This is a genomic window from Vibrio sp. 378, assembly GCF_033339435.1.
Genome location: NZ_JAWOUO010000002.1, coordinates 57672 through 115342 on the forward strand (window position 1 = coordinate 57672; position 57671 = coordinate 115342).

The window sequence follows — 57671 nt, forward strand, 5'->3', positions numbered from 1 at the left end:
TTAAACGGTGAAGTCACTAGCTATACCCGAATTGGCGATGATGGCAGTGAGGTTCAGTATGACTTTTGTCCATCCTGCGGCACGACAATGAGGTTGTTCGTTGCTGCATACCCAGAAATCATGATCATTCCCGTCGGTCTATTTACCGATAAAGAGTTCCACCAACCTACCGTTTCAGTCTATGAACAAATGAAACACGGGTGGGTGAGTTTCGAATGCACAACGGAACACATCTGCTAGCGAGCAATCCGCGTTCACGTATTTACTTTGGCTCGGACAACCGCCCTATAAGTGAGATTTTTTTGAGAATGATCAATCGAGTTTTACTGTAAAGGGTTTCGTAACTCGGTGTGAGCGCTATAATCGGCTCCTAATATTTGGTGGGGGTTTATTGTGATTTCCAGACTTCCTCGTTGGGTGGAATATGGCGCGTTTCTACTAGCTCTTCTCGCGGGCTGCGTCAACGCCGTTGGTCTTCTCGGCTTTCAACACCAAGCGATAACTCATCTTTCGGGAACCGTAACTCAGCTAGGGAACAGCTTGCTAACAGGTGTGGATAGCTCCATTCACCTGCTCTTCATCGTATTTAGCTTTTTGATTGGCGCTGCCTTTAGCGGCTTTTTTATTGAAAGCAGTGCGTTAAAACTAGGGCGAAGATATGGTGTTGCACTGTGCATAGAAGGGAGCTTGCTCTTACTCAGCTTGGGCTTTTTGGTGCAAGGGGATTTGTACGGCCAATATCTAGCATCAGCAGCATGTGGATTACAAAACGCCATGATCACCACGTTTAGCGGCGCAGTAGTCAGAACCACACATATGACCGGAATCATCACCGATCTAGGGATTATGATTGGAGAGAGCTTGAGAGGTCGTCAATTTGACCGACGTAAAGCAAAATTATTCCTATTCATTTTCTTTGGCTTTTTGTTTGGCGGCGTCGCGGGAGGGGCTCTATTTATGGTATATGGTTTATATACGCTGGTTTTCCCAGCAATATTGGCTTTTTCTACGGCTCTGATTTACTGGAGTTACCTATACATACTTAGCCGTCAACAAAAAGCATAAAATTTCGATCCGATTGAAGCGACATGCTTCAATCGGATTTGGCTCAATAGGTTCACACTGCAACGGTACAAGAAACGCTGAACGGTATTTTGACACCACTAAAAACCTTAGAATAGATAAGGCTAACTGAATTTCTGGCAAAGAAGTTAGTTAGATCAAAATCACATTTGTTTACCATTTTATTATTCCAGTCACAATGCGCCCCATAATTCACTGCGCAATTCGCCTCTCGTGCTACAATTTTCTAACACAAGCAACATATTCGCATACACTTAGACGTTATTTGACCAATTACCCGACAAATCGGCTGAATAACTAGATGTATTTAATGAATAGTATTGCAATGGATGCAGTTTGCGGGTACCCTCCGCAAAACTGTGATTAAATACGGATGTTTAGTGAATATTTATGTCATGGAAATGGCAAGTATTGACTAGTAGTAACACGAGACAACTATGCATAACACCACTAATGCTACTGAAGCTCCTAAGGGCAACTTTTGGATGTTTTTCATCCCTTCCCTAATTGGTCTTCTACTCTTTATGGCTCCGATCTCTTACGATGGCGGCCTAACCATTCCCGTTGCCGTGATGGCAAAAGTCATCCCAGCGGTGTTAGGCGATACCTTGATTGCTATCGTCACCAGTATCATCGCTTTCATGGCCGTTGCTTCTGTTCTTTGCAAAATTTTTAAGCCAGCTGCAATTTTACGTAATGGTTTTTTAAACGGTCTCTTCAACCCATCTCCACTTTGGCTCGTTGTTCGTTTAATCGGCGGCGCTGCCGTGTTAATGACGTTCTTCCAAGTGGGTCCAAAAGCAATTTGGGAAGAGAACACTGGCGGGCTTGTTCTTACTGGTCTTCTACCTACTCTGTTTGCCGTTTTCATTTTCGCGGGTTTACTGCTTCCGCTTCTTTTGAACTTCGGTCTTCTGGAGCTATTTGGTGCGTTACTCAGTAAAATAATGCGTCCGGTATTCAACCTACCTGGCCGCAGTGCAATTGACTGTATGGCATCTTGGTTAGGCGACGGAAGTGTTGGTATCTTGCTAACCAGCAAGCAATACGAAAATAAGTTCTACACTCAGCGTGAAGCGGCTGTTGTCGGGACCACTTTCTCAGCAGTATCGATCACGTTTAGCTTAGTTGTTATCGCTCAGGTAAAACTAGAGCACTTATTTTTGCCTTTCTACGGCGCTATCTGTCTAGCTGGTATCGTAGCTGCGATTATCATTCCTCGCCTGCCTCCGCTTAGTCTGAAGAAAGATCGCTACATTGACGGCAGCAACCCAGATAAAGACGCAGATGCAGTGCCAGAAGGCCACACCACATTCTCTTGGGGTATGGATCTAGCTCTTAAGCGTGCTGGTCAAGTCACATCGGTTCAGTCTGTATTTAAAGAAGGCGTACACAACGCAGTCGACATGGTATTTGGCGTACTACCTGTAGTTATGGGTCTTGGTACCGTTGCATTGGTGATTGCAGAATACACGCCTGTATTTGCAATTCTGGGTCAACCGTTTATCCCATACCTAGAGCTACTGCAAGTCCCTGAAGCTGTTGCAGCATCACAGACAATCGTTGTTGGCTTTGCGGATATGTTTATTCCAGCAATTTTAGCGGCCTCAATCGATAACGAAATGACACGTTTTGTTATTGCAGCAATGTCAGTAACTCAGCTTATCTACATGTCGGAAGTAGGTGCCCTACTGTTAGGCAGCAAAATTCCAGTAAACATTGTAGAGCTCTTCGTAATCTTCATTTTACGTACGTTAATCACATTACCTGTGATTGCTGGCGTTGCTCATCTTATTTTCTAAAATCGAGACGTCAATTAACAAAGGCTCCGCATCGTCGGGGCCTTTTTTATACCTAAAACTCCGTCCACATTAGGCTTTTAGTAAAAAGCTCATAATTTACAAAGACAAAACTTCAACAAAACACCTTTCAGCACCAACAAAATTTTCATCACCTCACCTGTAAAGCCAGTTAATGCCACTGTTTGTTAAGCAATTCTTTTCATTATGACGATTTCATTAATTGAGCTCGCAAACATGATCACACTCACAAGTTTTAACGTAAATTGTCGGTTTGTTTAAATTTAGTTAAAAAAGACGACAAATGAGTTCATGTTTTTGACAAAGATGTCGATAAAAATATAACCAAACACAATAGGTTTCTCTTTATGCCCAATTCGCTCGGTTTAAAAGAGGCGAAAGCAAAGTGGAACCAACCGGGAGAATCAGAGGAAAGCTCATGAAATTCAGACATAAGGTTGTCACAGCCTCTTCATTTTTGCTGCTAATTACCGTGTCGTTATTGTCGACACAACAAGTTATGACCATCCGCTCCCAAACTCAGGAGCAAATCGACTCAAGTGTAAACGAGATATTGACCAGTGTTGGTAACACTGTGCAATCAGAAATGAATGCAAAGAAGGATCTCGCTCGCTCCATTACTGAAGTGATTGAGCTTGATCCCAGTTCACATAGCTATGTTCAAAACATACTTGAAAGACCGACGCCAAAAAGCAGCTTCCTTGCCATCGGTTTTGGTTATGAAAGTAATGGCTTTGTGATTGAAAATGACGACGGCTGGGATGCGGGTCCAGACTACGACCCACGTCAGCGTCCTTGGTTTATTGCAGCTAAGAGCAAAGGCGATTTGGTCGTAACCGATCCGTACGTCGATGCGTCCTCGAAAAACGTTATCATCTCTGTTGGTACGCCAGTAAAAGAAAATGGCCAGTTTTTAGCCGGTATGTTTTATGACCTCGAATTAACTACCCTTTCTGATCTGGTCAACCAAGTGAATCTGTTTGATGCTGGTTACTTATTTCTGATCACCGCTGATGGCACAACCATTGCTCACCCTCAAAGTAAGTATAACGGCGAGAAGGTCGGTAGCTACCTCCCGCAAATCGAACTTACGCAATCAGCACAACATGTTGAGATTGATGGCAACCGCTACATGGTTAACCTGACTCACATTCCTGGCGAGAACTGGTACGTAGGTTCGGTGATCGATGAAGCTGTTGCCTATTCTGCCGTAGGAGAGCTTCGTAACAACGCTATTATTTATTCAATCATTGCCGTGATTGCATCTATTATCGCCCTAACTCTGTTGATTCGCACTCTCATGCGTCCTTTGGACACGCTAAACAATGCGATTAAAGATGTAGCATCAGGGAAAGGCGACCTTACACAACGCCTCGAAACAGATACTGACCAAGAGTTTTCTGAGCTTGCCACAAACTTCAATACGTTCATGGAGAACTTACAACAGCAAATCATTGAGTCGAAACGTATTTCTGATCAAATTTTAAACGGAACTCAAATCACCGCTGAGGGCGCAAAAGACTCGGCAGGCGCAATTCACACTCAGCTGCAAGAGCTAGAACAACTTGCTACCGCGATGCATGAGATGTCTGTCACCGCGACAGAGGTTGCTAATAATGCGCAAGGTGCGGCAAGTGCAGCCAAAGAAGCCGACCAAGCAACGGTTGAGGGGTCTTCTATCGTTGGTGAATCGACACAAACGATAAACATGCTTTCCGATAGCATTGACCTTGCAGTCGAAGAAGTACAAGTGTTGGAATCTGCTACCGCCAATATCGAAACGATTCTAAAAGTCATCAACGATATTGCGGACCAAACGAACTTACTCGCGTTGAATGCCGCAATCGAGGCTGCACGTGCGGGAGAGTCTGGCCGAGGCTTCGCCGTTGTTGCAGATGAAGTACGTACACTGGCACAACGAACTCAAGAGTCGACAACAGAGATTCGTACTATGATTGAGCAACTACAATCTGGCGCTTCATCTGTGGCAAATGCCATGCATCAAAGCAAAGGTAGTGCTATAGAGGCCGTTGAAAAAGCGGGTTTAGCAAATAGTGCGTTACAACGCATTCGTGATGCGATTCAGCGTATTTCCGATATGAACTTGCAAATTGCCTCAGCAGCGGAAGAGCAAAGCCTTGTCGCTGAAGAGATCAACAACAATACGGTGAATATTAAAGACCTATCGACTCAAGTCGCCGAATCGGCAAATCGAACCAACGACGCGATGCAGGCGCAACAAGAAGATGTACATAAACAAGATCAAATCTTAAATAGATTTACTGTCTAACACTCATTTAAGCGAAAACAGCGAGCACCGGCTCGCTGTTTTTGTTTTTAACCCTCTACCCTAGTATTGGTCGATGTTACATGTGCCATGTTGGTGCTATTAAGCTCAACATTACAAGAACGCCGACTATGTGTCCTTTCAAGTTTAATTGAACTCGACATGGATATAGCGATCATTAGAACGACGATAATAGCGGTCGTCCACTTTTAGATAAGTGAAATCTCCAATCTTTATGTAGGTACTATTCCGAGGAATTCGGTCATGGTAATAGTAACTGCGCCTTGGTCGTCGGGTCTCCACATAAATAACGTCACGATGTTTGTGTTTATGTTTATGCTTGTGCTTGCGCTTGTGTTTATGATGGTGGTGATGCGCATGATGGTGATCGTACCGATGTCCATGCTTATGCTTTGGGTCAGCCACCGCTTCTGTACTCAACACACCTAAAGACAACATAACGCCAACCATGGCAAAAGATAATTGCTTTGACACAACAGAGCCTCTTATTCATATCAACATCGATATAATAGAAGGGTGAATCACTGTACATGTCAGCCTTTCGCTAAGGAGTTTTACTAAAAAGTCAGCGCTAACCGTGATTATCAGAGAAACGTCAAACATCACAAATGCTGATGACTTTGAGTGGCCTGGGTTCGGCTATGAATACAAAAAAGCCGCCCGTTTGACTACGAGCGGCTCAGTTTTTAAATAAGCTAGCGTGATTTTATACTGCTTGGGCAAACAGCAAGAAACAGCCGAATAGGAAGATCATGCTCATTCCCATTGCGCCGCCACCAGCTTCATAAATATTGTCATCTTCTACCGGCACTCGGCGCACTTTCATGGTCATTGATAATGGGACAAAGACCGCGAGAAACACAAGAATAATCCCCGCGTAGCTGAGAATAGCTAGGAAGTGTTCTGGCGCAAATACAGCACCTAATAGTGGTAGCACAAAAGTAGTAACAAAAATCACTGGCTTACTTGCTTTCAGTAGGTCTGCATTTTGATCGTATAGCGCCATTGCAACACCTAAGAACGACGTTAGTAGTGCCAAACCAGTAAACATGGATAGGATGAACTCTAAGCCCTCGTATTGCTGACCTAGTACCGATATCAACTCTGTTACGTTGGAGTATTGAACAAGCTCATGAGGTGGTAGGTTGCCGACAACCGCTAACAACCATAATAGGTAACAAACAAGCGGAATAGTTGAGCCCACGATAATCATATTACGCAGCTGTGTTTTACTCGCTTCTTTGTTGTAAGTTACAAGCGATGGGATCACGACCATAAAACCGAAACTGGTGAAAAGCACCGAACTGGTTTTGATAAGTGCCATTTTATCGTCGCTCACAACCTCATCAAGTCCTTCAAACGAGACGCTTGGTGCAAGCGCAAAAAGTGTCAGGATCAGCGCTACGATCATGCCTAGGAACAAACCGCGATTCAGCTTATCTACTACCCCTGTACCTGCCGAAACAATGATACCAACTAAAAGAGTAAAACCGACTTGGCTTGAGATCGTAGATGTTGGAAGCCCAATTGAGGCTGTTACTTTTTGTACCAGATCACCCGCACCAATGATGTAAGCCATTAATAGACAAACTAACAGGGCGTAAAGCAAGCTGTTGGTTACCAACTGGCCTCCTTTACCAAGCGTTTCGCGAGCAATTGCATTCATGCTCACACCACCACCTACTTTGCAACTGGCTTCAAGAAGGAGCAGCGCAGCATAAGTCGTTCCAGCCCAGATGAACAACATAAGAAGAGTGCCCCAAAGGAGGCCAAATTGAGCAAGCACCATTGGTATAGCAAGCATACCAGCGCCAAGAGCAGTACCTGCAACGATCAGGGAGCTGCCGACAAGTTTTAGGTTCACGGTTAATACCTCTAAATTCAATCCGTTAATTTCTCGCCAGTTGTGCTTTATCTAAAGCACACAACAAAACGCTCCGACTTAGTCAAAATTTGGTTACAAGAGCACTATGTTACAAGAGCCCTGTATGGCTAAGAAAACATGCAACAAAAGGTGGTTAATCATTTGCACATGAACACTTGAGAGTCGTTTTTGGCGATGTCATCGTTGATGAAATGTGCGCAACTTTGGGTTCGAAGCAAAATTGTTCATCTTAATTCATCAACCCCATTCGTTATGAATGGATTTGGTTCGAAAAGATTGTAAGGCATAAGCAGGACGATTGAAAAGCAAAAGGTCAATCTTATAGCGATATATTTTAACAACTCTTATCTTTTACCTAAGATGTGTTGTTTTTTTCGTCACTAATTAGTCTTTTATCGCTTAAAGAGAAGGCAGAACGTGCTCAATGGCTCAATTTGGCTGGGTGTACAGATTAATTTACAGTTTAAGTGAAGGTGTTAGATTCCAAGGACGTAGCCTAGATCGGACAATATCGCTATTATTCGCTGCGTACCGACACTGTTCGGTTCACATACCTCTAAACACTGATTTACGGTTCGAAAATATAGGTAAATGAGTGTCCGAATGCTGGGTGTGGTTCCCCAGCATTTGCATCCTTTCTTTTAGATGTCATCAATTGATCGAAATTGCGTAAATCTTGTATCGCCCGACTTTACGACTGTGTTAATACGCTTTATCTAGAGCGCCAATGATATAAGTTAACACTGGAATACCCATATCGGCGACCTGCTTCTCAGTCTCACTCATATTTTCATGCGCCATCCGCAGCTCTACTTCACTTATCGATTCTTTGTGAAGGTAAAGCTCTTTGTAGTTCATCAATCGCTGTTGTGACTGTTGAATCAGTGTCACAACATTCTCTTTAGTCTCACGATGTTGCTGATCAATTTCACTAAATAAATGATCTAAAATGCGTTGCATTTTGCGAATAGAAGCTTTCGTTTCTATTGATTTGTATGATTGATACTTTTCCATTGAGTTAATAACTGACTAAAATATTTACGTTTTTATAAGACAGTTATTTTTATACTGATTGCAAAGCAGGTAAATATGTGGTGGTTAAACTGGTCCACTTCTTGCTCCGTTTAGGTCAAAACTGTCCTTTCAGGAGAGCACATGCAGGTAGACCCTATAATTCAAGCACTGATCGCAAGACGAAAATCGAATGGCCTCTCCCGTGAGCAAATGGCAAACATCGCTGGAATGAGCGTAAAAACATATCAAAGGATCGAGCGCGGAGAGTCCGATCTTAAACTCTCACAATATCGTGCCATATTGCGTTCGCTTCATTTGACTGACCTAGATATTGCCTTAGATGTACGTGATGTTAAGCATGTCACAGCAAATGACTTAACGGCCGTGGCGCGATTGCTCTCACCGGAAGCTCAGTCCCTGCTCGTTCGCCTGTTATCGTTAATCCTTGAACAAAAGAACAAGAAAGGTGATTAACGACATTGCTCATACCCAAACGATGAATGCCCTGTTGAGCGTTGAAACATGAATCGTTTAGACAAAAATAAAACTCGTCAAATGACGAGTTTTATTCTTTATATCAGTCCGTTACTCTAGGCTTTTCAATTCCGATGTATCAACGCCTTTTATTGCATCTTTCGCCACTTTATCAGGATCAAAGACATCACGTTCTTCATATGAATTATCAATCATGCCTTGTCCTATCGCGGTCGCCTGCTTTTGTAACTTGTTACCCTCTACCTCACCAGCATCCCAGCCTTGCCGATAATCTGAGTCGGTTTGATACCTTGTTTCGTCCTTAATATAGTGTTCAAAATCATTCCCTGCCTCTTGCATACCACTATGCCGACCGTCATGAAAGCCTTGGATATAAGCTTCATCATAACCGCTCTCTTTTAACGCGCTGTCACTCGTACCACAGCCTGAGAGGAGAACAAAAAATAGCGAAACGAATACCTTATGAAACATATTTAGGCCTCAAAGCTTTCAAATAAATTAATCATAGTTCGCGATTTCAACTTCTGCTTACTTCAGGCTATTAGCTAGCATTGTGACTCGACGAAGCCTGTGAACTTGAGTCCCTACAGTGAGTACAAAGCTGGACAAAGCATCACACCTACTGATAAACATTATACTCAACGCGCGTTTAATACTTCCATCGCAAGTGCTTCATCATCTTGCTCAGCCAAACCACTGATACCAATTGCACCGACGACTTTCCCCTCTTGTTCTACAGGTACACCACCCATAAAGCCTGTGATCTTTGGGTCAGTCCAATAACTCAACTGCTTACCCGTCTCACGAGCCCAAGCATCCAGATTGCCGCTAAGTTGACGGTCTCTAGCCGAGGTATAGGCTTTGTTTTGTGCCAACAAACCTGCTTGCACGCTCACATCATCCATTCGGGCAAAACCGAGCAATTCTCCATGTGTATCAACCACGGCAACCGCAATGTTTTGCTTGCGAGCTGTCGCAATTTCCAATGCCGTTTGAATTAGAGTTTGAACTTGTACGTATTTCATTTTTCTCTCCTAAGGAATCTCATGACCAAGGGTTTTCTCGAACAAGCCATACCAATGGCTGCGTGATAGCGTGACGCTCTCTACTTGAGCACAAGCGCGAATACGTTGTGGATTTGCAGTACCAATAACAGGCTGAATTTGGTTTGGGTGACGCGTTAGGAAGGCTAAAACAATCGCCTCAGACGACACACCATATTCAGCTGCTAGCGCCATTACCATCTCCGCCGCCTGTCTGGTGTTGTGATCATCAGAATGTAAACCACGCTCTGAGAATCTTCCCTGCGCCATACTGCCCCACGCTTGCAGTTGGATATTGTGCTTACGGGCATGTTCCAGTATTCCTGCAACGTAGTCAGATGCAGACGAAGGAAGCCCCATGCCTTGCTTGATGAAGTCAGACTTAGCCAGACTCATTTCCAACTGGTTCGCCACAACAATTTCGCCCGTTGCTTGTTGAAGAAGATCAATTTGAGCACTGTTCATGTTAGAAACACCGAAGTGGTTAACTTTGCCAGCTTGTTTCAGTGCTTGGAGCGCTGTGCCCAGTTCTTCAAATTCAACCAGAGGATCAGGACGATGCAGCATCAAAACATCAAGGTTTTCCACGCCAAGGCGCTCAAGAATGCCCTCAACAGAAGCCGTCACCCATTTGGCAGAGAAGTCATACTGCTTAACACCTTGCTCATCTCCTAGACGGATGCCGCACTTAGATTGCAGATAAATTCGCTCTCGTAAGGTTGAGTCATTGGCTAAGATGCACCCAAACACTTCTTCTGCCTTACCGAATTTGTAGATATCCGCATGATCAAAGAGATTGATGCCAACCTCTAATGCAGCCTCGACAGCGGCATAAGCTTGGTTTTCATCTTGGGCGGTTAATGGGTTGCGATTCCACTCCCCTCCAAGTCCCATACAGCCGAAGACCAAGCGGCTAACGTTAGGTAAGGTTTTGGCGAGCGGTAGTGTTGGATTGTTCATCGTTATTCTCACTTTTCCGATTTCTGCATCTTCAATTTCTTAAGTTAACTCGAACCATCTTACCGTTCGTAAAAATTAGTTTAATACCGTAAAATCGAATTCATTATCCTCGTTACCGAACAATTAAAGCGAACAATAAAGACGAGCAATCAAGATGGCAGATTATAAGAGAATCGAAAAACTGATGCTGTTTGCTGAAGTGGCTCAAACACTCAACTTTTCTAGAGCAGCAGAGCAACTTGGTATCTCTAAAAGTTACCTGTCGGAACAAATCAAGCGATTGGAATCGGAACTCGCCACGCCTTTGATTGTTCGAACCACACGCAGCGTGAGATTGACGGCAGAAGGTGAATCGATCTTTGCACAAGCGGAAGATCTCAAACGCCGCGTAATGGAAATGGAAAAGAGTTTAAGTCAGCGATCTGAACAAATAGACGGTCTGATTCGTCTTACCGCTCCCAAGATGTTTGCCGAAGCGGTGCTGCATGATTTGTGCGTAGCGTTTCGCGCTTTACATCCAAACGTAGAGTTCGAGATTCTTTCTAGCTATCAAGCGTTTAATCTGACGGAAACCAGCGTCGACTTTGCGTTTCGAGCAACAAGAACGCCGCCAGAGAATATGATTGCTCATCACCTTTTGGACTACCACCACTGGCTGGTTGCCTCTCCTCAGTATCTGCAAGAAGAAGGTACGCCGGAGACATTAGATGATTTACAAGAGCATCAATGCTTAACCACATTGCATCAAAAAGAGTGGCCGTTAAAAACGGGAACAGTTCAAACCCAAGGTTGGCTTTCAAGCAATGAAAACCGCTTACTCAAAGAATCAGCCCTGTCTGGCTATGGCATTGCTCGGTTAGCAAGTTACTTTGTCGAACAAGACGTTGAGCACGGCCGTCTAGTGCAGGTTCTATCGGAAGAAACTGACCACCAGCACAACGCGGTTTACTTGGTGTACCCACAACTTATCTATCAATCGGCGAAAACCAGAGCCTTCATTGAATTTGTGAAGCAGCACTTTGCTCAATAACTAAAGCAGTTAATCCGCCGACCACACCGAGCGAATATCTGGCCAACCCCAGTTAGTAAGAGCGACGTCTTCTAAAACACCTTGGAAACGCAAAGTTTGTGTATGGTGGAACATAGGTGCAATCCAATACTCGCTGATCAACGTCGATGAAATTGGCTCCAATGCATTAAGGTAGTCCTCAAGTGGAACGAAAGATCTGACTCTCTGTAGTTGTTCATCTAACCATTGTGCGTTCTTTTCTCCCAAAGTGTGGAATAGCACAGCGTTGCTGAAGAAGTTCGTGAACGCTGAGGCATGACGATTATCATCTAAGTTTATGTTCGTTACGACCATTGTCTCATTTAGCTCACCGTTCTTAGCCTTCTCGTTCAGCTCACGGTAGGAATACATAACAATTTCTACTTTACTGCCAACACTCGCCAAACGATTAGAAATAGCCCGCGCACAGCGACGCAACGCGGTATAGTTATATCCCGCTATCGTAATATGTTTAGGTAACTTAAGCGGCTCACTAAACGGACGGAGCACTGGCTTCCAACCTGGTAGCAGGTTATAAGCGGGTATACTCCCAAATACAATATTCTCGCGGCGCATCACTTCGGCCAAGTGCTCAGGTTGAATTAGCTCACTAATATAACGGCGCTGCGCTAAAGAAAGTTTGTGCTTAGCGTGCTGATTAAATAAGGCGAATAAGCAACCATCTTCTATTCGGCTACGCTTGCTCGCCGATGAGTTTTCTCGGTTTTGCGTCGACATATAGTGTCCACACAAATCCTCCTCGGGCGAAGTATCCCTTTGCAACGTATTTGCTGCCAATGACGGGTTCTCCATTTGCTCGTCATTAACAATCCAGATAGTCACCAAATCCGTTAGAACTCTACATGCATAGTAACCATTAAATGCTTGCAGTTTTAAACGACTTTCATTGTGCTCGACAACAGAGAATGGGCCACTTCCGACCACCAGCTTGTTATTCGCTACGTTAACTTGGCTTACTGGTTGAATGCCGTATTTCACACCAGAAATAAGTCCAGCAAAGCCCAAGTCAGCTCGATTAAGCTTAAAAACAACTTTCAATGGCGTTGGCGCAGTAATGTTAGCAACATGTGCCAACTCTTTTTCGTAGTACTGTAATGAACTCAACTTTGCAAACAAGCTAACCACTGTTTCTGCATCAATGGAATTACCATTATGAAAAGTCAGACCTGGACGAAGGTAGAAAGTCCATTCGTAGGTGTCTTCGTCATAACGCCAGTGATGTGCGAGTTCTGGTTGCACTTTCCCATTGTTATCACTCGAAACTAAGCAACAATAGATTTGCCTTAATAAGAAACGTTCGCTGCTACGCTGAAGTTGATGTGGAACGACGCGCTCAAACATTCGCTTATAGGTTAATTGAATATTGAGCTGTCCTTCTTGAACAGAAGCACCAGACGTTGTTTTTAACAAACGGCCAAATGCCATTTCGTCTTCATCTAATATCGCCAGTGCTTTTTCATACTTGCCTAGCTTGATACGTTCAAGAGCCAAGCTCTCTTTTAAAACGTCTAACTCCATATTCAGAATAAGAGTCGATCGTTGGTTCCGCCCAGCTTTCGGGTGCCAGCTCAACCACGCCTTCTGCTGCATCTGCGTTAGCAGGCTACGAGCATGCCGAGAAGAAGTGAACATGATGTCAGCAATGTCCTGTAACGTGGTTTTTGTTTCATCACCAACACTAAACGAGAGTAATCGTTGGTAATAGCGAAACAAATTGAGATCAGACACTGAATCAACCTTAGATCTGTGAAGTTTGTGGATAGGAATAGTTTACTTAAGTTGGCGGTAATAAAATAAGAAAACTTCCTAATTATCTGTTCCCCTTTTCCACAATTAACCTCCAAATTCGGCTTTAAAGCCCCATATATTTACGTTATTAGGAAAAAAGCCAACAAAAGCACTCTCTTTTTTATATCCCCTTTTATACACATAATTTACTCGTCAGCTAAAGGAGGAAGAAATGAAGAAGCCAATGATGGCGTACTTTTTTCAGCAACGCCTAGCTCAATCGAGTAATAAAATAGAAGTGATGACTCTGGTTTATCTTAACGATATGTTCCAGTGGTCATAGCCTAACCTCAAGCAGAACTTAGCTCCTGATACTACACCCCCACTTCGTTGTATCTTAAGTTCTGCTTTTTCATCTTTTGCACTCTACTACCTTATTGCAGGTTACTAAAAGTTAACTAGTTGAAACACCGCAAAACAGAGTCTACATTGAAGTCTCATCCCCCAATCGCTTTGTTGAGAAAGGGGCATTCATGGATATACACCACCAATTCGGGAGTCAATATGGCAACTTCAGTGAAACTTAAAGCGGGCGACAGCTTCCCTCATCTTCAAGCCACTTTGCTAGATGGTTCAAGCGTAACGTTGGGTCAGCCGCAAGGTGATGCGACTTGGCAAGCAGTATTCGTTTATCGTGGTAAACACTGCCCTCTTTGTACTAAGTACCTCAACGAGCTTGAGAGTTACAAACAGGCTTTCGCTGATGCTGGCGTCGATATTCTTGCCGTTTCTGGCGACTCAAAAGCACAGCTAGAGGGGCATCTAGAGAAACTCGAAATCAGCTTCTCTATCGCTTACGGCCTGACCGAAGAACAAATGAAAACGCTAGGCTTGTATGTATCTATTCCTCGATCTGAACAGGAAACCGATCATAATTTCGCAGAACCAGGTCTGTTTGTGGTGAATGAACACGGCGACTTACACGTGGTGGATATTTCAAACAACCCGTTTGTTCGCCCTGAGCTTGGCGCGCTATCACGCGGATTGGCATGGATTCGCGATCCAAACAATAACTACCCTATCCGTGGCACATTGGATTACTAATATCTTCTACACCCAAGTAAACTTTCTATCCTTAAATAAGCTAGGATTCTTGCCTTAGTGAGAATAACTTGGAATGCATATCAGATCCGTGAGATCTGATATGTATCAACAAGTTGGAAATAGAGTCCTTGTTCATTATACAACGTCTTGATGAAAAACAAGATCAGTGAAGTCCAGGCTCCCCTCAAACGACGTTAAGTATTTACTTCTAAGTCACTTTCACGATAAATACATGAAATTAAGACTAAAAACTTAGACTTAACGGATACATAAATCATAACGGTACCTACACAAGTAGTTGGCTAGCGATTATTATCCTATTGCAACTCACAATTGTGCAATTCTAATAATTCATACCATAAATGAAAACATAGATACCGTAAGAGACAAAATAAAAGCAAACGATTAAATTATCAATAAAACACCGTTCAATTAAAAATAAAAATTTTCACTTTATATAAATATAATTAATCGTTATTTGCAATCACACATCTTAATTGAGAAATACAGTATGAATAAAATCTCTTTGCTTTATATGGCCGTTTGTATCGGATTAGTTGGATGCGGTTCAGGAGGAAGCGACAACGATCCAGCAAAAGATATACATCCCACCATTTCAAATCCGGAACAAGTCAACGCAATGACGGTGGACAAAGGTCATTTCTATTGTTCTGTAAACCAACAAAAACTGGAACACGGAGGGACATCTGCAACCTTGTCCTACCTGATTGAAAAGAAAAGAAATTCTACGGTTGTCGACGATTATGAATGTACCGAATACGGTTTAAAGAAAGGTGAGTCAATTATCGTCACTAAAAGTGCAATTGAAAACTTTTCATACTCAAAACATTATAAAAGCACGAAGAAGAATGACATTAATGGGTTTAAAATCATCTACCCTACAGGGCTTACGACTCCGATTAATAAAGATTATGAAAAAATTACGATCACGTATAATACGGAGAGACCTGACGTTAACATTAAGATAATTCAATATTTTGACGAAAAGTCTAAATTATATACCATCAAAAAATATGAAAGCCACGTTAACGACAACTCACCAATAGGTTTAGTTGAGAAAGAGGAATTCGATAAATATTCCGATTTTGAAAAGAAACTGGAATTAAATAGTGCTTTTTTAAATTCAACTGAAGTGAGTGATTTATTCTACAACTTACTAAGTATGATAAAATAATAACTAGAAATCAAAAACTTAAAAAGTACGATTATGCTCAAGTAGCCTCGATATGCCTGACTCGAAAGAGTACGTTGTTTTACGAAACAAATTACGATTTGAATGAAGCACATCTAAGTTACTTGGGTATAAACGGCGATGTATTGTTAATCAGCTTTCAAAAGAGAGTAACGTTTGCGATTAACTACTTTGGTCTTAACGAAGCTCAATTTGATGCTTTTCAGACCAAATTCGCAAATCATCAAGAATCTTAAGTGCGGTACGGCCGAACTCTGTTAGTTCATAGCTTACGGCAATTGGGCGGTCGCTGATCACTTTGCGCACCACCATACCTTCCGCTTCTAGCTCTTTCAGGCGTTGGTCGATCATCTTTTTACTTGCACCGCCTAGCATGCGTGCTAAGTCATTGAAACGAACTGGGCCGTCTTTCAAATGATAAATCAGAGAACCTTTCCATTTACCACCAATTAGACGCATCCCTTTCTCGATAGCACATGGCTCCGCACATACGTTCACCACTGACTTACGACCTTTGCTATCTACACTGATTCTGCTTTCCACAATACACCTCAAGATACGCACCTAATCTAGGTAACGAAAAGTAAGCTAGATACATTTAGTGCTTTAGAGTAATAAAAACGTCACCTCGCCGCAAACAAATAAAAATGGACCGCATGTAGCAGTCCATCTCAATTCATCATTCAGTTCGCACTATCTTTCTAAAAGGATTAGAAGTTTTCGTTAATGTGAGCTTCGAAACGAACAAAATCGTTTTCGATATCTGCGTTCTTCATCACGTCGTAACAAGCGAATGTAGGCAGTGCTGACATACCAAAGAAGCGGAAGTTAGCGTGCATGTGGAACATCAAATCATCCACGCCTTTACCTTGGAATAGGTATTCGCTCTCATCATCAAACGATTCTTCTGGCGCGTTGAATGTCAGTGAAAGCATGTATTTGCTGTTGGTTTGAGTACCGCCTGTACCATAGTTTTTCTTTGGTTCTTCTGCGCTACGGCCATCAAATGCACACAGTGCGCCGCCCATACCCGCAGTAAACACGTCGTCCATGTATTTTTTGAATGACCAAGGCACAGACATCCAGTTGATTGGGCTTTGGATGATCACGCGATCAGCCCATTCAAAGTGTGCGAGTTGCTCATCTACGTTGATCTCATCTTGCATTGTCACAACGCGAACCTCATGGCCTTTTGCTTGCAGAAGCGTCTGTGCTTTGTCGACAAGAGAAGCATTTAGACGACCTTCTGAATATGGTGATGGTTCGTGTGCATTGATGATCAGTACGTTGCTCATGGGATTACCTTTAAATAAGTTCACAAGATGACGCAGTAACCATTGTGCGTCGGATGTGGTTTATTATGGTAACCTAGAAATATAGTGCAATTAGTTAACTTTTAGTAACCTGCTTAATTTTTAATTATATCACTGTTTTTAAAAGATATATTTTTTCAACTTTTTATTCATCGTTATTTCACGATTAATTTTTTCATCGATTTGTTGCATCTTCCACAGAGCAGGCGTACACTTTATCGCAATTCGACGATTAACTATTAAGGCCAGCGAATGAGTGATAAGTGCAAGGACACGTGCGAAGTCGTTTTTCAGACAACGCAACAACAGCTCGAGAAAGAACAAACTCTAGCAGCGCAAGCAAAAGCTTTGTCGCATCCAGCACGTTTGCGCATTCTGCATATCCTGCACACGCTCGATACCATGGGCGGTTGTTTGAACAGTGATTTGGTTTCTGAACTGGGTCTTGCGCAATCTACTGTTTCCGAGCACTTGCGTATTCTCAAGCAAGCAGGCTTTATCAGCGCCGAGCCAAACCCACCTAAGGTGTGTTACCGCATTCAACGCGACGCGTTTGATCAGTTCAATCTAGGCTTTTCCAAGTTATTTGATTGATTCCCTTTGCACGCTGGTCAGGCGTGCAGAGATAAACTATACCTTCAACTATCGCTTTTCGACGATAAACGAATAAGAGAACACTATGACTACTCAAGTTTTAAATAGTGCCAGCGACAAAATGAGCTTCTTGGACCGTTACCTAACGGTGTGGATTTTTGTCGCAATGGCAATCGGTGTAGGTATTGGCGCAGCGTTCCCTCAAGTTGCTGAGTGGAATGAGTCAATGTCAGTCGGCAGCACGAACGTACCGCTCGCGATTGGTTTGATTTTGATGATGTACCCGCCACTAGCAAAGGTGAACTACAACCTGCTAGGTACAGTGACGAAAGATAAAAAAGCGATCACGCTGTCTTTAGTCATGAACTGGATTGTCGGCCCTATTTTAATGTTCATCCTTGCATTGACTTTCCTAGGTGATCATCCGGGTTACATGGTTGGTATCATTCTGATCGGTCTTGCTCGTTGTATTGCCATGGTATTGGTATGGAACGATATCGGTGGCGGTAACAAAGAATACGGTGCAGCTCTAGTTGCATTAAACAGCGCTTTCCAAATCGTGACTTACAGTGTGATGGCATGGTTATTCATCACTGTGTTGCCACCAGTCTTTGGTTACGAAGGTTTCGTAGTTGATATCTCGATGATGGACATCGCGGAAAGCGTTCTTATTTACCTTGGTATCCCATTCCTAGCGGGCTTCCTAAGCCGCAAATGGCTGGTCGCTGCGAAAGGTGAACAATGGTACAACGACGTATTCATCCCACGCATTTCACCAATTACGCTTATCGCCCTGCTTGCGACCATCGTACTGATGTTCAGCTTGAAAGGTGAAATGATTCTTGAACTGCCAATGGATGTATTCCGTGTAGCAATTCCACTGGCTATCTACTTTGTGTTGATGTTCTTTGTCAGCTTCTTCGTTGGTAAGAAAATGGGCATCGACTACGACAAAAACGCGTCAATTGCTTTCACGGCAACAGGCAACAACTTTGAATTGGCAATTGCGGTTTCTATCGCGGTGTTTGGCCTAAACTCAGACCAAGCTTTTGCTGGTGTCATTGGTCCGCTGATCGAAGTGCCTGTGTTGATTGCTTTGGTGAATGTAGCATTGCGAATGAAAGCCAAATATTATGGCTAACCTAAAAAGCACAAAAAATACAAAAGCGGTAAAACATTAACTCACTACCGTTTTAATATACTCGCTGGGCGTTAGGCCGAACTTACTTTTAAAGCGTTGGCTAAAACGCCCCTCTGACTGATAACCACACAACTGTGCGAGCATAGCAACGTTATACGAGCCATTTTGCATCAAGTAAAGTGCGTGATTTAAGCGCACTTCTGCCAATACTTCACGATACTGGGTACCTTCTTGTTTCAGTTTTCGTATCAATGTTGCTCGGCTCATAGCAAAGTGCCCCGCGACCATATCTAATGGATGCTCCTCCCCTGGAGAGCGCGATAAGTAACGACTAAGTTTCTGACTAAAAGAGATATGTGAACTCGAGAACAACCGATGCAATAACCCTCTCTCAGCTAGCTGCTGATATAGACCCATAATCCAATAGCGTTGTGTCGCTTCACTTAAGCTTTCCCGCTCAAACGAAAACAAAGCATTTAACGTCGCTTGCAATGCTTTATCTGTCTCAACAACGGGTACATAGTTTCCTAATGCGTTGCTCATGCTTAGCTCCAACATTTCATCGCTAGGCACACAGTGAAAACTGAACATTCGAGAAAGAAATCGCCCTTGTAGAGGAAGATTTTCAAAATTTAGGGATGCATTTGCTTCACAAAGCATGATATTTGGATGATGGATGTCGAGTACTCCATCTTTCCAGAAAAGATGTTTACTCCCCTTAACAATCTGAATAAGGCTTGGGGAGTGAATCCTGACATTACGAAGCTTCTGCTGCTGCTCCGCACGAAACAGCGTAACCTGATATTGGTGACCCATTCTCTCCCCTTATATTCAATTATCGCGTGTAAGTCGTGGTTAATGTCGCTTTACCCAAAGCAACACTATTCAAAGTAAACCCTACAATGGCTGGTGGCGTGTTTTCATCCAAATTCAGTTCTTCAGTTGGCAATGCCCACACCGTAAACTGGTAACGATGCATCCCATCATTCTTTGGAGGACACGCGCCGCCGAACCCCGTTGTGCCGTAGTCAATACGAGATTCTTTGCCGCCTAACTTGTTCATATCAATGCCTCGAGGCAGTTCGCTAACGGTGGATGGAATATTAAACGCTATCCAATGCCAAAAACCACTGCCTGTTGGCGCGTCGGGGTCATACACGGTGATCGCAAAACTTTTTGTGCCCTTTGGAGCTTCTTTCCACATCAATTGTGGTGATTGATTCCCGCCATCACATCCCCAACCAGAGTATTCAAATGTCTTCGCCATCGGGTGGCCTTCTTGAATATCTCTACTCACGAGTTCAAATGCATGGGCAGAACCGACCGCAAAAACACTCAATGCCAAAACTGATTTGTAGATCGCTTTCATGTTTTTCTTCCTTTCAATGAATTCAACACTAGTGTAAGTACCCAGCAGTCCGAATCCTTGTCAGTAAGTATCAAAAAACACAAAATAATCTATAATTTTGACACTTTAAGATTCTAACACAAATTTCTTACTCTCTTAATTGCACTTGGTTTATGCTAATTAATCGCTCACGGAACAAGGAAGGAAAATGGAATTGGATATCTACGTGGTGGACGCCTTCACCGATACGCAATTCAAAGGCAACTCAGCAGCGGTCGTACCGTTAGAGGAATGGCTAGCCCCAGAATTGATGCAAAATATCGCGACAGAAAACAACTTGTCGGAAACGGCTTTTCTAAAATCCATTGGCGCAAACCGATATGAGATTCGTTGGTTCTCTCCGATTACTGAAATCGATTTCTGTGGACACGCAACACTGGCCTCTTCGTTAGTGCTGTTTGATGAGTTTGGCATTAATGGCACGATTGAATTTCATACTCTGGAAGTAGGAACCCTCACCGTAGAGAAGAATGCGCAAGGTAAGATCGAGATGACGTTCCCTGCTCGTCCTCCAAAAGCCGTTTCTGATATTCCCTCGGCATTGATTGATGGCCTAAGTTGCGATGTGGAACGCGTACTGCTTAGCCCTCAAGCGTATTTCGTGGTGGTCGGCAACCAGCAGGAGGTACTTGAGGTTCAATACCGTTCAGAGCACCTCAAGACACTCGCTCCTTACGATGTGGTCGTTACCGCGAAAGGTGATCAACAAGACTTTGTATCGCGTTACTTTTGGCCTGCAAATGGTGGTGACGAAGACCCCGTAACCGGCTCGATTCACGCTGGATTAGCACCATTCTGGGCAGAAAAATTAGGCAAAACATCACTGGTTGCTTACCAAGCTTCTCAGCGCGGAGGTATTCTTCATTGTGAAGTTATTGGCGAACAAGTAAGAGTGTCTGGCGACGGCGTGCTCTACATGAAAGGCAAGATTTTTGTTTAAATGATATTCATGTAATCAACTTAAAAGAGCCAAGTAAAGCACGGCTTCCGCAGGATCAAGCCAACTTCAATAATTAATCAATTGATGAATATTGAAGGAATTAACTTCCTAGCCGGACAAAACTGACTCACGTTACACTGAATGCAGTCCCACACTCTTCTATAGCTTGATACGAATTCGAGCTCACCTTCTTAGAGGAAGCGTCGCATGATGAAGCGAATCATTCTTGGCACCCTAGCCCTGACTCTTTTAACTGCCTGTTCCAAAGATGACGGACAGCAAGCCCTTGGCACACTGGAACGTGACCGCGTAACCTTTACTGCAACCTCTAGCGAGATAATTCGTGCCCTACCCATCAAGGAAGGCAGCCAAGTCACCGAAGGAGAAGTGCTGGTTCAGCTCGATACAAAGAACCAAGAAGCCGTTTTAGCTCACGCCGTAGCCGAACAAGCCAAGGCTGACGCTTATCTTTTGAAATTGACCAATGGTGAGCGACCAGAAGACATTGCCGCAGCGCAAGCTCGCGTTGCCAGAGCGGAAGCTCAATTGGTTGAAGCGCAAAAGAACTACCAACGTAAAGCGGAGTTAGTTCGTAAGAAACTCATCAGCCAATCAGAGAAAGACACCGCTTTAGCAGCCAGAGATTCTGCCCGTGCAGAGCTAGACTCCTCACAAGAAGAGTTCAGCAAACTGACCGCTGGCTCTCGTCCTGAAGATATTGAACAAGCGAAAGCCGCACTCATGGCAGCAAAAGCCGATGTGGCACTACAAGAACAGAAACTGGCAGAACTCACCATCACGGCCACGCGAGATGGCTTGTTAGATAACCTACCGTTTAACCTTGGTGAACGCGTTCCGGTGAATGGCGTGGTTGCTGTAATACAAGCCAGCCGCGTCCCATACGCTCGCGTTTATGTTCCTGCTAACTATCGAGTCGACTTTGTTCCGGGTAAAACGGTTAACGTGCATGTAGATGGCGTTGAGCAACCATATAGCGGCACCGTTCGTTGGGTTGCGACTGAGCCTTCATTCACGCCTTATTTCGCGCTTACCGAGGAAGAACGCTCGCGTTTGATGTACTTAGCAGAAGTCGACCTTCAAGACTCAGCACAATCCTTGCCTTCAGGTATACCAGCGCAAGTGGATTTGGTGGAGTAAGCCAATGACCGAATACGCGATTCAAGCTGAAAATGTAGTGAAAAAGTTTGGTGACTTCACCGCCATAAACAACATCACGCTTAATGTGCCCAAAGGCAGTATTTATGGTTTTCTTGGCCCCAACGGCTGCGGTAAATCGACAACCATTCGTGTGTTGACGGGCTTGCTTAGCCCAAGTGAGGGCAATGTCGATGTACTCGGGCTAGAGATCCCAAAACAATCTGAGCTTCTGCGCCTCAAGATTGGCTACATGACACAAAAGTTCTCCCTCTATGATGACCTGACGGTTCAAGAGAATCTTGAGTTTATTGGACAAATCTTTGGTATGGAAACCAAGGCCCTGAAAGCTCGCATCGAAGAACAGCTATCCACCTACGGTCTCGACCAGTTGCGTAAACAGCGCGTGGGCGGAATGAGTGGCGGCCAGAAGCAGCGCTTGTCTCTCGCGGCAGCGACCATGCATAAACCAGAACTGTTGTTTCTCGATGAACCCACATCTGCGGTTGACCCAGAGAACCGACGCGATTTCTGGGAGCAATTGTTTGATCTCTCTGACCAAGGCACAACGATTTTGGTCACAACGCACTACATGGATGAAGCGGAACGCTGCCATCGTCTGGCGATTATGGAAGCTGGAGAAATCCGCGCCGATGGTGAGCCAGAAGAGCTCATGGCGCAAATGGGCGTTAACATCGTCGAAGTCAAAGCGGACAACCTACGCGAGCTAAAAGAGAAAGTCATTCAGCGCGAAGAAGTCCGTTCTGCCGCACAGCTCGGCATTCGCTTACGCATTTTGATCCACCAGCACATCGAACAACCGATCGAATGGTTAACCCAAACCTTTCCTGAGCTTGATGGCTGCGAGATGAACATTGCTCGTCCTAGCTTGGAAGATGTGTTTGTCAGTGTTACGGGAGAAGGTCGCCAATGATGAAATCTATTGCCCGCATGAAAGCGGTGATGATCAAAGAGATCCGTCAGCTTTCACGTGACCGCATTACCTTTGGCATGGTCGTAATGATCCCCCTGATTCAACTTCTGCTGTTCGGCTTTGCCATTAATACGGATATTCGCAACATTCCCGTTGGCGTCGTCGATCAAAGTGGCAGCACTGCCGGGCGCGTGATCACTGAGTCCGTAAAAGTCACGCAAGTGGTCGATGTGGTTGAAACCTTCGCTACCGCATCAGAAGCCGAGCAAGCCATTCAAGACGGTTTGGTGCGAGCCGCTTTAATTCTACCTAGCGACCTAACCCAACGTATGGTGCAAGGGCGAGAGCTTGGCCAATGGATTGTGGATGGTTCAGACACCATGATTAGCTCTGCGATTCTCTCGCTACAAACCATGCCGTTAACGGATTTTGATTTTGAGATACGCCCTGCCCCAACTAAAACCTTTGAAGTTGCGCTGTATTACAACCCGAGTCGGCGCTCGGCGGTGAACATTGTCCCTGGTTTATTGGGCGTGATTCTGACCATGACGATGATCTTATTCACCAGTGCAGCCATTGTTCGAGAACGAGAACGTGGCAATTTAGAGTTACTGATTACTACGCCAATCCACTCCATCGAGCTCATGGTGGCGAAGATCATCCCCTACATCTTTGTTGGTCTGATACAGGTGTTTATCATTTTAGGCTTGGGGCACTGGATATTTGGTGTGCCGATAAACGGTGCCATTAGTCAGATACTGTTTGGCACACTGCTGTTTATCGCCGCGAGTTTAACCTTAGGTTTGGTGATATCCACCATTGCGACGACACAGCTTCAAGCAATGCAGATGACGGTGTTTATTCTTTTGCCGTCGATTCTTCTATCCGGATTTATGTTCCCTTATGAAGGAATGCCCGTCGCGGCACAATGGATATCAGAAGCCCTGCCTGCCACCCACTTTATGCGCATTATTCGCGGTGTGGTGTTGCGTGGTGCAGATTTAATGGAGCTATGGCGAGATACGGTTTGGCTACTGGGCTTTACGGTAATAGGTTTAGTTGTTGCATCATTACGCTTCAAAAAATCACTCGATTAACCCATCAGATTCTACAACTAAAAACGCCTCCGGATTTGGAGGCGTTTTTATTGAATCATCAATTATCGTAGCGAGATCAGTAGTACTCACCCAGAGAGCAATCGTGAAGGTCTGAAATGCTATAACTTCTTAGCGAATTGATTTTGAAGTTGAAAACCACTTGTTTGCATACATTTCGACTGCGGTCGCTATAGGTAATGTAACCTTCGCTGTATGCACGTTTACCGCTGGTTGAGGTGATATCTGCGTTCAACTCCAGATGCGCCTTGTGCGCTTCTACACGTTCCATCATCTCATGTACGTCAAGCCACTCTTCACGGTTGGCCATTTGGATCAGCATCGATTCCGCCTGTGTTTCTAGCTTTTGCGGATAAACGTAAAAACGGTTATAGGCAAAATAGGCGCTCATTAAAATAAGTATTAACACTGCTGAGGTAGTTCTTGTCATACAAGTTGCCTCTTATCATTATGAATTTCTGCTTTTCTCTATATTCTCAGTATAGGAAGCGGATGGAGTTTAGGTTAAAGAATTCACCCAAATAACAAGTTAAGGTCAGAGTCCGTCAATTCCATGACAAGCCACACCGCGATTTAACCTAATTCTAAATAACTAGACACTTTGCCAATAGAAAGTACTAACTCATTGCCCGATTAGAGTCGTCACCAACCTGTGATCAGAGCCATTCGGTTGATTTGTCGATGTTCTTGAGCAGATCATCCGATTTGAGTTTTCTGACTTAAGCCAGAGGTGATCAATCCCTATCATGGCGAAAGCAGGAACCGGCAAGCCTTTCACTGATGTTGGCCAACTAGCAACAGGTTGAGTTTGAAAACGAGAAAACAGCCCATTAAACCTCGGGCTTGCAGCAGAAAGATTGAAATCCCCTATCACGATCATTTCCGGTGTTGGATACAAATCAGTAAGGGTTTCTATGGTTCGAATCAGGGCATTGCGGCGTTGCCATAACGGCTCGGTTCTTGGCGAAGGAGGATGCGCCGTCATCAGGGTAATAGGGTTGTCCACTTGCCATATTGCTCGAATCACCTCTTGACCATCTGGGGTGTGATAAATCGAAACTGGCTCCAAAGGATAACGGCTCAAAATCATCTGATTTGACGGGTAACCAACACCGCGCTGGCCGCCAAAATAGAAAGGATAAATATCGTCGAGAAGATGAAGTTTCTCCCCCACTTGAGGCGAGAGCTCTTGCATCACCACCAAATCTGCAGGGTGTTTAAGCAAGAAATTGATGAACTGATTGATGTCCGGATTTTCGTAGAACAGGTTGAATTGGACTATCGTCAGCGGATTTTCGCAAGTTTGATTGTTTGTGATTTGAGTGGGTAAGAGAAACGCAATAGAAGCGAAGCCGATTAAAGCAGAGAAAATGGCTTTCGCCCAGTGACGACAAACCAAAAGTACCAGAGCAAAACCTAGGTAGACGAATAAAAGGAGAGCGGGAATCGAGGTTAGATTCTCCGCCCACCAAATATCATGATATTGCTTTGCCACCAGCCAAATTGAAGCGGGTAAAAACAACACAATCCATTTAATGACTCTTAGCACACGCACGGCTCATTTAGCGATTACATATCATAAGCTTATATGTAATCGCCCAACTCGCCAGTGCGCTGCTAACCTGTATCTAAACAGATTGGCCTAAATGGAATGAACCGCTTCCGCTGCAGGCTCTGTAAGTAGCGCTTTTTCGCTCACTTCGACTTTAACCGCAGCGACCTTGAACTCAGGGATCTTCGCATGCGGGTCAGTTGCCGTTGTCGTTAGGCGGTTGACTGGCGATTCAACAAAGTGGAATGGAATGAACACCACTCCTTTTTGAATACGCTTAGTCACAAAAGCATCAATCTCAATGCTGCCGCGACGTGTAGACACCGTCAGACGCTGACCATTACTGATGCCAAGCGTTTCTGCGTCTTCCACGCTCACCATCGCGCGAGGGCCAGCAAGATTATCCAACCCTTTGGTCTTACGCGTCATGGTGCCAGTGTGGAATTGCTCAAGTACACGACCTGTAGTAAGCACCAGTGGATACTCTTCATCTGGCAGCTCAGCCGCATAACGGAACGGTACGCCCACCATTTGCCCTTTACCACGAGTAAACTGGGTTTGGTGCATGATGCGAGTACCCGCAGGGTTGTTCTTATTGCTCGGCCATTGCACACCGTTTGGCGTAATGGCGTCCCAACGAAGACCCGCGTATTGAGGTGTCACTCGTGCAATTTCGTTAGTGATATCAGACACACAGTGGTAGTCCCAATCACTGCCCATGGCATTGGCGATTTCTTGAATAATCCACCAATCTTCTTTTGCCTCACCCGGTGCCGTGACAACCGGATTCACACGCTGAACACGACGCTCCGTATTGGTGAAGTGCCCCGCTTTCTCTGCAAACGAGCAAGAAGGCAGAACCACATCCGCGTATTGAGCGGTTTCCGTTAGGAAGATGTCTTGAACAACCAAGAAGTCGAGCGCTTCTAAACCTTCAATCACATGCGCTTGGTTCGGGTCACTCAATACTGGGTTCTCACCCATGATGTACATACCACGAACGTCACGATGGCAAGCCGCGTCAATGATTTCTGTCAGGGTTAAACCTTGCTCAGAAGGCAGATTTGGTGCGTTCCATTCAATAGCAAACTTCTGTCGCACAATTGGGTTGTATACCTTTTGATAGCCCGGGAAGCTGTTTGGCAAAGCGCCCATATCACACGCGCCTTGCACGTTAGATTGACCACGTAGCGGGTTAATACCACCACCTTCAATACCGATGTTGCCACACAGCAATTGCAGGTTAGCGATAGAACGCACGTTGTCATGACCTGTCGTGTGCTGAGTAATCCCCATCGAGTAGTAAACAGCCGTACGATCTGCTGTACCGATCATGCGCGCCATTGCTTGAATGTCTTCGGCTTTTACGCCCGTAACCAACTCCACTTTATCGAGGTTATAAGCTGGTGACATCACTTCTTGCAGTAAGGTATCAAAGCCGTCGACACGTTCTTCGATGTACTCTTGATCGTACCAGCCGTTCTTAATGATCTGCTGCATGACACCGTTTAGGAGCATCACATCCGTACCCGGACGATGCGCCATATACAGCTCAGCATGCTCTGCCATATCGACACGTTTCGGGTCAGCCACAATCAAGCGAGCGCCGTGGTGACGAATTGCTTGTTTGATGTGTGAAGCGATGATCGGGTGCGCCGATGTGGTATCCGAACCGATAATAAAGATCACATCCGAGTGCTTAATGCTTGGAATGTCGTTGGTCATTGCACCACTACCGAGTGATGCCTCAAGACCGGTTACACTCGATGCGTGACACAAGCGCGCACAGTGATCGACGTTATTGGTGCCTAGTTCACGACGGACAAATTTTTGGAACGCGTAGTTGTCTTCGTTGGTGGTTTTCGCTGAAGAGAAACCCGCCAATGCGTTGCTGCCAAAATCTTGCTTGATGCCAGAGAACTTGCTTGCAATCAGTTGAATCGCCTCTTCCCAACTCGCAGGCTGCAACCAACCGTCTTTACGAATCAAAGGCGTGGTAAGACGCTCTTCACTGCCGATGAAATCAAAACCAAAGCGCCCTTTCACACACAGCATGCCTTGGTTCACTGGCGAGTCACCGCCCTTCACGTAACGAATCGTATTGGTTGCTTCGTCCACGAACATAGTCAACTTACAACCCACACCACAGTACGTACAAATGGTGTCGACCGCTTTCAGATCTTCAGTACGGCCTTGCGAACGGTCACGACTATCGACCATTGCGCCCGTTGGACACACTTGAACGCACGCGCCACATTGCACGCAGTTCGAATCACCCATTAGGGTTAAGCCATTCTTGTTACTTCCAAAGTGTGGACGATCGTCAGGACGTAATGCCGGACGACCTTGTTTATCGCACACGAAGTTCAGTACACCGTGTACGGCTTTGTCGCGGCACGCTTGGATGCACTGACCACAGCTAATACAGCGGTTAGCATCAAACTCAATAAACTCAGAGCTGCGGTCAACTTCGTACTTATGACGCAAGTCTTTCGCACGAAGATCTAACCAATCTTGATGCGATTTAATCTGCAAAGAGAAGTCAAAGCTTTGCTCAGCCTCATATTCGGTGGAGTAATCACGCAGCGCACAATCAGTATTTGCCTGACAGCCACATTCTAGACAGCGCGCAGCTTCCTTCATTGCTTCTTCGTTATCAAAGCCCAACTCCACTTCAGCGAAGCTTTGCTCGCGTTGTGCTGGAGTCAGCTCAGGCATGATAGATCGAGCAACTTTCTGGATGTTCTCGAAGTGAAGCGGATCGACTTGAGAGAGCTTCTTCTCTTTGCGCGAGTTGAACGCCGCCTTTGGCATGTCTGCCATATCACCATTCAAAAACAGGTCAATGGCTTTTGCCGCAACGCGACCATCACCCACCGCTTCAACTGCCGTTGCTGGGCCGCGGCGGAAATCACCAATACTGAAGATGTTGCCCGTGCCAGTGTGCATGGTCTTTTCATCTGCATCTGAGGTGTTCCAACGCGTAAGCGGAATCGACAAATCTTCACCTTCGAGGAAGCTCAGGTCTGGCTTTTGCGATACTGCTGCAATCACGGTGTCGAACTCTTCGGTGAAGAACTCGCCAGTTGGTTTAGGGCTTCGACGACCAGATGCATCCGGCTCACCCAACGCCATGCGCTCTAGGCGAATCGCACTCACGCGTCCAGTTTCATCGGCAAGGTTTTCTGCCGGGTTGGTCAAGAAGTGGAATTTCACCCCTTCGTGTTCCGCTTCGACAATCTCGTAGTCTTCTGCCGGCATTTCGTCACGGGTACGACGGTAAATCAACGTGGTGTCTGCACCAGCACGACGCGCAGTACGAGCACAGTCAATTGCCGTGTTACCACCACCGATCACCGCGACTTTCTGACCCGTTACATAGTTTTGCTCGGTAACGTAATCTTTTAGGTAATCAACGCCTAAGTAGCAACCTTCAAGGTCACTGCCTGTGTAATGCATTTCAACCGCTTGAGACGCGCCGACAGCCAAACACACTGCGTCGTATTCTTCGCTCAATTGAGAAAGCGTGAAATCCACACCCAGCTTTTGATTGGTGTGAACTTGCATGCCATTGCGGCACATCAGTTCGATTTCTTTATCGAGAATGTCTTTTGGTAAACGGTATTCTGGAATGCCATAACGCAACCAACCACCCGCTTTTGGCATGGATTCAAAGACCGTAACGTCGTAGCCTTCGTTCGATAGGTAGTAGCCAGCTGTCAGACCACCAGGACCACTGCCGACGACGGCAATGTTCAAACCTTTGCTTGGTTTCTTTTCTGGTACATAGGCTTCATGCGCAGACAAATCCGCATCCGCGGCATGACGTTTTAGCTGACGAATTGCAATAGGCTCATCGACTAACGAGCGGCGACATTCACTCTCACAAAATGCCGGGCACACACGACCAATCGATAGCGGCATAGGAAGCGTACGCTTAATCACTTCAATCGCTTTTTGATGATCGTTCTGTGCGATGTGATAAAGGTACGATTGGATATCAACGCCCGCTGGACACGCGGTTTTACATGGCGCTTCACAATCGGCGTAATGGTCCGTCATGATGCGGTTGAGTGCTTTTCTGCGGTGCTCGCTTAATTGTTCTGATTGCGTGACCACATTAAGGCCCCGGTAAACTTCAAGTTCACACGCACGCTTAGTACCGCCGCTTTCGACTTCAACCACACACAAGTCACACGGTACTTTTTCATTACTTTTGTTCATTCCGCACAGCGATGGGATCTCGACCCCACACACTTTTGCTGCTTCTAAAAGGGTTAGACCCTCTTCTACAATTCTATATTTTCCATCGATGACAATTTCTATCATGCAACCCCCGCAGCAAAGCAAATCCAAATCTGCACAAGTAAAACCATGCATTCTATAAGGATAATCATTTGTAAGACAAGTTAGTGTGATGTAAAACTTATAAACCACATTTTTCACGTGTCATAAAAAGCGAGGGCTTCTTTCGCTAACTTTCAACACTCGGTGTTTAACAAACGTTTTACTCCCTCGAAAGTGCGAAAACAGAAGGGTTGGACTATTTTGATAATAAGAGTAATAAATGATTGACCTTACCCTTAGGTTAACCTTTAGAATCGAAGGGTTTTCATCATTTTCATCAAACACATGGGAAAGGGTATGCACTTAAAATCGCTGCATACAATCTGGTTAACTCTCTTCACGACACTAGTGCTATTGGTATCTAGTGTGGCGAACAGTGAGCCGTTGATGAATATTCAAATGATGTCTACTGGCATGGCTCACCATCCTTCTATGATGAGTGACAGCGAGCACTGCGGTATGCCTGGTATGATGGACGTCTCCATGACTGACGCTTCTATGTCCGAAGATGGCGATGCAAGAGAAACCAGCATGAACTGTGGTGGAGGCTCCGGCATGGTTCATACCTGCTGTACTGCCGCGTGTACGATAGTTTTCGTCCCCCTACCGAATCCTACCAATAGCCCAATGCCCGTCATCTATCGCGCAACTATTACTCCTGAAGTTGCTTCCCCAGTCGTACACGTCAGCCGCGACCTATACCGACCTCCAATAGCCTAAATCCGTCCTAGCATTCGACCCTGCGCGTGTATCGCAGGTTGTTTTAATGCGCCTGAACGATGAGGTAACAAGGCTTTACTGTTCCCGCAATAAAATCCGCACCTCCATCGATCCGGCGAACACTGGATTTAGATTATGGATATCAAACCATACCGCTTAGCTGCACCTATTTTTATGGTGGCTCTGGTCGCTGCGCCTACCTTGGTTAACGCCGCAGGAAAAGAGACGCACGCAGCGCAAAATTCCGCATCAAGTGAGCGAGCTTCAACGACCAAGCTTGCCCAACTGATCAACGTCGCTTTGAGTAACGATGGCAATCGTAAGCAATACTCTGCGCAATCTGCTGCCATGCGTGAAACGGGCGTCGCGAGTGCGACCTTGATGGACCCAAAACTGAAAGTGGGTTTTGGTGGCTTGCCTGTCGACAGCTTCAAATTCGATGAAGACCCAATGACCAACATCTCCGTTGGTTTAATGCAACAGTTTGAGCGTGGCTCGACGCTTGATTTACAGCAGAAGAAAGCCAATCAACAAGCCGACGGCCTTGGGCTTCAAGTTCATGCTCGTGAGCTTGAAGTAGCCAACAGCATGACTCAACTTTGGTTAGAACTTGGTTACCAGCAACGCGCTGAACAAATCATGCTTGAGAATCGCAAGTTGATGAAGGAGATGGAAAGCTTTATTCAAACCAACTATTCGATTGGTAAGAGTGAAGCGCAAGATCTGCTCAATGCCCAGCTTCAAGTCAGCAAGTTGGATGAGAAACTGCAAGCCAACGCACAAATGCAACGTCGTCTTATCTCTCAACTCTCCGAATGGTTGGGGTCAGATTGGTTGGCAAACGAAGAGGCTCTGCACGCGAGCAATCAACTTAATTGGGACACACTGAACAGCAAACTTGCTGCCAGTCAGGGTTCCACCAAGCATTATCAGCAACTCAGCCAACACCCGATGGTTAGGATGGCCGACGTAAGTATTTCTGCCAATAAAACTCAGGTGGAAATTGCTGAGCAAGCCTACAACCCACAATTTGGCGTCGAAGTAATGTACGCCTACCGCCAAGCCGACAACATGATGGGTGAGCCCGCCTCCGATTTGGTCAGCGCTTACCTAACCATGGACATTCCGTTGTTTACGGGTGACCGCCAAGATCGCAATCTTGCTGCCGCTCAATACCAAGTTGGCGCGGCACAATCACAAAAAGACACCTTACTAACGCAGATGAATGCCAAGGTGAACACTTTGCTGGTTGATCACGGCAACTTAACCCAGCGTTTAGAACGTTATCAATCCACCTTATTGCCTCAAGCGAAAGCGCGCATTCAAGCCGTTGAGCGGGGTTATCAAAACAACACAGCGCAGTTTAACGATGTGATTTCTGCCACGACTGACGAGTTGGCTCTGCAATTAGAGCAACAACGTCTGCTGACCGATCTCAACATCGCAAACAGCAATTTAGCCACCCTACTCGGTGGTTTCGATTATCAAGTGGCTTCTCCAGAAGCTCGCTCTATCTCGACATATTAATTTGTGATTCCCAAAAACGTTGGGGCTACAGGTATGTGACCGATATAGAGCAGTCAACAACGCTGTAGCGTCATGCGCAAACGGGAAAATAAGGTATAAGAATGAAAACATTACAAGTTGCAACCATCGCGCTGATTGTTGGTGGTGCTTTAGGGTTTGGTGCTAATCATTTTCTTACGGGCTCGACTCACGACATGAGTGCGATGGGTGGCGAATCTGCTGCAAGCTCTAATGATCCGCTTTACTGGGTTGCCCCAATGGATCCGAATTACAAACGCGACAAGCCGGGTAAGTCCCCAATGGGCATGGATTTGATTCCTGTTTACGCAGAAGACCTATCCGGTGAACAAGACGCACCGGGTACAGTGACTATTGACCCTTCAGTAGAGAACAACCTCGGGGTTAAAACCGCAAACGCGACACTACAACAGCTATCACCACGCATCGAAACGGTTGGCTATATTGCCTTTGATGAAAGTCTGTTATGGCAAACCAACGTTCGTGTGGCGGGTTGGGTAGAAAAACTCTACATCAATGCCGTGGGTGAGAAAGTGAAGAAAGGCGATGTGCTTTTCACTCTCTACTCTCCTGAACTGGTTAAAGCACAAGAAGAATTGCTGAATGCGTACCGCACTGGCCGCAAAGGTCTTGTAAAAGGCGCAACCGAACGCTTGGTAACGCTTGGGGTTGACCGTGCTCAAATCAAATCCATTACTCGTAGTGGTAAAGCATCGCAAACCATTGAAATCAAAGCGCCTGCTGATGGCGTTATCGCGAGCTTAAACGTGCGTGAAGGTGGCTATTTGTCCCCTGCTCAAGCGGTGATCAGTGCAGGACCTTTGGACAATGTTTGGGTTGATGCAGAAGTCTTTGAGCGTCAAGCGCACTGGATGAAAGCGGGTTCTCAAGCCACGATGACCCTTGACGCGATTCCGGGCAATGAATGGCAAGGTGTTGTCGATTACGTGTACCCAATCCTCGATCCGAAAACACGTACGTTGCGTGTGCGCCTTAAATTCCCTAACCCAGATGGCGCATTGAAGCCAAACATGTTCGCCAACATTGCCCTTCAGCCTGTCACTGATGACGCAGTATTAACGATTCCTAAATCATCTGTTATCCGCTCTGGCGGTATGACTCGCGTTGTTCTGGCGGAAGGTGATGGCAAATACCGCTCAGCTCGAATTGAAGTTGGCCGTGAAGCTGGCGAACAAATCGAAGTATTACAAGGACTTAAACAAGGCGATAAGATCGTTACTTCATCTCACTTCATGCTCGATTCTGAATCAAGCCAGTCGGCGGATCTGTCTCGCATCAATGGTGTAGAAGCAGCGGCAGAAACAGCATGGGCTAAAGGTGAGATCACGGATGTGATGAAAGATCACCGAATGCTGACCATCAACCACCAACCTGTACCAGAATGGGATTGGCCGGGCATGGTAATGAACTTCACTTTCGCAGATGGCGTCGAGATGGGTGACTTGAAAAAAGGTCAGGCTATCGAATTTGAAATGCAGAAAACAGAATCTGGTCAGTACCAAATCGTTGACTATAAGGCAGACAACAGCGTCATTGCCGCAGAAGTTTGGCTGACTGGTGACATCACAATGCTGATGGCTGATTTTGGCATGATCACCTTAAACCACCTACCGGTTGCAGAATGGAACTGGGATGCGGGTGAGATGAACTTCTCTGTGGGTGAAGACGTTGATCTAACGGGTTTTGAAGAAGGACAGAAAGTTCGGTTTCTAGTTGAAAAACAAGGATCTGACTACGTTCTTAAACAGCTAGTTCCTGCAACAGCAGCCGTCGAGGGTTAATTATGATCAATGCTATTATTCGTTGGTCACTGAGCAACCGATTCCTAGTGTTGGTCGCGACCTTAGCCCTTGTATTAGGCGGACTTTACAGTGTAAAGAATACGCCTGTTGATGCGATTCCGGATCTTTCTGATGTGCAAGTGATCATCAAGACAAGCTATCCGGGTCAAGCTCCTCAAGTCGTCGAGGATCAAGTTACTTACCCGCTCACCACCGCCATGCTTGCCGTGCCGGGTGCTGAGACAGTTCGTGGCTACTCCTTCTTTGGTGACTCTTACGTTTATATTATTTTCAACGATGATACCGACATGTACTGGGCACGTTCACGCGTGTTGGAGTACTTAAGCCAAGTAGCACCAAAGCTACCATCGAACGCAAAACCAACCTTAGGTCCTGATGCAACGGGCGTGGGCTGGGTTTACAGCTACGTATTACAAGACAAAACCGGCAAGCATGATTTGGCGGATCTTCGCAGCCTGCAAGACTGGTTCTTGAAGTACGAGTTGCAAACCGTTGATGGCGTTTCTGAAGTCGCGACCGTGGGCGGTATGGTGAAGCAGTATCAAGTGCAGATTGATCCTGCCAAGCTGCGTGCTTACAACCTCACTCTGCAACAAGTGAACATGGCAATCCAAAACGGTAACCAAGAAACCGGCGCGTCTGTTATCGAAGTGGCTGAAGCCGAGCACATGGTTCGTACCACGGGTTACCTAACCAGCATTGAAGACATAAAATCGCTGCCGCTAAAAGTCACCGAGAAAGGCACGCCGTTGCTATTAGGTGATATCGCAGACATTAACCTTGGCCCACAAATGCGCCGTGGTATCTCAGAGCTGAATGGCGAAGGTGAAGCGGTAGGTGGCGTTATCGTGATGCGCTTTGGTGAAAACGCCAGTGAAGTGATTGCGAAAGTCAAAGACAAACTCGCAGACCTACAACGCAGCCTGCCAGAAGGCGTGGAAATTGTTGCAACTTACGATCGCTCTACCCTTATCGATTCAGCGGTAGAAAACCTATGGAAGAAGCTTGCAGAAGAGTTCATCGTCGTTGCGATTGTGTGTGCGTTGTTCCTGTTCCACATTCGTTCTTCGTTGGTTATCGCTCTGAGCCTACCGGTCGGCATTCTCACTGCGTTTATCGTGATGCATTGGCAAGGCATCAATGCCAACATCATGTCCTTGGGTGGTATTGCGATTGCCATCGGTGCCATGGTGGATGGTGCAATCGTGATGATTGAAAACGTTCATAAGCACATTGAACGAACGCCACTGACCGATAAAAACCGCTGGCAAGTGATTGGCAAAGCCGCAGAAGAGGTTGGCGCACCGCTGTTCTTCTCGTTGCTGATCATTACTCTTAGCTTCGTACCGGTGTTCGCCTTGGAAGGCCAAGAAGGCAAGATGTTCTCGCCGCTTGCGTTCACTAAGACGTACGCCATGGCAGCGGCAGCAGGTTTGGCAATCACGCTCGTGCCTGTACTTATGGGCTACTTAATTCGCGGTAAGGTGTTACCGGAACACAAAAACCCAGTTAACCGTGGCTTGGTCGCGTTGTACCGCCCGTTGTTGAACACCAGCTTAAAATACCCTAAGACCATGATTGTTATCGCATTAGGTCTGACGGCATCGGCTTACTACCCAACCAGTAAACTGGGTAGCGAGTTCATCCCGCCGCTGGATGAAGGCGACTTGATGTACATGCCAACGACCTATCCGGGTATCTCGATTGGTAAAGCGCGGGAGCTTCTACAACAGACCAACAAGCTGATCAAAACCGTTCCAGAAGTGAAAACCGTATGGGGCAAGATTGGCCGGGCTGAGACCGCAACCGATCCAGCGCCACTCACCATGATTGAAACCGTGATTCAGTTGAAGCCACGCGATCAATGGCGTGAAGGGGTTACAACCGAGTCACTACGCAAGGAGTTCGACAAACTGGTTCAGTTCCCTGGTCTTACTAACGCTTGGGTAATGCCTATCAAAACGCGTATCGACATGCTGGCAACGGGCATCAAAACCCCTATCGGTATCAAGATCGCCGGACCCGATCTGAAAGTGATCGAGAAGATCGGTTCTCAGTTGGAGCCAATTCTTAATGGTGTACAAGGCACGGCATCGGTTTATGCAGAACGTGTAGCAGGAGGCCGCTATGTCACGATCGACATTAAACGTCGTGCCGCAGCGCGTTACGGCTTGAGCATCAAAGACGTTCAGCAAGTGATCTCCACTGCGGTGGGCGGTATGAATGTGGGTGAAACCATCGAAGGCTTGGAGCGTTACCCAATCAACGTTCGTTACCCACAAGACTACCGTGACTCAGTGGTAAAATTGCAAAACTTACCGTTAGTGACACCAAATGGCGCTCGTATTGCACTGGCTGACGTAGCGGACATTCGTTACGAAGACGGTCCTCCAATGATCAAGACAGAGAACGCACGCCCGAACGGCTGGGTGTTTGTCGACATCGATGGTCGTGACCTTGGCTCTTACGTCGTGGAAGCACAGCAAGTCGTGGCCGATCAGTTGGAGCTTCCTGCGGGTTACTCGTTGGCTTGGTCTGGTCAATACGAATACATGGAACGTGCGAAAGACCGCTTGAGTGTCGTGGTACCAATTACCATCGCCATCATTATGCTGCTGCTTTACTTCAGTTTCCGTCGTGTCGGCGAAGTAATGATCATCATGCTTACCCTACCACTCGCTATGGTTGGTGGTTTGTGGCTCATGCATATCCTCAACTACAACTTCTCGATTGCCGTTGGGGTCGGCTTTATTGCCCTAGCAGGCGTCGCGGTTGAGATTGGGGTCATCATGCTCGTCTACCTCAACCAAGCATGGCACTACAAAAAGCTGGATGCGGAAGAGAGCCAACAGAAGCTTGAGGCGAAAGACCTAACCGATGCCATTCGTGAAGGTGCAGGCCTGCGTGTTCGCCCAGTAATGATGACGGTACTGACGGTCATTATTGGTCTGATTCCGATCATGTACGGCGAAGGTACAGGGTCAGAAGTGATGCAACGTATCGCTGCACCAATGATTGGCGGTATGGCCTCAGCACTGCTGCTGACGCTGTTAGTGCTTCCAGCCATCTTCAAGCTGTGGAAACAACGTGAGTTGCGCCCAAACAACTCAACTCCGAGCCAAACAAGCACGCAAACTGGCAACCAAATCGAAAACGCCGACAGCACAGATCGCACTGATAACAAGGCTTAATCCCTACCTTCCTCTCAAACATGCCGTTTGAGGGGAAGCAACCAAGTTATTAATGAATTAAAACAAGGATATAAAAATGAAAAAGACACTAATCACTCTTGCTCTAGCCCTAACAACAACGACTGCGTTTGCCCAAATGGATCATTCAAACATGGACCATGGCAACATGAAGCATGAAAACATGGACCACGGCAGCATGAAGATGGACCACAGTAAAATGGACCATTCAAACATGATGGATATGCCGGGCATGTCGGCAGTAGGTATGCCAGCGAAAGGGGCAAAGCCAGACAAGGTGGTACACGTAATCTTGGGTGATGACATGACCATCAAGTTCAAGAAAGACGTCAAGATTGAGCCAAACGATGTGGTGCAGTTTGTAGTCATGAACACAGGTAAGATCAACCACGAGTTTACGATTGGTTCGGCTAAAGAGCAGCTAGAACATCGCGAAATGATGAAGACAATGAGCGGTGATCACATGCATGACTCAGGCAACGCAGTTACGGTAGAACCAGGTAAAGCGAAGCAATTACTGTGGCACTTCCACGGTGACAACAAGGTTGAGTTCGCGTGCAACATTCCAGGCCATGCAGAATCGGGCATGGTTAAAAAGATTGAACTGTAAGTAATTATCCAACTAGACAAAGGAGCTGATGATTCAGCTCCTTTTATTTCTGGATCAAACTATTCGTTAGCTCATGATAAGAAATTCTGAGCCAGTGTCTCACGCTAAGATATTTTTGTGACCGAATCACCGACGTAATATATAAGCCAAACTACAGGCCTTGATAGCAACACTCTTCTCCCCATATTGAGACCGTTTAAGCGTATTGCAAAGAATCCTACATAAAATAGACATAGATTTAACAGTGTTTAGAGTATTGGCTCGTTATAGTTTACGTGACATCGCTACCGTGCGAACTAAAACTAAAATTGAAGAACACGATCCATGAAAAAGTTATTTTTGTTGGCTGGGCTAATGGTTTGCTCAACCCTAAGTTACGCGTCCCAACTGAATGAGGACATTTCTCTCCTCGAGCAACAAACCTCAAGCAGAATTGGGGTGTCAGTTTGGGATACCCAAGCAGACGAGCGTTGGGATTACCGTGGCGATGAACGCTTCCCACTCATGAGCACATTCAAAACCCTAGCTTGTGCCAAAATGTTAAGTGATATGGACAGCGGTAAGCTAAGTAAAAATGCGACCGCAAAAGTCGATGAGCGCAGTATCGTTGTATGGTCTCCAGTGATGGATAAGCTCGCAGGCCAAAACACACGCATAGAGCACGCGTGTGAAGCCGCTATGTTAATGAGTGATAATACCGCAGCCAACTTAGTATTAAATGAAATTGGCGGCCCTAAGGCCGTAACAATGTTTCTGCGAACAATTGGAGATAAAGCAACGCGCCTAGACAGAATAGAACCTCGCTTGAACGAAGCCACACCAGGCGACAGCCGCGACACAACTACACCTAACGCCATACTAAACACTCTTCGAACTTTGGTCGAAGGCGAAACGTTGTCTTATGAGTCTCGTGTACAATTAAAAATCTGGATGCAGGACAACAAAGTTTCAGACTCGTTAATGCGTTCTGTATTACCAACAGGTTGGTCTATTGCAGACCGTTCTGGTGCGGGAGGTCATGGTTCGCGTGGCATTAACGCGATTATATGGAAGGAAAATCATCGACCTGTTTACATTAGTATTTATGTCACAGAAACCGAGCTCTCACTTCAAGCTAGGGACCAACTCGTTGCGCAGATAAGTCAGTTGATTTTACAAAAGTACAAAGACAATTAAGTCACCACTCACCTGACCCTATTTGTATCCTTTTCTAGCCCTTCTCTTCCAGAAGGGCTCATTCTGTACTTCCATCTTAAAAACACCACTTATTGAGTAATGACTTACTTATAAATAGGTATAAGATTTACTTATTTAGGGTGAGTTAACGCCCACATTAAGCAACCAAATGCACACAAACGGCGATAATTGAACCATACTCTTACCAAGAAGCACATTTTCTACAAAATAGCTTCACGTAATTTATTGTTGGTATTTGCAACATTGCCAAGGAGATGTCTATTGAGACTTGAAAGAACTTTTAACCCTGATGACTTATCGATGCAAAACATGGAAAGTCCGATATGTATGCCGATAGGGTTTGTTCACTTTTTAGCTCAATCGGAAACACTACAGCAAGTACTTGATACGGTGGCAGAATGGATAAATCGCATATTTAATTCTGACCGTGCGAGTATCACACTTTATGAAAACAATGATCATTTAAAGGTCTACTCTTTCTCTGGTAGTAAAGCGATTCCCGCTGAATTTTTAGTGCCCATTCATCAAGCGTTTGTTGGCCGAGTGTTCAAAAAGCAACAACTGATGATCTGCGACGATGTTACGCAATCTGATGAGATCGATTGTGTGATGCTCGCATCCAATGGTATGGGTACGTGTATGGACGCGCCTTTAATGCACGGTAAAGTCTGCCTAGGAACGCTTAATGTTGCGCATCATCAAACGCACATTTACACAAACGAACAAGCGGCACAGCTTCAGTGCATCGCTAATTGGATTGCTTTAAACATTGCCCTTCATATACAGATTATGAAAATGGAACACCTCGCCACGACGGATGATCTAACAGGTATTCCAAACCGCAGAGAGTTCATGCGACAAATCGAAAGCCGCCTAAATGAATACCGAACCCTGGGCATTGACTTCCATGTTGCTATTTTAGATCTCGACAATTTTAAAAGCCTCAATGACCGATTTGGTCATGACGCAGGCGATAAATCACTGATCCATGCAGTTAATACTATTAAAAGTCATCTACTTGATTGTGACTTACTTGCCAGAGTTGGTGGTGAAGAGTTTGCCATCGTATTAAGAAGTCGCTCATCACAGCAAGCTCTAGACACATTAGAAACGATTCGTAATGCACTAGAAACGACGACCGTTCAACATTCAGGTTGTGATATGAGCTTCACCGCGAGTATTGGGGTAACTCAAGTCTGTCGTCTCGACGACTCATTTGAACCACTTGTTAAACGCGCAGACTTAGCACTTTACAAGGCAAAGGAAACCGGAAGAAATCGCGTTGAGTTTCATATTGGTGAAGAAAGGTAGAAAAAATAAAAAAAGGTAGCGACTCATTGCGCTACCTTTTATCGATTCTAACCCGCTTAAAATAACTAATACGAACTTTAAGCCAGTTAAAAATAAGAATGAGCAAATTTAATTATGCTTTCTTAAGATCTTTAGCTGGGTAAGTTAGTGTTTTTTCGCCTGCTTTTACATGTGTGTAAAAACCGCCACTGCTTAAACCTGTAACAACCATTTCGCCAAGATCGATACCTTTAGTCGCTACTACTACGTCACCGATTGAAAACATATTGAATACCTTGTTTGTTTAGATTAAGACACTAAGTCGTTGCGCGGTATTTAATACGATATTAGGCAAAGCACCTAATCGAGTTTTTTATCGTAAAGATTAATTTATATTTGTCGTGAACTCTAAGTTTCCACATTGAAAATCACAGGATATTTTCCAAAAAAAGATGCGCTATTCTTGTGAAATACGGTAATATTTTCTAGCATCAAGTGCGGAGGTATTCTCCGCCCTCATTGGAGAAAAATGATGAAGAAAGGCCTAAAAATGCGTGCATTAGAGCGTTCTGATTTGCGCTTTATTCATGAACTGAATAACAACCGAAATATCATGGCCTACTGGTTCGAAGAACCTTACGAGTCTTATGACGAGCTCGAAGAACTTTATCGAAAACATATACATGATGACGCTGAAAGACGTTTTGTCGTCGAGGATGAAGACGGCATCGTAATTGGCTTAGTTGAGCTGATCGAGATTAACTACATTCACCGCAGCGCGGAATTTCAGATAATCATCGCCCCAGAGCATCAAGGCCGAGGTTATGCGACAGAGATGATTAATCGTGCGTTAGATTACTCATTCTCAATTCTTAATCTACGTAAAATCTACTTATTAGTCGCAGTGGATAACGAAGTCGCTATTCACTTATACAAAAAATGCGGCTTTATCGAAGAAGGTCACCTTGTAGAAGAATACTTTATTAACGGCGCTTACAGCGATGTTAAGCGCATGTATATATTAAAACACCAATACCAGAAAAAGATCGAAGAAAACAACTCAATTCACTAGTTCATTCTATCAAAGTAAAAACGCAGCTATTTGGGCTGCGTTTTTATTTATTCGAATTGATATTGATATGATAATACGATGCGCTCGTCTGCTTCATCCAAATAGGTGTTGTTGTCCATGACAAACGTCATTACGTTAAACGAGTGACGTTTGCTCACGAGGTAACCAAGGCCGATACCACCAAAGAAGCCTTTGTAGTTCTCTCCTTCACTGTTTTCTGAGCCGTAAGTGCCTGCTGCGAAGCTGATTAACGTCAGTTCTTTGGTAAACGATTTCAGCGCAAATGCACCAACGTAACCGCTGCTGCCTGAAGAGCTCATCATATTGAAGCCATTCTCTGCACTTGGAGTGCCCGTAAAGTTAGGCTCGCTACAGTGGCTACTTTCTGCACCGTCACAAACAGGAACATCACCAGTGTTGTACGTATAGCCTGCCATTGGGAAAATTTGGAAGCCTGCTGGCTCAATCCCGAAATAACTTAGCGGCATAAAGGTACCAACGCTGTAGTTGGTTTGATCCGCGCCGTTTACGTATTCATTTTTACCGAAGTTGAAGTTCACGATACCGACCGGAAACAGCCACGAGCCACCAATACGCCACTCGCTCGCATCATCATTGATACGCAGGTTAATTTTGCGCGCTTGGTCAAGCGCAAGTGAGCCCGAGAATGAGATGTTTTGATCATCAAAATCGTAGTTGTTTGCGTAAGACGCGCCAAATTTCGTGATAACTTTTGTTGGGTCATCCGCCAACTTGTTTTTATTGTCTTTTACTCGATGCTCGGCACCATGAGCCAGCGTACTAACCAACAAAGTTATACACACTAACGCTAGTTTATTTTTCATTTTTTAGTCCTTTGAGATGTTGAATACCCGCACTTAGCTGCGCAGATATTTTTTGAATCATCACTCACTGGATGTGACAAAAGCGCCCTAACTACCTTAGATGGCGTGACAGCATCCAGTGCAGGTAGTTAGGGTAGAATGGCCTGTAAGGAAGGCGTTTTAGCGATTAGGAATGATTAGTTTTTCCAGTTGTAGCTCATGCTCATGAAGTACAGTGCAGGCTCATCAAAGCCCGCTTGGAAGCGTGGCGTTTCTGACGATTCCATCAAGATCGCTTCAAACGCGAAACCAATTGAGTTTTCTGAATCCAATTTGTAATCAATGCCTGTACCAATGCGGTACGCCTTGCCAGTAGGAACGGTAATGTCACCGTTTGATTGGCTTTCATACATGCTGGTATCGAATGCAAAACCTGCATTCCACATCATTTTTTCATTCAGTTTGTACTGAGTACCCAATGCGATTTGGTAAGTGTCTTGTGTCTCTACGCCCAGCGTGGTTGTGTATTCGCTCCAGTCTTGCCAGTTCACGTTCCACATCACCGCTAGGTCATCATTCACTTCATGGTAAGCACTGAAGATCAGTTGTTGTGGAGCAATGGAGTTACTCTTGTCGAATTCAAATTCGGCTTCAGAAGAGTAAGACAGACCAAGACGCGTGCCTGATGTTGCCTCATAAAGCACACCTACTCGGCCGTTGACCTGAGTATCTTGGTCTTCGTCATTGAAGTTCAAGACTCCCTTCGTTTCCACTTCATACATACCGTACTGAATACCAAGCGCCGCACCCACAGACCAGTGATCATTGATGCGGTAAGAAGCGGAAGGTTGAATGGTTAAGGCTTGCGTCGTTGCTGTAGGAATATCTAAATGATTATCCAAAAGACCTTCGTACTCGAGGCCAAGGCCGTAGTTGCCATACAGACCAATACCCAGCGTCCATTTGTCGTTTACTTGTTGGCTGTAAAATGCCGACGCCATAGGAACAAAACCAATCACGTTGCCCGCCTCGCCAGTCATCGTGTCTAGTTGCGCGTCACCGTAAAGGCCAATCAGGTTACCAGAGAAAGATTTACCAGAAACATTCGCCAGACCAGCCGGGTTTGCTGCCATTACTGAGGCATCTTGCGCACGAGCCGCCATACCAGCGGATGCCAAACCAATATCCGATGCAGTTGTTTCGTAAAGGTATAACCCACCCGCTTGCGCAGCAGCACACGTCAGTAGAGAGCTCGCTACGACGATTTTTGAAAGATTTTTCATGCTAAAACCTATTATTGTTTGGGGAACCCACGCTGCGACGGTGGTTGTATATCAATGAAAGGCATTGGCCAATCGCACACAGCGTGGGGGTGTTGTGGAGTCAGTCAGTTGAAATCAGCGTTATTGCTCGCTCACCTCAAGTTCAGTGGGTTTCTTTCGCTTAAACTTCTCGCGCAGAGATTGCATCATCACGAAGAACACTGGCGTCAGTAACGTGCCTACAAACGTAGAGAGAATCATGCCGCCGAATACTGCAAAGCCCAGTGAGTGACGAGATGCCGCACCGGCACCCGATGCAATCACCAACGGGAATACCCCCCAGATGAAGGCAAATGCGGTCATCTGTACTGCACGGAAACGGATTCGAGCAGCTTCTTTGGCAGCATCAATGATGGATAAGCCCTTTTCTTCTCGCAGAACTTTGGCAAATTCCACGATAAGAATCGCCACTTTGGCGGACATACCGATCAAGATGACCACACCAATCTGCGCGTACAAGTCGAACGGTTGTCCCACCAGCAGTAGCGTGCCCATTGCGCCGAGAATCGCGACTGGAACCGCCATCATTACCGCTGCAGGAATGGTCCAACTTTCGTACTGAGCCACCAAGAACAAGTATGTGAACAGCAAAGACAATGCGAACGCGATCGGCGCCATGTTGCCTGCTTTCATCTCTTGGTAAGTCATGCCTGACCACTCGTATGAGTAACCACTTGGCAAAGATTCCGCAGCCAGTTTTTCAATGGCTTTTACAACATCACCCGAGCTGTAACCTGGCGCTGGCGCACCGTTCACGGTTGCAGAACTGAACATGTTGTAGTTCGACAAGGTATCTGGGCCGAAGATCGGCTTCACTTTCACTAGCGTTGCCAGTGACACCATTTTTCCAGAGCTTGAGCGAACAAACAGATGGTTGATGTCGTCGATATTGTCACGGTATTGCTCTTCTGCTTGCACTTTCACTTGGTACGAACGACCAAACAAGTTGAAGTCAGAAATGTAGGCGCCGCCCAACTGTGCTTGCAGTGTGCTGAAGATTTCATTCAACGGTACGCCCATCGAAATCGCTTTATCGCGATCAATATCGATGTAACGTTGCGGAATATTCGCACGGAAAATCGAGAACGCACGTGCCACTTCAGGCAGTTGGTTGATTTGGGCAACAAAATCAGCGGTTGTTTTTGCCAACTCTTGTGGAGAACGGCCCAAGTTGTCCTGCAGCACAAGGTTGAAACCATCCACCGCACCCATACCTTTGATTGCCGGTGTCGCGAAAACGAACGAAGCGGCATCTGGCGTTGAGTTCAGCATTTGGTTAACTTTATTCATCAATGCGCGTTGGTGTAGCTCAGGGTCTTTACGTTTGCTCCAGTTATCCAGTTTGATGATCAACATGCCCGAGTTTGGAATCGACGCCATGTTAATTACCGAGAAGCCCGCAACCGAAACCACGTTCTCCACACCTTCCATCTGTTTTAGCTCATCAACGTACTGCTTCATTAATGGTGCAGTACGCTGCAATGCTGCTGCGTCTGGCAAACGCATTTCGACCATGAACACGCCTTTATCTTCGTTCGGTACGAAAGAGGAAGGTACGGTCATGAACGCAAATGCCAGCACCGCAATAAGCGCGCCATAAACACCGATACTCAGCACAATGCGACGGCTCAAGAAGCCAACTACACCTTGGTATTTGCGCGTTATTGCCTCAAAACCTCGGTTAAACGCACGCAAAGGCGCAATAGGCTGCGAGTGAGTTGATTTCAACATCAACGCACAAAGCGCTGGCGTTAACGTTAATGCGTTGATCGCAGAGATCAGCACCGACACACAGATGGTGACTGCGAACTGGTTGAACATTCGACCGGAAATACCCGGCAATAGCGCAACCGGTACGAATACCGCCAACAAAATAAGCGTTGTTGCCAATACTGGCCCCGTCACTTCTTTCATAGCTTGGATCGTGGCCGGAATCGGGTCTAAATGCTCTTCATGGATAACCCGCTCCACGTTCTCTACCACGATGATCGCATCGTCCACCACGATACCGATGGCGAGGATCAAGCCAAACAACGAGATGGTGTTAATGGTCATGCCCATCACGCCCATGATTGCGAAAGTCGCAATGATGGAAACCGGAATCGCTAAGGTTGGAATGATAGTCGCTCGCCAGTTCTGCAAGAAAACGTACACAACGAAGGTGACAAGAAGTACCGCAATCACCAGCGTCTCGTACACTTCATCAATCGATGTCTCTACGTATTCGGTAGAGTCATAAGCGATGTCATAGACCAAATCATCTGGGAACGATTTCTCGTACTCTTTCATGGCCTCTTTCACCCGCTCCATCACGTCTAGCGCATTCGCTGTCGGCAACTGGTACAATGCCAGAACGGCGGCTGGTTCGTTATTCATACGACCATCAGCTTCGTAACCTTGTGCGCCAACTTCCACACGAGCCACATCTTTCAAGCGAATCAAAGAACCTTTCTTGCTCGCGCGGATGATGATGTTCTCGAACTCTTCCGCAGAAGTGAGTCGACCTTTGGTTTGCAAAACATATTGATATTGCTGGTCACCCGGAGCTGGCATACCACCGATCTTACCCGCCGCCACTTGGATGTTTTGCGTTTTAATTGCGCCAATAACATCGCTAGCAGAAAGCTTCAAGGTGGCCAGTTTATTTGGGTTTAACCAAATACGCATTGAGTAGTCTTTCTTACCCAGCAGCGTAATGTCACTCATACCTTCGATACGTTTTAGACGCTCGACAATATTGAGATCCGCGTAGTTAGAAAGGTAGATACTGTCGTGAGACTGTTTCGGAGAACGCAGTGTGATAACGCCCAGCATGTCGGAAGATTTCTTCTTAACCGTCACACCGATTTGGTTTACTTCTTGTGGTAGAGACGACGTCGCCTGCGCCACCAAGTTGTTCACACGAACCTGCGCCATATCGCCATCTGCGCCCACTCGGAAGTAAATACGCAATGTGTATGAGCCATCGTTACCAATCACAGAAGACATGTAAATCATGTCTTCAACGCCGTTGACTTTGGCTTCTATCGGTTGTGCTACGGTCTTTTTAACCACGTCCGCGTTTGCACCCGGATACATAGTGCTCACCGTAATTACCGTTGGAGAGATTTGAGGATACTCAGAAATTGGCAAGACTTTCAGGGCGAGCATACCCATCAATGTCATCGCCAGTGAGATCACCAAAGCAAACTTCGGCCGGTGAATGAAAAATTTACTTAACATCAGTACTCACTCAGCCTTGTTCACTCTGTAGCTCAACGTCTTTCACCGTTGCACCCGGACGCACTTTTTGTAGACCATTGACGATGACTTTTTCGTTAGCCGCCAAACCAGTCAGCACAGCACGTTTCACACCGTAGGTCTGACCGAGTTCAACGTTACGACGAGACACCACGTGATCATCACCAACCACCATGACGTAGTCACCCGCTTGGTCTTGTTGAACAGCCGCCGATAGGATAAGCAAACCATCAATGGTTTTGTTGCGCAGCTTGATGGTCAAGTTGCCATATTCACCCGGCATAAGCGCGTAAGTTGGATTATCGAATTGTGCTTCTGCTCGAATTGAGCCTGTTTCTAAATCGATCTTATTGCCAACGGCGTAGATCTTGCCATCAAGCGGATACAATGAACCGTCTGAAAGCGTCAGTGTTAAATCAACATCCAGTTTGTCATCGTTACGATGAGCCACATCAATCGCACTTCTTACGCGGCGGTAGAGCTTCTCATCCACATCAAAGCCAAAGCGAATTGGGTCTACTTGAGTGATCGAAACAAGAGGAACGAGTTGAATTTTAGAAATACGGTCACCCACTCGGAAGTTGCTGAAACCCACGCGGCCAGAGAAAGGAGCACGCACAGAGCTAAATTCAAGATCGAGCCTTGCTGAAACCAGCATCGCCTTCGCCTCTTCTACCGAAGCAATCGCTGTGGCTTGCGCGGCAATGGCGTCATCGTATTGCTGCTCACTGATGCTTTTATCTTTGATGAGTTTCTTCACACGTTCTGCATCACGCGTAGTTTGAACGAGTTGCGCTTTTGCTTTTTGCAACGACGCTTTTGCATACGCCAGTGCCGCTTTGTAAGGACGGTCGTCGATTTCAAACAACAATTGGCCTTTTTCGACCATATCGCCATCTTTAAAATAAATCGCGGTTAATTCTCCACCGACTCGCGGCATAATATCAACGTCATTTACCGCTTCAGTTCGACCGATAAAAGTATGATAAGGAGTGATTTTTGTTTCGGTTAGGGTAACGGTTTCAACAGAGGGTGCTTGGGCAGTTTTCGTTGCGATATCGCCAGTTTTGCATCCTGTTAGTAATGCAGAAGATATAGCAATAGATACCAACGAAAATTTATATTTGGCTTTCATGATAAACCTACTTTATTTAGAAAGTGCCCTAGCCTAAATATTTAAATATATGGATAAACACACTTTCTATTCTGGAAATAAACGAGGGAGTTAGAATTGGTAGTTAAATTCGATACGGTGATCACCATCACCGAAATTAACGTGATCATTCCAGTTTGCAAAGTAACGAATATTTTCGCGAGGATTAATTTGATAAGACAACGCAAACTCATGAGCCAAGATATTATCTTCACCTGCATAATAAGTATCTTTATATTGACTAGACCCTGACAACGTATGCATATACATGGGGTTGTAGTTAATCCAGATTTTATCGGTTAATTCAATTTTTGAGTACATACCCACAACAGTGAAAGTACCTGGAATTTCATAACCTTTGTCATCACCACTAAAATCATTAGCAATAGTGACACCCGCACCAGCTAAAGGAAATAGCTGCAACATACCAAACTTAGGTAGACCTTGAATAAAGCTATAAGATGCATCTAATTTATCGTTATCAACGTCGTAGTTTACATCTAATTGACGGCCTAGACCTTTTGCGACTTCTACTTGGAAATTACGTAGTCGGAAAGAGTCAATGCTGTCATCAACGTTGGCATATATTGGATCGTCATTGTCGCGAATGCCAAATAGCTCACCACCAATGCCTTTCATTTCAATGATGTTCATCGCCATGGTACCAGGCTGGCTAGATTGGTAAGTTTGACCGATTTTGATGTTCGCGCCTTTATCAGTAATACCAAAGCCAGCTTGGGTGTATACCGCAAGTGGGTCAGACATATCTTGTGGTTCTTCGTTATTGTTTGTCTGCGCATAGGCAGAAGACGCGAGTTGTAGGGCTGCAACCATAATGGCAACAGACGGTTTCACTAAATTCATAAAACTGTATCCATTTTAATGATTATAAAATTATTCACGTCATGAGGTCATCATAAATAGCAAGCAACACAACTCGCTTTGGATAACATAAATTATCAAAGCAAATTCAATAATGACGAAACATTCGACGCTTTAATTAAAATAAAATAAAGCATCGTAAAAGTTCAATCACCGCTACTTATATCTTATATAACTTGAAATTTGGTAATACTAACGAAGAAGGAAATATTAAAACTTATTAAAATTCAATTATCATTAGAACGAATGATTAATTAATCTTACCATATAAATAGAGAGTGCAATGGATTTAGGTGATCGCGATCAATGTTTCATTTCGATCGTACAACACTCTTCATATTAATTATAAAATTATAATAATTTAAAAAAACCTTAGTTTGATTAGCCTCGCATCAGATTAGAATAGTAGCCCTATAATAAATAAAAAGGGAATCACTCTCTGTGATTCCCTTTTATTATCGAGCGATAACGCGCCGATGCATTTCGATAACTAAAACGCAAACAATTCGCACTATTGCAGTTTCTCTATTCCCATATTGAACAGTGCAAAACTATAAATATCTGCATTTGTCTCAATTATTTTACGCGTTGGTGTGCCTGCACCATGTCCTGCATTGGTTTCGATGCGAATTAAGGTCGGATTTGAACCCGCTTGCTTCGATTGCAACTCAGCAGCAAATTTGTATGAGTGAGCAGGAACAACACGGTCATCATGATCACCGGTTGTAATCAATGTTGCTGGGTATTCCCCCCCCGCCTTTACATTGTGCACTGGCGAATAATCTTTCAGATATTGAAACATCTCTTTACTTTGCTCTGCCGTGCCGTAGTCATACGCCCAACCAGCACCTGCGGTAAAAGTATGGTAACGCAGCATATCCAGTACGCCGACTGCTGGCAGCGCCACTTTAAACAGCTCTGGACGTTGCGTCATAACGGCCCCCACTAACAAGCCACCATTCGATCCACCGTTAATGGCTAACTTGTTTGATGACGTTACCTTTTCATCAATTAGGAATTCAGCCGCAGCAATAAAGTCATCAAACACATTTTGCTTTTGCATTTGAATGCCAGCGTTGTGCCATTCTTTGCCATATTCCCCACCACCACGAATGTTCGCTACCGCGTAAACACCACCAAGCTCTAACCAAGCCGCACGTGTCGGGCTAAAAGATGGCGTGAGGCTAATGTTGAAACCGCCATAACCATATAGGATGGTTGGTGCACTGCCGTCCATCGGTGTCCCTTTTTTATAGGTGATGATCATCGGCACTTTTGTTCCGTCTTTTGAGGTGTAAAACACCTGGCGAGATTCATACAAAACAGGGTCAAATGGCGCTTTAGATTTGTAGTACACCTCGCTATCACCATCTTTGATGTTCAGACGATAGGTAGTGCTTGGCATCTTGTAGTTGGTGAAAGAGTAGTAGACTTCGGTTTCTTCTTTTTTCCCCGAGAAACCGTATGCGCTGCCAATATCAGGCAATTTGATTTCTCGGATGAGTTTGCCGTTCATGTCGTATTGCTTCACCATCGAGATCGCATCAACAATATAGCTCGCAAACAAATTGCCACCCGCGGTAGAAACACGTAACACGTTCTTTGTTTCAGGAATCAAATCTTTCCAGTTTTTGGGCTGCGGCTGACTCGCATCCACCGTCACGACGCGTTTGTTCGGCGCGTTAAGGTTCGTAACCAAGTACAGCTTCGTGCCTTGGTTGTCTATCACCCAAGTATCAGAACTGGTGTTATCTAAAATGGTTTTCAGCGGGCTATTTGGCTTACTCAGGTCTTTGAAGAACAGTTTGTTGCCCGACGTCGATACGCTGGCTGAGATAAACAAGTAGCGTTCATCTTCCGACGTGTAACCCCCAACGTAGCGATACTTTTCGTCCTTTACACCACCGAAAATTAATTGGTCTTCACTTTGTTTCGTCCCTAGTTTATGAAAGTAGAGCTTGTGTTGGTCTGTCTTCGCGGAAAGTTCACTCCCTTTTGGCTTGTCATAACTTGAGTAATAGAAGCCTTGATTGCCGAGCCAACTGATGCCACTGAACTTAATATCCACCAGCGTTTCACCGACGGGCTTTTTGGTTTCTGTGTCTAACACAATGACTTTGCGCCAATCGCTACCGCCTTCCGAAATGCTGTATGCAACCAAAGATCCATCTCGTGAAAAGCTCACTCCCGCTAACGATGTGGTGCCATCTTCACTAAAAGTATTTGGATCGAGGAAAATTTCTGCTTCGCCATCACCTAACTGTCGATAAAGCACATCTTGGTTCTGTAACCCGTCATTTTTGTAGAAGTAAGTGAACTTACCCTCTTTGAACGGCTGGCTTTGTTTTTCGTAATCCATGAGCTTAGTGATGCGCTCTTCAATCTGCTCGCGGTAAGGGATTTTCGCCAGATAATCAAACGTCACTGCATTTTGCGCCTTCACCCATTCTGCGGTTTCTGGGCTGAGATCGTCTTCCAACCAGCGATAAGGATCACTCACTTTTGTACCAAAGTAGTCATCGACAATATCCACTTTTTGTGTGGTTGGATACGTGATGGCTTTCGGGCTTACCTGTTCAACCGACGATTGCGCCGCTTCATTGGCATGCGCCACAGACAACACACTTCCGAGTGCGAGAGTTGTTGTGAGTGCTAGGGTGTTCTTTTTCATGAAATTCCTTTTTATTTTTCTGTTGTCTTTTTGTGCAATACATCAGAACTCTACTATATATCGACAAAATGAATCTAATTTCATTAAACGAGTTGTGAAAGCCATCCTAACTCCCTCATTTCCTTCCAGTTCTACAAACTAGTAAGTGGAAGTGTAGAACTTGGGAACAATACTGAAGAGCTACGATGGCGTTTACTCTCTTTCGTCTAAGTCAGCTCGATTTGGCGCAAAACCCCAGACTCAGAAGCGAAATCTTGGTCGTGACTAATCAGAACAAATCCACCTTTGTATACATTTAACGCCTGACTAAGCATTATTTTTGACTCCAGATCGAGATGATTATCTGGCTCATCAAGCAGCAGCAAAGGCTGAGAGTTTTGGTGGCTGACTATCAGCATCGCGAGCTTCATCTTCTCGCCACCGCTCAGTAGGCGCCCCAACCGAAACACAGCATCTCGACGAAAACCGATCCCGGCCAATAAGGTCCTCGCTTCACTTTCCGTCATCTCTTGGCAGCTCTCCATTACGTTTTCAAGTAACGAAAGATTTGGATTCACTGCGCCAAAATGTTGGTCGAGATAATACAAAGGCGTATTCACTTGCAACTCACCACTCTGCAACGATAACTCGCCAAGCAATGCCTTTAACAAGGTTGATTTTCCGCAGCCATTTTTCCCTTTGAGATGGACTTTGTCGTTCGCAAAAATCTGCAACGTGATAGGTGTAGAATTCCCAAAAGGTAATATACCTTCTTGTATCGACAATACTTTTCGCGAACGGTTCGGATTATCTGTAAGATAAAACTTTTGCGCCTTGAGTAGCTCATGTCGCGATTGCAACGCCTGTTCTTTGGCTTGTAAATGCGCTTGTCTGAGTTGCTCATTCTTATTGCGATTTGAGGCGCTGGCGGTCGCGCTATCCTTTTTTCCATCAAGCAAAATTTTGGGCTGACTGCCGTCTTTGCGCAGTTTGTTCCCTTGCGCGGCGCGTTGGTCTGCTTTTTCGCGATTTTTCTGGGCTTGCTCGGCTAACCGTTTTTTCTGTTTATCGACTTGCGCTAACTGCCTCTCGATAGCTTGCAGTTCAGTGCGTTTTTGCTCGGCGTACACATCGTAGTTTCCACCAAAAACCTGTAAGCCTAGGCCTGAGAGTTCCCAAATTTCCTCCATCTCTCGCAGCAGCTCACGATCGTGACTGATGAGTAAAATCGCGCCGCTGAAATGCGTCATAGACTCTATCAGCCATTGTTTCGCCTGGGTATCGAGGTGATTGGATGGTTCATCGAGAATCAAAAGCTCCGTTTCGTTTTTAAACAACTGCCATAGCTGCAAACGTGCCAACTGACCACCACTGAGCCGAGCACAAGAGAAATCAGGGTCTTGCGGTAATCCCATCGCAGCGAGCTGCTGTTTGAATTTTAATTCAATATCCCACTGCTCACCAACCAGTTCGAACCAATGTTCAGAAACATCACCTTGTTCAATCTGCTTTAAAGCATGCAAGACCGCATCTTTGCCCAGAAACTGGGCGATCGATTGCTGACCTGAAAGCAGATCAGACGGCTGCTGGCGATACATCATGAAAGAAGAGGGAGCAGTCACAACACCGCTGGCAGGCTGAGTTTCGCCCGCCAAAATGGAAGCCAAAAGCGACTTACCGATGCCATTGCGCCCAACCAAACCTACACGTCGTTTAGTCATGGAACAAGAAATAGACTGGAATAGCGTATCGCCATTATCAAACTGATGGCTAACATTAAAAGCTTGTAAAACTGGCATAATTTGCCTCCTGTATGACAGGGACAACAGCCGTAGCTATGATTTGAAATTGCAACAAAACGCGTGCACAAACGCATTAAGCTCTATGTAAAGCTCGACGATATACGTCAAATCAAAAAGTCGTCTTGTTGCAAAGAAATATCGGAGAGTGAGCTACGCCTACTAACCCTGCAGATCCAAAAAATAAGTAAAAATATGGATGACAGGTTTAGTTCTTCATGTTGGCGTAATCTCCTAGAGAAATGATGCGCAGAGTGTAGCCGCTTTTTTGTTCAAAAAGCAAGCTTTCTAACCAAATGTGAACAAAAAGAAAGTTTCACAGTAAGTTGTTATATCACATTAACTTTTTAACAAGTCTTTGAACAATTTCGAGATCTTAGCAACACAATTTTTATCCAAGCCATACTATGCTTAGGGTAAAGATAATCCACATAAGGGCGTGGTTATGAAATACAAACATATCCTTGTTGCACTCGAACTGTCAGATGAAAGCACCGTGCTTATCGACAGAGCGGTATCAATGGCAAACTATCTCGACTCCGATATCTCCTTTATTCATATTGATGGTACGCACGGAGAAATCTATCGTGAGCTTGTAGACATTAAAGAAAACCCGGATCAAAGGCCGTTGAATGAGCATTCAATGGAATGTTTAAAAACATTTAGTGATTACATGGATTACCCACTTAAACATTTCTTCGTAGGTACTGGCGACTTGGCTGATAAATTAGAGGTCACCATTAAAGAGCAAGAAGTGGATCTTCTGATTTGTGGTCACCACCAAGATTTCTGGAGCAAGATTATTTCTTACTCCAGACACTTAATTAACAAGTCACCGGTGGATATTCTAGTCGTCCCTATTCATGATTAGTAAAACGTAACGCTTCCCAAAACCACCAATTTATTTGGTGGTTTTTTATTAATATTGAAACAGCTTAAACAGTTTTCCAAACTAGCTTGGCGATCATTTATGAGTTACATTTTCTAACCAACCCGCGCTCCTACTGGGCATGGTTATTTAGATAGCAAGGATCCCTATGGCAAATAAAAAAGTACTCATTCTCTTTGCTCATCCTTCCCAGCATCGTTCAGAAGTGAATACTCCACTTTTCAAAGAAGCTCAAAAAATTGAAGGCGTGACATGTGTTGATCTCTATGGCGAATACCCTCGTTTCGATATTAATATCGACCGTGAGCAGCAACGCTTACGTGAACATGACGTGGTGATTTTCCAATTCCCACTATATTGGTATTCAACGCCTGCGATTTTAAAAGAGTGGCAAGATCTGGTTTTGGAATATGGCTTTGCTTACGGTACAGATGGCACAGCACTGCAAGGCAAGACCATGCTTTGTGTGCTGTCTGCAGGGGGTAAAGAAGAAGCTTATAAGGCAGAGGGCTACAACCACTTTACGATTCGTCAACTGCTTGCGCCTATTGAACAAATGTCCGCACTGACCGGCATGAACTACATTGCCCCTCTCGCGATGTTTGGCGCACGTACAGCCGATGAAGAAGGGCGAATCCCTCGTCATGTTGAGCGGTACAAGAGCCTGCTAACAGCTTTAGTCGAAGATAGGTTGGATGTTGAAGCTGCGGCATCATTAATCAAGCTTAACAGCGCATTGCCAGAGCTCATTAAGGAGGCTTCATGACAGGGATATTCTTACAAGCCTTCGTATATTTGATTGCTGCTGTAATTGCAGTCCCACTTGCTAAGCGTTTGGGACTTGGGTCCGTTTTAGGCTATCTCATCGCAGGTGTGGTCATTGGCCCAATTATCGGTTTAGTCGGTGAAGAAACAACAACAATACAGCACTTTGCCGAGTTTGGCGTGGTGATGATGCTGTTTCTCGTTGGTTTAGAGCTCGAACCCAAAATGTTGTGGGCGATGCGCAATCGCTTAATGGGTTTAGGAGGTCTGCAAGTCGGTGGTACCGTCGCGGCGATTATGGGTATTGCCTTGTACTTTGACCAGCCTTGGACCATAGCCTTAGCCATGGGTTTGATCTTCGCCCTCTCTTCTACTGCGATTGTTTTGCAAACTTTTAGCGAAAAAGGATTAACGAAGACGGAAGGTGGACAAAACGCTTTCTCCGTGTTGCTTTTTCAAGATATTGCAGTGATACCAATGTTGGCGTTCATTCCTCTATTGGCCTTACCTGAATTAATTGAACAGGCACAGTCCGCGGCTCAAACAGCCGCAGCGCACCATGAAGAATTAAGCCTCGTTGCGGGGTTGCCCGGCTGGGCATACGGCATCGTAATCACAGCATCGATTGCAATCGTCGTCGTTGGTGGACACTTTTTAAGTCGACCTCTGCTCAATTATGTGGCTAGCTCTGGTTTGCGTGAAATCTTTACCGCAACTGCCCTCATGCTTGTCATTGGTATCGCTGCACTGATGAGTTTAGTGGGCTTATCTCCTGCCTTAGGAACCTTCTTGGCTGGCGTTGTATTGGCGAACAGTGAATTCCGCCACGAGTTAGAATCCAATATCGAACCATTTAAAGGCCTATTGTTAGGTCTGTTCTTTATTACCGTTGGCGCAGGGATCAACTTCTCGGTCCTTTTTGGTGATTTCTGGTTGGTCATGGCATTGACCATTGGCGTGATGGTTTTGAAAGCCTTGGTGCTGTTTATTCTTGCACTGATATTTAGGGTGAAAGGAAGCAACCGCTGGCTGTTTACCCTAAGCTTGGCTCAAGCAGGTGAATTCGGCTTTGTGCTTCTAAGCTTTTCAGTGCAAAACCACGTCATCCCATTTGAACTTTCACAAACTCTTGCGTTAGTGGTTGCGATTTCGATGTTCCTGACACCAGGTTTGTTTATTCTGTTTGATAGAGTGATTCTGCCGCGCTTTGAAAGCCAGTCAAATGAACGCGAAAGCGATACGATTGAGGAAACAGGCACGGTGATCATCGCCGGCATCGGCCGCTTTGGACAAATAGTGAATCGCCTATTGGTATCAAACGGCGTGACTACCGTGGTACTTGACCATCAATCTGACCAAGTCGATAACATGCGCCAGATTGGCACTCGCGCCTATTTTGGCGACGCGACTCGACCAGATATGCTACATACAGCCGGCATTGAGCACGCCGCTGCGTTGGTTGTGGCGATTGATAACCAAGAATCGAGTGTAGAACTGGTGAAGTACGTTAAGCACACGTACCCAAAAGTAACAGTGATTGCACGTGCCTTTGACCGTGGACATGGCTATCTTTTGCGTCAAGCGGGGGCTGATATTATTGAATCAGAGACCTACCATTCTGCATTGGAGATGGGCGGTCACACAATGAAAGCCCTTGGCATTCACCCCTTCTTTGTTGAACAACAGAAGGCGACATATAAGCGTGTTGAAGCACGTAAGTCAGAAATACTCTACAAAGCTTGGGAAGATGATTCTGAAGGTGAACGCTATGACAACAATTTCCGACAACTGTTTATTCAGTTAGAGGAGAAAATGGCGGAAGAGATGCAAAAAGATCGTCATGACAAACTATCGCGGTCAGAACGTGGTTGGACCCCGCCACCTAAAGGTTACGCCGATGACTTTAATGAAGATAACGTCCAAGAGCTAATACCACCAAGAGAAGAGCCTATCCAACGATAACGCACTCCATATTAAAAACCTCCCGCTTGGGAGGTTTTTATTTTTTCAGTACAGAGCCACACGCCGTGCAGAATAAAATGATCTTCTCGATATTACATAAGATCATTCATTAAAATCTCATACTCTTCGTTTGCTTCTTCCACTAAATGAGAAAGCTCTAACGCATCAGTAACTGCAAGATTGAACTGCCACGGAGTTGTGTCTTCTTTACCACAGATTCGAGTTTCACACCCACGACTCTCAAAAGACAAATCATCAAACTCTGTGGTGTGGCGCTCTTGAAGTTCAACAATCTCAACTTCTAATTTACCGACAGGATTGACTTTAACGTGGGCATGTAACTCCGAACTGTTAGACAAACAATAATCTCTATGAACCGCAATCATGGCCGCCTCCTTGGTCTGCCAACTGACAACTCAACATTGAGTGTAGACGAGGGATTTTGAACGTGGCGTGAAATAATAATGAAGATTGATCTGTCTCATTAGAACAGACAAT

48 protein-coding genes (1 of these 48 only partly in view) are annotated in these 57671 nt (G+C 45.3%); 25 read left to right on the forward strand and 23 right to left on the reverse strand.

Translation table 11 applies throughout. The annotated features are described in order from the left end of the window. The 4 genes from R7Q48_RS03670 to R7Q48_RS03685 all read left to right on the forward strand — a co-directional run. Positions 1 to 240 carry the 3' portion of a GFA family protein gene (locus R7Q48_RS03670; protein WP_025768472.1) on the forward strand. It extends 162 nt beyond the left edge of the window, so 240 of the gene's 402 nt are visible here — the last part of the coding sequence; its start codon lies beyond the left edge, outside the window; its stop codon occupies positions 238 to 240. Between the two features lie 153 nt (positions 241 to 393). Further along, complete coding sequence (locus R7Q48_RS03675) at positions 394 to 1065, forward strand: YoaK family protein (RefSeq protein ID WP_225496299.1); 672 nt, start codon at positions 394 to 396, stop codon at positions 1063 to 1065. A gap of 455 nt (positions 1066 to 1520) precedes the next feature. After that, positions 1521 to 2885, forward strand: a complete 1365-nt coding sequence (locus tag R7Q48_RS03680; RefSeq protein WP_017635848.1) for a YjiH family protein — start codon at positions 1521 to 1523, stop codon at positions 2883 to 2885. Positions 2886 to 3321: 436 nt separating this feature from the next. Beyond that, positions 3322 to 5193 (forward strand): methyl-accepting chemotaxis protein, encoded by a 1872-nt coding sequence (locus R7Q48_RS03685; protein WP_025768473.1) that lies wholly within the window; start codon positions 3322 to 3324, stop codon positions 5191 to 5193. A 144-nt stretch (positions 5194 to 5337) separates the two neighbouring features. Here the strand turns inward: R7Q48_RS03685 and R7Q48_RS03690 are convergent, their stop codons facing one another. The 3 genes from R7Q48_RS03690 to R7Q48_RS03700 all read right to left on the reverse strand — a co-directional run bounded on the left by R7Q48_RS03690 (position 5338) and on the right by R7Q48_RS03700 (position 8110). Next, a complete protein-coding gene (locus tag R7Q48_RS03690; RefSeq protein WP_017821612.1) occupies positions 5338 to 5685 on the reverse strand; it encodes a hypothetical protein in 348 nt (115 codons plus the stop codon). A gap of 232 nt (positions 5686 to 5917) precedes the next feature. Further along, entirely contained in the window at positions 5918 to 7075 is a 1158-nt protein-coding gene (locus R7Q48_RS03695) for an amino acid permease (protein WP_005375474.1), read from the reverse strand. Positions 7076 to 7798: 723 nt separating this feature from the next. Continuing rightward, positions 7799 to 8110, reverse strand: coding sequence for a hypothetical protein (locus R7Q48_RS03700; RefSeq protein WP_005375472.1), 312 nt, complete (start codon positions 8108 to 8110; stop codon positions 7799 to 7801). 141 nt (positions 8111 to 8251) lie between these two features. Here R7Q48_RS03700 and R7Q48_RS03705 point away from each other — a divergent pair, with 141 nt between their 5' ends. Then, positions 8252 to 8584: a helix-turn-helix transcriptional regulator gene (locus tag R7Q48_RS03705; RefSeq protein ID WP_213964117.1), complete on the forward strand. Its 333-nt coding sequence runs from the start codon at positions 8252 to 8254 to the stop codon at positions 8582 to 8584. Positions 8585 to 8695: 111 nt separating this feature from the next. Here the strand turns inward: R7Q48_RS03705 and R7Q48_RS03710 are convergent, their stop codons facing one another. The 3 genes from R7Q48_RS03710 to R7Q48_RS03720 form a co-directional block, all read right to left on the reverse strand. Beyond that, positions 8696 to 9076, reverse strand: a complete 381-nt coding sequence (locus R7Q48_RS03710; protein WP_005375467.1) for a hypothetical protein — start codon at positions 9074 to 9076, stop codon at positions 8696 to 8698. 167 nt (positions 9077 to 9243) lie between these two features. Then, the gene (locus R7Q48_RS03715; protein ID WP_256902619.1) at positions 9244 to 9630 is read right to left on the reverse strand and encodes a GlcG/HbpS family heme-binding protein; all 387 of its coding nucleotides are present in this window, start codon (positions 9628 to 9630) and stop codon (positions 9244 to 9246) included. 9 nt (positions 9631 to 9639) lie between these two features. Beyond that, positions 9640 to 10608 carry an aldo/keto reductase family oxidoreductase gene (locus R7Q48_RS03720; protein ID WP_256902618.1) on the reverse strand — a complete coding sequence of 323 codons (969 nt, stop codon included), beginning with the start codon at positions 10606 to 10608 and terminating at the stop codon, positions 9640 to 9642. A gap of 154 nt (positions 10609 to 10762) precedes the next feature. On the opposite strand from R7Q48_RS03720, the gene R7Q48_RS03725 reads away from it, so the two are divergent. Then, the gene (locus R7Q48_RS03725; RefSeq protein WP_256902617.1) at positions 10763 to 11638 is read left to right on the forward strand and encodes a LysR family transcriptional regulator; all 876 of its coding nucleotides are present in this window, start codon (positions 10763 to 10765) and stop codon (positions 11636 to 11638) included. A gap of 9 nt (positions 11639 to 11647) precedes the next feature. On the opposite strand, the gene R7Q48_RS03730 is transcribed toward R7Q48_RS03725, so the two are convergent. Then, positions 11648 to 13405 (reverse strand): SgrR family transcriptional regulator, encoded by a 1758-nt coding sequence (locus R7Q48_RS03730; RefSeq protein WP_256902616.1) that lies wholly within the window; start codon positions 13403 to 13405, stop codon positions 11648 to 11650. Positions 13406 to 13969: 564 nt separating this feature from the next. Here R7Q48_RS03730 and R7Q48_RS03735 point away from each other — a divergent pair. Beyond that, on the forward strand, positions 13970 to 14509 hold the full coding sequence (locus tag R7Q48_RS03735; RefSeq protein ID WP_104980833.1) for a redoxin domain-containing protein: 540 nt from the start codon (positions 13970 to 13972) through the stop codon (positions 14507 to 14509). Between the two features lie 511 nt (positions 14510 to 15020). After that, positions 15021 to 15704, forward strand: a complete 684-nt coding sequence (locus R7Q48_RS03740) for a hypothetical protein (protein WP_054865852.1) — start codon at positions 15021 to 15023, stop codon at positions 15702 to 15704. Positions 15705 to 15899: 195 nt separating this feature from the next. On the opposite strand, the gene R7Q48_RS03745 is transcribed toward R7Q48_RS03740, so the two are convergent. Together R7Q48_RS03745 and R7Q48_RS03750 are read right to left on the reverse strand one after the other, a co-directional pair. After that, positions 15900 to 16265: a winged helix-turn-helix transcriptional regulator gene (locus R7Q48_RS03745; protein ID WP_054865851.1), complete on the reverse strand. Its 366-nt coding sequence runs from the start codon at positions 16263 to 16265 to the stop codon at positions 15900 to 15902. A gap of 167 nt (positions 16266 to 16432) precedes the next feature. Then, positions 16433 to 17017: an NAD(P)H-dependent oxidoreductase gene (locus R7Q48_RS03750; RefSeq protein WP_017635228.1), complete on the reverse strand. Its 585-nt coding sequence runs from the start codon at positions 17015 to 17017 to the stop codon at positions 16433 to 16435. A 270-nt stretch (positions 17018 to 17287) separates the two neighbouring features. Between R7Q48_RS03750 and R7Q48_RS03755 the strand changes: the two genes are divergently transcribed. Continuing rightward, positions 17288 to 17629, forward strand: a complete 342-nt coding sequence (locus tag R7Q48_RS03755) for an ArsR/SmtB family transcription factor (RefSeq protein WP_005375451.1) — start codon at positions 17288 to 17290, stop codon at positions 17627 to 17629. 85 nt (positions 17630 to 17714) lie between these two features. Beyond that, positions 17715 to 18770 (forward strand): ACR3 family arsenite efflux transporter, encoded by a 1056-nt coding sequence (arsB, locus tag R7Q48_RS03760; protein ID WP_005385145.1) that lies wholly within the window; start codon positions 17715 to 17717, stop codon positions 18768 to 18770. 36 nt (positions 18771 to 18806) lie between these two features. On the opposite strand, the gene R7Q48_RS03765 is transcribed toward arsB, so the two are convergent. Both R7Q48_RS03765 and R7Q48_RS03770 read right to left on the reverse strand, forming a co-directional pair. Continuing rightward, positions 18807 to 19586: an AraC family transcriptional regulator gene (locus tag R7Q48_RS03765; RefSeq protein WP_213879493.1), complete on the reverse strand. Its 780-nt coding sequence runs from the start codon at positions 19584 to 19586 to the stop codon at positions 18807 to 18809. Positions 19587 to 19605: 19 nt separating this feature from the next. Then, positions 19606 to 20139: a YbhB/YbcL family Raf kinase inhibitor-like protein gene (locus R7Q48_RS03770; RefSeq protein WP_005375444.1), complete on the reverse strand. Its 534-nt coding sequence runs from the start codon at positions 20137 to 20139 to the stop codon at positions 19606 to 19608. 187 nt (positions 20140 to 20326) lie between these two features. Between R7Q48_RS03770 and R7Q48_RS03775 the strand changes: the two genes are divergently transcribed. The 4 genes from R7Q48_RS03775 to R7Q48_RS03790 all read left to right on the forward strand — a co-directional run bounded on the left by R7Q48_RS03775 (position 20327) and on the right by R7Q48_RS03790 (position 24304). After that, positions 20327 to 21118, forward strand: coding sequence for a PhzF family phenazine biosynthesis protein (locus R7Q48_RS03775; RefSeq protein ID WP_005375437.1), 792 nt, complete (start codon positions 20327 to 20329; stop codon positions 21116 to 21118). A gap of 207 nt (positions 21119 to 21325) precedes the next feature. After that, complete coding sequence (locus tag R7Q48_RS03780) at positions 21326 to 22276, forward strand: HlyD family secretion protein (protein ID WP_005385136.1); 951 nt, start codon at positions 21326 to 21328, stop codon at positions 22274 to 22276. A gap of 4 nt (positions 22277 to 22280) precedes the next feature. Continuing rightward, positions 22281 to 23207, forward strand: coding sequence for an ABC transporter ATP-binding protein (locus tag R7Q48_RS03785; protein WP_033906808.1), 927 nt, complete (start codon positions 22281 to 22283; stop codon positions 23205 to 23207). Further along, a complete protein-coding gene (locus R7Q48_RS03790; protein ID WP_009706212.1) occupies positions 23207 to 24304 on the forward strand; it encodes an ABC transporter permease in 1098 nt (365 codons plus the stop codon). Before R7Q48_RS03785 ends, R7Q48_RS03790 begins: the two co-directional genes overlap by 1 nt. Positions 24305 to 24380: 76 nt before the next feature. Here R7Q48_RS03790 and R7Q48_RS03795 read toward each other — a convergent pair whose 3' ends face one another. The 3 genes from R7Q48_RS03795 to fdhF form a co-directional block, all read right to left on the reverse strand. After that, a complete protein-coding gene (locus R7Q48_RS03795; protein ID WP_027726579.1) occupies positions 24381 to 24752 on the reverse strand; it encodes a hypothetical protein in 372 nt (123 codons plus the stop codon). 192 nt (positions 24753 to 24944) lie between these two features. Further along, the gene (locus R7Q48_RS03800; protein ID WP_256902613.1) at positions 24945 to 25871 is read right to left on the reverse strand and encodes an endonuclease/exonuclease/phosphatase family protein; all 927 of its coding nucleotides are present in this window, start codon (positions 25869 to 25871) and stop codon (positions 24945 to 24947) included. 93 nt (positions 25872 to 25964) lie between these two features. Beyond that, complete coding sequence (fdhF, locus tag R7Q48_RS03805) at positions 25965 to 30203, reverse strand: formate dehydrogenase subunit alpha (protein WP_256902612.1); 4239 nt, start codon at positions 30201 to 30203, stop codon at positions 25965 to 25967. A gap of 315 nt (positions 30204 to 30518) precedes the next feature. Between fdhF and R7Q48_RS03810 the strand changes: the two genes are divergently transcribed. The 7 genes from R7Q48_RS03810 to R7Q48_RS03840 all read left to right on the forward strand — a co-directional run bounded on the left by R7Q48_RS03810 (position 30519) and on the right by R7Q48_RS03840 (position 40636). Beyond that, positions 30519 to 30941: a hypothetical protein gene (locus tag R7Q48_RS03810; RefSeq protein WP_170890022.1), complete on the forward strand. Its 423-nt coding sequence runs from the start codon at positions 30519 to 30521 to the stop codon at positions 30939 to 30941. 135 nt (positions 30942 to 31076) lie between these two features. Further along, complete coding sequence (locus R7Q48_RS03815; protein WP_005375427.1) at positions 31077 to 32468, forward strand: TolC family protein; 1392 nt, start codon at positions 31077 to 31079, stop codon at positions 32466 to 32468. Positions 32469 to 32569: 101 nt separating this feature from the next. Further along, entirely contained in the window at positions 32570 to 34288 is a 1719-nt protein-coding gene (locus R7Q48_RS03820) for an efflux RND transporter periplasmic adaptor subunit (protein ID WP_256902611.1), read from the forward strand. A 2-nt stretch (positions 34289 to 34290) separates the two neighbouring features. Further along, positions 34291 to 37500, forward strand: coding sequence for an efflux RND transporter permease subunit (locus R7Q48_RS03825; protein ID WP_256902610.1), 3210 nt, complete (start codon positions 34291 to 34293; stop codon positions 37498 to 37500). Positions 37501 to 37576: 76 nt separating this feature from the next. Further along, the gene (copI, locus tag R7Q48_RS03830) at positions 37577 to 38128 is read left to right on the forward strand and encodes a copper-resistant cuproprotein CopI (protein ID WP_053307858.1); all 552 of its coding nucleotides are present in this window, start codon (positions 37577 to 37579) and stop codon (positions 38126 to 38128) included. A gap of 324 nt (positions 38129 to 38452) precedes the next feature. Then, positions 38453 to 39304 carry a carbenicillin-hydrolyzing class A beta-lactamase CARB-42 gene (locus R7Q48_RS03835; protein WP_005375420.1) on the forward strand — a complete coding sequence of 284 codons (852 nt, stop codon included), beginning with the start codon at positions 38453 to 38455 and terminating at the stop codon, positions 39302 to 39304. Between the two features lie 282 nt (positions 39305 to 39586). Continuing rightward, positions 39587 to 40636, forward strand: a complete 1050-nt coding sequence (locus R7Q48_RS03840) for a sensor domain-containing diguanylate cyclase (RefSeq protein WP_025998663.1) — start codon at positions 39587 to 39589, stop codon at positions 40634 to 40636. Between the two features lie 112 nt (positions 40637 to 40748). Here the strand turns inward: R7Q48_RS03840 and R7Q48_RS03845 are convergent, their stop codons facing one another. After that, positions 40749 to 40901 carry a hypothetical protein gene (locus tag R7Q48_RS03845; RefSeq protein WP_005375418.1) on the reverse strand — a complete coding sequence of 51 codons (153 nt, stop codon included), beginning with the start codon at positions 40899 to 40901 and terminating at the stop codon, positions 40749 to 40751. Positions 40902 to 41147: 246 nt separating this feature from the next. On the opposite strand from R7Q48_RS03845, the gene speG reads away from it, so the two are divergent. Next, the gene (gene speG / locus R7Q48_RS03850) at positions 41148 to 41687 is read left to right on the forward strand and encodes a spermidine N1-acetyltransferase (protein WP_005375417.1); all 540 of its coding nucleotides are present in this window, start codon (positions 41148 to 41150) and stop codon (positions 41685 to 41687) included. Between the two features lie 47 nt (positions 41688 to 41734). On the opposite strand, the gene R7Q48_RS03855 is transcribed toward speG, so the two are convergent. The 7 genes from R7Q48_RS03855 to R7Q48_RS03885 all read right to left on the reverse strand — a co-directional run bounded on the left by R7Q48_RS03855 (position 41735) and on the right by R7Q48_RS03885 (position 53557). Beyond that, a complete protein-coding gene (locus R7Q48_RS03855) occupies positions 41735 to 42532 on the reverse strand; it encodes a hypothetical protein (protein WP_256902608.1) in 798 nt (265 codons plus the stop codon). Positions 42533 to 42708: 176 nt separating this feature from the next. Next, the gene (locus tag R7Q48_RS03860; RefSeq protein ID WP_318132172.1) at positions 42709 to 43794 is read right to left on the reverse strand and encodes an OmpP1/FadL family transporter; all 1086 of its coding nucleotides are present in this window, start codon (positions 43792 to 43794) and stop codon (positions 42709 to 42711) included. A gap of 120 nt (positions 43795 to 43914) precedes the next feature. After that, positions 43915 to 47055: an efflux RND transporter permease subunit VmeQ gene (gene vmeQ, locus R7Q48_RS03865; RefSeq protein WP_318132173.1), complete on the reverse strand. Its 3141-nt coding sequence runs from the start codon at positions 47053 to 47055 to the stop codon at positions 43915 to 43917. A gap of 10 nt (positions 47056 to 47065) precedes the next feature. Further along, positions 47066 to 48208, reverse strand: coding sequence for an efflux RND transporter periplasmic adaptor subunit VmeP (vmeP, locus tag R7Q48_RS03870; RefSeq protein WP_318132174.1), 1143 nt, complete (start codon positions 48206 to 48208; stop codon positions 47066 to 47068). A 90-nt stretch (positions 48209 to 48298) separates the two neighbouring features. After that, on the reverse strand, positions 48299 to 49090 hold the full coding sequence (locus R7Q48_RS03875) for a hypothetical protein (RefSeq protein ID WP_213885936.1): 792 nt from the start codon (positions 49088 to 49090) through the stop codon (positions 48299 to 48301). 529 nt (positions 49091 to 49619) lie between these two features. Continuing rightward, a complete protein-coding gene (locus R7Q48_RS03880; protein WP_213885935.1) occupies positions 49620 to 51779 on the reverse strand; it encodes a prolyl oligopeptidase family serine peptidase in 2160 nt (719 codons plus the stop codon). A gap of 206 nt (positions 51780 to 51985) precedes the next feature. Further along, a complete protein-coding gene (locus tag R7Q48_RS03885) occupies positions 51986 to 53557 on the reverse strand; it encodes an ATP-binding cassette domain-containing protein (RefSeq protein ID WP_256902605.1) in 1572 nt (523 codons plus the stop codon). A 445-nt stretch (positions 53558 to 54002) separates the two neighbouring features. On the opposite strand from R7Q48_RS03885, the gene R7Q48_RS03890 reads away from it, so the two are divergent. From R7Q48_RS03890 to R7Q48_RS03900, 3 genes are all read left to right on the forward strand, one after another. Then, on the forward strand, positions 54003 to 54428 hold the full coding sequence (locus R7Q48_RS03890) for a universal stress protein (protein WP_005375398.1): 426 nt from the start codon (positions 54003 to 54005) through the stop codon (positions 54426 to 54428). Positions 54429 to 54594: 166 nt separating this feature from the next. Then, on the forward strand, positions 54595 to 55212 hold the full coding sequence (locus R7Q48_RS03895; protein WP_005375391.1) for an NAD(P)H-dependent oxidoreductase: 618 nt from the start codon (positions 54595 to 54597) through the stop codon (positions 55210 to 55212). Next, a complete protein-coding gene (locus R7Q48_RS03900) occupies positions 55209 to 57173 on the forward strand; it encodes a monovalent cation:proton antiporter-2 (CPA2) family protein (protein WP_213885933.1) in 1965 nt (654 codons plus the stop codon). Before R7Q48_RS03895 ends, R7Q48_RS03900 begins: the two co-directional genes overlap by 4 nt. Before the next feature lie 92 nt (positions 57174 to 57265). Here R7Q48_RS03900 and R7Q48_RS03905 read toward each other — a convergent pair whose 3' ends face one another. Beyond that, entirely contained in the window at positions 57266 to 57559 is a 294-nt protein-coding gene (locus tag R7Q48_RS03905; RefSeq protein ID WP_005375389.1) for a hypothetical protein, read from the reverse strand. Between the last annotated feature and the right edge of the window lie 112 nt (positions 57560 to 57671).

What these genes read in the sequence shown, in the direction of transcription:
- R7Q48_RS03680 (WP_017635848.1), top strand. Translation starts at nt 1,521, where the DNA reads ATGCATAACACCACTAATGCTACTGAAGCTCCTAAGGGCAACTTTTGG.
- R7Q48_RS03685 (WP_025768473.1), top strand. Translation starts at nt 3,322, where the DNA reads ATGAAATTCAGACATAAGGTTGTCACAGCCTCTTCATTTTTGCTGCTA.
- R7Q48_RS03700 (WP_005375472.1), bottom strand. Translation starts at nt 8,110, where the DNA reads ATGGAAAAGTATCAATCATACAAATCAATAGAAACGAAAGCTTCTATT.
- R7Q48_RS03705 (WP_213964117.1), top strand. Translation starts at nt 8,252, where the DNA reads ATGCAGGTAGACCCTATAATTCAAGCACTGATCGCAAGACGAAAATCG.
- R7Q48_RS03710 (WP_005375467.1), bottom strand. Translation starts at nt 9,076, where the DNA reads ATGTTTCATAAGGTATTCGTTTCGCTATTTTTTGTTCTCCTCTCAGGC.
- R7Q48_RS03715 (WP_256902619.1), bottom strand. Translation starts at nt 9,630, where the DNA reads ATGAAATACGTACAAGTTCAAACTCTAATTCAAACGGCATTGGAAATT.
- R7Q48_RS03720 (WP_256902618.1), bottom strand. Translation starts at nt 10,608, where the DNA reads ATGAACAATCCAACACTACCGCTCGCCAAAACCTTACCTAACGTTAGC.
- R7Q48_RS03725 (WP_256902617.1), top strand. Translation starts at nt 10,763, where the DNA reads ATGGCAGATTATAAGAGAATCGAAAAACTGATGCTGTTTGCTGAAGTG.
- R7Q48_RS03735 (WP_104980833.1), top strand. Translation starts at nt 13,970, where the DNA reads ATGGCAACTTCAGTGAAACTTAAAGCGGGCGACAGCTTCCCTCATCTT.
- R7Q48_RS03740 (WP_054865852.1), top strand. Translation starts at nt 15,021, where the DNA reads ATGAATAAAATCTCTTTGCTTTATATGGCCGTTTGTATCGGATTAGTT.
- R7Q48_RS03750 (WP_017635228.1), bottom strand. Translation starts at nt 17,017, where the DNA reads ATGAGCAACGTACTGATCATCAATGCACACGAACCATCACCATATTCA.
- R7Q48_RS03755 (WP_005375451.1), top strand. Translation starts at nt 17,288, where the DNA reads ATGAGTGATAAGTGCAAGGACACGTGCGAAGTCGTTTTTCAGACAACG.
- arsB (WP_005385145.1), top strand. Translation starts at nt 17,715, where the DNA reads ATGACTACTCAAGTTTTAAATAGTGCCAGCGACAAAATGAGCTTCTTG.
- R7Q48_RS03765 (WP_213879493.1), bottom strand. Translation starts at nt 19,586, where the DNA reads ATGGGTCACCAATATCAGGTTACGCTGTTTCGTGCGGAGCAGCAGCAG.
- R7Q48_RS03770 (WP_005375444.1), bottom strand. Translation starts at nt 20,139, where the DNA reads ATGAAAGCGATCTACAAATCAGTTTTGGCATTGAGTGTTTTTGCGGTC.
- R7Q48_RS03775 (WP_005375437.1), top strand. Translation starts at nt 20,327, where the DNA reads ATGGAATTGGATATCTACGTGGTGGACGCCTTCACCGATACGCAATTC.
- R7Q48_RS03780 (WP_005385136.1), top strand. Translation starts at nt 21,326, where the DNA reads ATGATGAAGCGAATCATTCTTGGCACCCTAGCCCTGACTCTTTTAACT.
- R7Q48_RS03785 (WP_033906808.1), top strand. Translation starts at nt 22,281, where the DNA reads ATGACCGAATACGCGATTCAAGCTGAAAATGTAGTGAAAAAGTTTGGT.
- R7Q48_RS03790 (WP_009706212.1), top strand. Translation starts at nt 23,207, where the DNA reads ATGAAATCTATTGCCCGCATGAAAGCGGTGATGATCAAAGAGATCCGT.
- R7Q48_RS03795 (WP_027726579.1), bottom strand. Translation starts at nt 24,752, where the DNA reads ATGACAAGAACTACCTCAGCAGTGTTAATACTTATTTTAATGAGCGCC.
- fdhF (WP_256902612.1), bottom strand. Translation starts at nt 30,203, where the DNA reads ATGATAGAAATTGTCATCGATGGAAAATATAGAATTGTAGAAGAGGGT.
- R7Q48_RS03810 (WP_170890022.1), top strand. Translation starts at nt 30,519, where the DNA reads ATGCACTTAAAATCGCTGCATACAATCTGGTTAACTCTCTTCACGACA.
- R7Q48_RS03815 (WP_005375427.1), top strand. Translation starts at nt 31,077, where the DNA reads ATGGATATCAAACCATACCGCTTAGCTGCACCTATTTTTATGGTGGCT.
- R7Q48_RS03820 (WP_256902611.1), top strand. Translation starts at nt 32,570, where the DNA reads ATGAAAACATTACAAGTTGCAACCATCGCGCTGATTGTTGGTGGTGCT.
- R7Q48_RS03825 (WP_256902610.1), top strand. Translation starts at nt 34,291, where the DNA reads ATGATCAATGCTATTATTCGTTGGTCACTGAGCAACCGATTCCTAGTG.
- copI (WP_053307858.1), top strand. Translation starts at nt 37,577, where the DNA reads ATGAAAAAGACACTAATCACTCTTGCTCTAGCCCTAACAACAACGACT.
- R7Q48_RS03835 (WP_005375420.1), top strand. Translation starts at nt 38,453, where the DNA reads ATGAAAAAGTTATTTTTGTTGGCTGGGCTAATGGTTTGCTCAACCCTA.
- R7Q48_RS03845 (WP_005375418.1), bottom strand. Translation starts at nt 40,901, where the DNA reads ATGTTTTCAATCGGTGACGTAGTAGTAGCGACTAAAGGTATCGATCTT.
- speG (WP_005375417.1), top strand. Translation starts at nt 41,148, where the DNA reads ATGAAGAAAGGCCTAAAAATGCGTGCATTAGAGCGTTCTGATTTGCGC.
- R7Q48_RS03855 (WP_256902608.1), bottom strand. Translation starts at nt 42,532, where the DNA reads ATGAAAAATAAACTAGCGTTAGTGTGTATAACTTTGTTGGTTAGTACG.
- R7Q48_RS03860 (WP_318132172.1), bottom strand. Translation starts at nt 43,794, where the DNA reads ATGAAAAATCTTTCAAAAATCGTCGTAGCGAGCTCTCTACTGACGTGT.
- vmeQ (WP_318132173.1), bottom strand. Translation starts at nt 47,055, where the DNA reads ATGTTAAGTAAATTTTTCATTCACCGGCCGAAGTTTGCTTTGGTGATC.
- vmeP (WP_318132174.1), bottom strand. Translation starts at nt 48,208, where the DNA reads ATGAAAGCCAAATATAAATTTTCGTTGGTATCTATTGCTATATCTTCT.
- R7Q48_RS03875 (WP_213885936.1), bottom strand. Translation starts at nt 49,090, where the DNA reads ATGAATTTAGTGAAACCGTCTGTTGCCATTATGGTTGCAGCCCTACAA.
- R7Q48_RS03880 (WP_213885935.1), bottom strand. Translation starts at nt 51,779, where the DNA reads ATGAAAAAGAACACCCTAGCACTCACAACAACTCTCGCACTCGGAAGT.
- R7Q48_RS03885 (WP_256902605.1), bottom strand. Translation starts at nt 53,557, where the DNA reads ATGCCAGTTTTACAAGCTTTTAATGTTAGCCATCAGTTTGATAATGGC.
- R7Q48_RS03890 (WP_005375398.1), top strand. Translation starts at nt 54,003, where the DNA reads ATGAAATACAAACATATCCTTGTTGCACTCGAACTGTCAGATGAAAGC.
- R7Q48_RS03895 (WP_005375391.1), top strand. Translation starts at nt 54,595, where the DNA reads ATGGCAAATAAAAAAGTACTCATTCTCTTTGCTCATCCTTCCCAGCAT.
- R7Q48_RS03900 (WP_213885933.1), top strand. Translation starts at nt 55,209, where the DNA reads ATGACAGGGATATTCTTACAAGCCTTCGTATATTTGATTGCTGCTGTA.
- R7Q48_RS03905 (WP_005375389.1), bottom strand. Translation starts at nt 57,559, where the DNA reads ATGATTGCGGTTCATAGAGATTATTGTTTGTCTAACAGTTCGGAGTTA.